At 65.5% G+C, this 57671-nt stretch carries 54 protein-coding genes (1 of these 54 running past the window's edge); 19 read left to right on the top strand and 35 right to left on the bottom strand.

Features of this window, described 5'->3' with window-relative positions:
• The 7 genes from A7X65_RS38135 to A7X65_RS43955 all read right to left on the bottom strand — a co-directional run.
• Positions 1-519, bottom strand: partial view of an HdeD family acid-resistance protein gene (locus A7X65_RS38135; protein WP_063694561.1) — the 5' portion only. 39 nt of this gene lie to the left of the window's left edge; only the first 519 of its 558 coding nucleotides appear in the window; it begins with the start codon at positions 517-519; the stop codon falls past the left edge of the window.
• A 148-nt stretch (positions 520-667) separates the two neighbouring features.
• Positions 668-1153, bottom strand: coding sequence for a DUF992 domain-containing protein (locus A7X65_RS38130; RefSeq protein ID WP_063694560.1), 486 nt, complete (start codon positions 1151-1153; stop codon positions 668-670).
• A 1-nt stretch (position 1154) separates the two neighbouring features.
• Complete coding sequence (locus A7X65_RS38125) at positions 1155-1751, bottom strand: hypothetical protein (RefSeq protein WP_063694559.1); 597 nt, start codon at positions 1749-1751, stop codon at positions 1155-1157.
• Positions 1748-2878, bottom strand: coding sequence for an AI-2E family transporter (locus tag A7X65_RS38120; protein WP_063694558.1), 1131 nt, complete (start codon positions 2876-2878; stop codon positions 1748-1750). The genes A7X65_RS38125 and A7X65_RS38120 overlap by 4 nt, the downstream gene beginning before the upstream one ends.
• A gap of 41 nt (positions 2879-2919) precedes the next feature.
• Complete coding sequence (locus A7X65_RS38115; RefSeq protein ID WP_063694626.1) at positions 2920-3159, bottom strand: hypothetical protein; 240 nt, start codon at positions 3157-3159, stop codon at positions 2920-2922.
• A gap of 30 nt (positions 3160-3189) precedes the next feature.
• Entirely contained in the window at positions 3190-4629 is a 1440-nt protein-coding gene (locus A7X65_RS38110) for a basic amino acid/polyamine antiporter (protein WP_063694557.1), read from the bottom strand.
• A 164-nt stretch (positions 4630-4793) separates the two neighbouring features.
• Positions 4794-4982 (bottom strand): DUF6894 family protein, encoded by a 189-nt coding sequence (locus A7X65_RS43955; RefSeq protein ID WP_063694556.1) that lies wholly within the window; start codon positions 4980-4982, stop codon positions 4794-4796.
• A gap of 243 nt (positions 4983-5225) precedes the next feature.
• On the opposite strand from A7X65_RS43955, the gene A7X65_RS38100 reads away from it, so the two are divergent.
• Positions 5226-5936 carry a Bax inhibitor-1/YccA family protein gene (locus A7X65_RS38100; RefSeq protein WP_063694555.1) on the top strand — a complete coding sequence of 237 codons (711 nt, stop codon included), beginning with the start codon at positions 5226-5228 and terminating at the stop codon, positions 5934-5936.
• An 18-nt stretch (positions 5937-5954) separates the two neighbouring features.
• Here A7X65_RS38100 and A7X65_RS38095 read toward each other — a convergent pair whose 3' ends face one another.
• On the bottom strand, positions 5955-6458 hold the full coding sequence (locus A7X65_RS38095; RefSeq protein WP_063694554.1) for a DUF1269 domain-containing protein: 504 nt from the start codon (positions 6456-6458) through the stop codon (positions 5955-5957).
• 290 nt (positions 6459-6748) lie between these two features.
• Here A7X65_RS38095 and A7X65_RS38090 point away from each other — a divergent pair, with 290 nt between their 5' ends.
• From A7X65_RS38090 to A7X65_RS38060, 7 genes are all read left to right on the top strand, one after another.
• A complete protein-coding gene (locus tag A7X65_RS38090) occupies positions 6749-8182 on the top strand; it encodes a basic amino acid/polyamine antiporter (RefSeq protein ID WP_063694553.1) in 1434 nt (477 codons plus the stop codon).
• Between the two features lie 27 nt (positions 8183-8209).
• Positions 8210-9472 carry an arginine deiminase gene (gene arcA, locus A7X65_RS38085; protein ID WP_063694552.1) on the top strand — a complete coding sequence of 421 codons (1263 nt, stop codon included), beginning with the start codon at positions 8210-8212 and terminating at the stop codon, positions 9470-9472.
• 140 nt (positions 9473-9612) lie between these two features.
• Entirely contained in the window at positions 9613-10434 is an 822-nt protein-coding gene (locus tag A7X65_RS38080) for an outer membrane beta-barrel protein (protein ID WP_063694551.1), read from the top strand.
• A gap of 35 nt (positions 10435-10469) precedes the next feature.
• The gene (locus tag A7X65_RS38075) at positions 10470-10706 is read left to right on the top strand and encodes a hypothetical protein (protein WP_063694550.1); all 237 of its coding nucleotides are present in this window, start codon (positions 10470-10472) and stop codon (positions 10704-10706) included.
• Positions 10707-11007: 301 nt separating this feature from the next.
• Positions 11008-12297, top strand: coding sequence for a sensor histidine kinase (locus A7X65_RS38070; RefSeq protein ID WP_245324053.1), 1290 nt, complete (start codon positions 11008-11010; stop codon positions 12295-12297).
• 57 nt (positions 12298-12354) lie between these two features.
• Positions 12355-12984 (top strand): response regulator, encoded by a 630-nt coding sequence (locus A7X65_RS38065; RefSeq protein WP_063694549.1) that lies wholly within the window; start codon positions 12355-12357, stop codon positions 12982-12984.
• Between the two features lie 158 nt (positions 12985-13142).
• Positions 13143-13778 (top strand): response regulator, encoded by a 636-nt coding sequence (locus A7X65_RS38060; protein ID WP_063694548.1) that lies wholly within the window; start codon positions 13143-13145, stop codon positions 13776-13778.
• A 10-nt stretch (positions 13779-13788) separates the two neighbouring features.
• Here A7X65_RS38060 and A7X65_RS38055 read toward each other — a convergent pair whose 3' ends face one another.
• From A7X65_RS38055 to A7X65_RS38040, 4 genes are read right to left on the bottom strand one after another with little or no spacing between them, the layout of a single operon-like run.
• Positions 13789-14406, bottom strand: a complete 618-nt coding sequence (locus tag A7X65_RS38055) for a HupE/UreJ family protein (RefSeq protein ID WP_063694547.1) — start codon at positions 14404-14406, stop codon at positions 13789-13791.
• Entirely contained in the window at positions 14403-15008 is a 606-nt protein-coding gene (locus A7X65_RS38050) for a HupE/UreJ family protein (protein WP_063694546.1), read from the bottom strand. Before A7X65_RS38050 ends, A7X65_RS38055 begins: the two co-directional genes overlap by 4 nt.
• A gap of 17 nt (positions 15009-15025) precedes the next feature.
• Positions 15026-16018, bottom strand: coding sequence for a HupE/UreJ family protein (locus A7X65_RS38045; protein WP_063694545.1), 993 nt, complete (start codon positions 16016-16018; stop codon positions 15026-15028).
• On the bottom strand, positions 16015-16776 hold the full coding sequence (locus tag A7X65_RS38040) for a peptidyl-prolyl cis-trans isomerase (protein WP_245324052.1): 762 nt from the start codon (positions 16774-16776) through the stop codon (positions 16015-16017). The genes A7X65_RS38045 and A7X65_RS38040 overlap by 4 nt, the downstream gene beginning before the upstream one ends.
• A 423-nt stretch (positions 16777-17199) precedes the next feature.
• On the opposite strand from A7X65_RS38040, the gene A7X65_RS38035 reads away from it, so the two are divergent.
• From A7X65_RS38035 to A7X65_RS38025, 3 genes are all read left to right on the top strand, one after another.
• Positions 17200-19230: a hypothetical protein gene (locus A7X65_RS38035; RefSeq protein ID WP_063694543.1), complete on the top strand. Its 2031-nt coding sequence runs from the start codon at positions 17200-17202 to the stop codon at positions 19228-19230.
• Between the two features lie 86 nt (positions 19231-19316).
• A complete protein-coding gene (locus A7X65_RS38030) occupies positions 19317-19658 on the top strand; it encodes a hypothetical protein (protein ID WP_082885200.1) in 342 nt (113 codons plus the stop codon).
• 101 nt (positions 19659-19759) lie between these two features.
• Positions 19760-20383, top strand: a complete 624-nt coding sequence (locus A7X65_RS38025; protein WP_063694542.1) for a putative 2OG-Fe(II) oxygenase — start codon at positions 19760-19762, stop codon at positions 20381-20383.
• A gap of 11 nt (positions 20384-20394) precedes the next feature.
• On the opposite strand, the gene A7X65_RS38020 is transcribed toward A7X65_RS38025, so the two are convergent.
• A complete protein-coding gene (locus A7X65_RS38020) occupies positions 20395-22944 on the bottom strand; it encodes a spermidine synthase (RefSeq protein WP_430643947.1) in 2550 nt (849 codons plus the stop codon).
• A gap of 252 nt (positions 22945-23196) precedes the next feature.
• Positions 23197-25374, bottom strand: coding sequence for a TonB-dependent receptor (locus A7X65_RS38015; RefSeq protein WP_082885213.1), 2178 nt, complete (start codon positions 25372-25374; stop codon positions 23197-23199).
• Positions 25375-25703: 329 nt separating this feature from the next.
• Here A7X65_RS38015 and A7X65_RS38010 point away from each other — a divergent pair, with 329 nt between their 5' ends.
• A complete protein-coding gene (locus tag A7X65_RS38010; RefSeq protein ID WP_156528432.1) occupies positions 25704-26363 on the top strand; it encodes a hypothetical protein in 660 nt (219 codons plus the stop codon).
• Between the two features lie 170 nt (positions 26364-26533).
• Here A7X65_RS38010 and A7X65_RS38005 read toward each other — a convergent pair whose 3' ends face one another.
• From A7X65_RS38005 to A7X65_RS37905, 21 genes are all read right to left on the bottom strand, one after another.
• Positions 26534-27160 carry an FMN-dependent NADH-azoreductase gene (locus A7X65_RS38005; RefSeq protein ID WP_063694538.1) on the bottom strand — a complete coding sequence of 209 codons (627 nt, stop codon included), beginning with the start codon at positions 27158-27160 and terminating at the stop codon, positions 26534-26536.
• A gap of 3 nt (positions 27161-27163) precedes the next feature.
• Positions 27164-28738: an isochorismatase family protein gene (locus A7X65_RS38000; RefSeq protein WP_063694537.1), complete on the bottom strand. Its 1575-nt coding sequence runs from the start codon at positions 28736-28738 to the stop codon at positions 27164-27166.
• Between the two features lie 20 nt (positions 28739-28758).
• Complete coding sequence (locus tag A7X65_RS37995; protein WP_063694536.1) at positions 28759-29607, bottom strand: MBL fold metallo-hydrolase; 849 nt, start codon at positions 29605-29607, stop codon at positions 28759-28761.
• Between the two features lie 31 nt (positions 29608-29638).
• Positions 29639-30523 (bottom strand): amidohydrolase family protein, encoded by an 885-nt coding sequence (locus A7X65_RS37990; RefSeq protein WP_063694535.1) that lies wholly within the window; start codon positions 30521-30523, stop codon positions 29639-29641.
• Positions 30520-31641: a vWA domain-containing protein gene (locus A7X65_RS37985; RefSeq protein ID WP_063694534.1), complete on the bottom strand. Its 1122-nt coding sequence runs from the start codon at positions 31639-31641 to the stop codon at positions 30520-30522. Before A7X65_RS37985 ends, A7X65_RS37990 begins: the two co-directional genes overlap by 4 nt.
• The gene (locus tag A7X65_RS37980) at positions 31638-32519 is read right to left on the bottom strand and encodes an AAA family ATPase (protein ID WP_063694533.1); all 882 of its coding nucleotides are present in this window, start codon (positions 32517-32519) and stop codon (positions 31638-31640) included. Before A7X65_RS37980 ends, A7X65_RS37985 begins: the two co-directional genes overlap by 4 nt.
• Before the next feature lie 10 nt (positions 32520-32529).
• Entirely contained in the window at positions 32530-33552 is a 1023-nt protein-coding gene (locus A7X65_RS37975; RefSeq protein ID WP_063694532.1) for a xanthine dehydrogenase family protein molybdopterin-binding subunit, read from the bottom strand.
• A gap of 1 nt (position 33553) precedes the next feature.
• Entirely contained in the window at positions 33554-35149 is a 1596-nt protein-coding gene (locus tag A7X65_RS37970; protein ID WP_063694531.1) for a xanthine dehydrogenase family protein molybdopterin-binding subunit, read from the bottom strand.
• Positions 35150-35161: 12 nt separating this feature from the next.
• Positions 35162-35638, bottom strand: a complete 477-nt coding sequence (locus A7X65_RS37965) for a (2Fe-2S)-binding protein (RefSeq protein ID WP_063694530.1) — start codon at positions 35636-35638, stop codon at positions 35162-35164.
• Between the two features lie 6 nt (positions 35639-35644).
• On the bottom strand, positions 35645-36463 hold the full coding sequence (locus tag A7X65_RS37960; RefSeq protein ID WP_063694529.1) for an FAD binding domain-containing protein: 819 nt from the start codon (positions 36461-36463) through the stop codon (positions 35645-35647).
• On the bottom strand, positions 36464-36907 hold the full coding sequence (locus A7X65_RS37955) for an SRPBCC family protein (RefSeq protein WP_063694528.1): 444 nt from the start codon (positions 36905-36907) through the stop codon (positions 36464-36466).
• Positions 36908-36909: 2 nt separating this feature from the next.
• On the bottom strand, positions 36910-37347 hold the full coding sequence (locus A7X65_RS37950; RefSeq protein WP_063694527.1) for an SRPBCC family protein: 438 nt from the start codon (positions 37345-37347) through the stop codon (positions 36910-36912).
• 10 nt (positions 37348-37357) lie between these two features.
• Positions 37358-40258, bottom strand: coding sequence for a flotillin family protein (locus A7X65_RS37945; protein WP_063694526.1), 2901 nt, complete (start codon positions 40256-40258; stop codon positions 37358-37360).
• 26 nt (positions 40259-40284) lie between these two features.
• Entirely contained in the window at positions 40285-41118 is an 834-nt protein-coding gene (locus A7X65_RS37940; protein ID WP_063694525.1) for a phosphoenolpyruvate hydrolase family protein, read from the bottom strand.
• A 3-nt stretch (positions 41119-41121) separates the two neighbouring features.
• Positions 41122-43332 carry an ABC transporter permease gene (locus A7X65_RS37935; protein WP_063694524.1) on the bottom strand — a complete coding sequence of 737 codons (2211 nt, stop codon included), beginning with the start codon at positions 43330-43332 and terminating at the stop codon, positions 41122-41124.
• Positions 43325-44107, bottom strand: a complete 783-nt coding sequence (locus A7X65_RS37930; RefSeq protein ID WP_025035423.1) for an ABC transporter ATP-binding protein — start codon at positions 44105-44107, stop codon at positions 43325-43327. The genes A7X65_RS37935 and A7X65_RS37930 overlap by 8 nt, the downstream gene beginning before the upstream one ends.
• Complete coding sequence (locus A7X65_RS37925) at positions 44100-45182, bottom strand: branched-chain amino acid ABC transporter permease (protein WP_063694523.1); 1083 nt, start codon at positions 45180-45182, stop codon at positions 44100-44102. The genes A7X65_RS37930 and A7X65_RS37925 overlap by 8 nt, the downstream gene beginning before the upstream one ends.
• A 1-nt stretch (position 45183) precedes the next feature.
• Entirely contained in the window at positions 45184-46194 is a 1011-nt protein-coding gene (locus tag A7X65_RS37920; protein WP_063694522.1) for a branched-chain amino acid ABC transporter permease, read from the bottom strand.
• Positions 46195-46387: 193 nt separating this feature from the next.
• Positions 46388-47215 carry an AraC family transcriptional regulator gene (locus A7X65_RS37915; protein WP_063694521.1) on the bottom strand — a complete coding sequence of 276 codons (828 nt, stop codon included), beginning with the start codon at positions 47213-47215 and terminating at the stop codon, positions 46388-46390.
• Between the two features lie 117 nt (positions 47216-47332).
• Positions 47333-48583, bottom strand: coding sequence for an ABC transporter substrate-binding protein (locus tag A7X65_RS37910; RefSeq protein WP_063694520.1), 1251 nt, complete (start codon positions 48581-48583; stop codon positions 47333-47335).
• Positions 48584-48850: 267 nt separating this feature from the next.
• The gene (locus A7X65_RS37905) at positions 48851-49609 is read right to left on the bottom strand and encodes an SDR family NAD(P)-dependent oxidoreductase (protein WP_063694519.1); all 759 of its coding nucleotides are present in this window, start codon (positions 49607-49609) and stop codon (positions 48851-48853) included.
• 168 nt (positions 49610-49777) lie between these two features.
• Between A7X65_RS37905 and A7X65_RS37900 the strand changes: the two genes are divergently transcribed.
• The 7 genes from A7X65_RS37900 to A7X65_RS37870 form a co-directional block, all read left to right on the top strand.
• Positions 49778-51037: an extracellular solute-binding protein gene (locus A7X65_RS37900; RefSeq protein WP_063694518.1), complete on the top strand. Its 1260-nt coding sequence runs from the start codon at positions 49778-49780 to the stop codon at positions 51035-51037.
• A 2-nt stretch (positions 51038-51039) separates the two neighbouring features.
• A complete protein-coding gene (locus A7X65_RS37895; RefSeq protein ID WP_063694517.1) occupies positions 51040-51981 on the top strand; it encodes a carbohydrate ABC transporter permease in 942 nt (313 codons plus the stop codon).
• Positions 51974-52822 (top strand): carbohydrate ABC transporter permease, encoded by an 849-nt coding sequence (locus tag A7X65_RS37890; RefSeq protein WP_063694516.1) that lies wholly within the window; start codon positions 51974-51976, stop codon positions 52820-52822. Before A7X65_RS37895 ends, A7X65_RS37890 begins: the two co-directional genes overlap by 8 nt.
• Positions 52823-52844: 22 nt before the next feature.
• Positions 52845-53942, top strand: coding sequence for a Gfo/Idh/MocA family protein (locus A7X65_RS37885; RefSeq protein ID WP_063694515.1), 1098 nt, complete (start codon positions 52845-52847; stop codon positions 53940-53942).
• A gap of 10 nt (positions 53943-53952) precedes the next feature.
• Positions 53953-54597, top strand: a complete 645-nt coding sequence (locus A7X65_RS37880; protein ID WP_063694514.1) for a ThuA domain-containing protein — start codon at positions 53953-53955, stop codon at positions 54595-54597.
• Positions 54594-55643 (top strand): LacI family DNA-binding transcriptional regulator, encoded by a 1050-nt coding sequence (locus A7X65_RS37875; protein WP_063694513.1) that lies wholly within the window; start codon positions 54594-54596, stop codon positions 55641-55643. Before A7X65_RS37880 ends, A7X65_RS37875 begins: the two co-directional genes overlap by 4 nt.
• 530 nt (positions 55644-56173) lie before the next feature.
• Positions 56174-57671, top strand: a 1498-nt coding sequence (locus A7X65_RS37870; RefSeq protein ID WP_156528431.1) for a beta strand repeat-containing protein, incomplete at its 3' end; no start/stop codon positions are given.

Below are 57671 nucleotides of genomic sequence, written 5' to 3'. Positions count from 1 at the left end.
CCAAGCGAGGCCATGCGAGATCAGGTCGACGCCGAGCAGGAAGCCGAGCGCCCACACGCTGATGTCGGGGAAGCCGAACAGGATGAGCACCCCGGCAATGGTGCCGATGATGCCCGAGATCAGCATCATCCAGCCGTTCTGGCGCCAGTAGGCGAAACTCAGCACGCAGCGGATGACGCCCGATGCGAACAGCACCGCGCCGAGGAAATAGGTCAGGATCAGCGCGCCGGAGGCCGGCTGGGTGAGCAGTATCAGGCCGAAGGCCAGGTAGAGCGCACCGAGAACGATCCGCCACAGGAAGCTGCCCCATTCCTTGATCCAGAACGCATGCGCGATCTCGAACCCACCGGCGGCGATCGCCGTGAGCCCGATGAACTTGACGCTGATGACGGTGGCGAAGGCGAGATCGCCGAGCGCGAGGAATCCGGCAGCGATCAGGACGACGCCGAGCAGTGCGCAAGCCCACAGCGGTGGAGTACCCAGGGCGTTCAAGGTCCCACGGCTGTCATACACGGTCATGCGATCCTCCCGAGTGGTCGAAGCTCGATCGATCCTGCGGAGGATCGTAACGTCGAGCACCCGACCTCGACATCGGACGAAACCCTGAACGGCGGGGCGGGAATGTGCTCATCCTCCGCGGCGCACAGTCGCGGACGGCAGATGCGGATCACAGCTGGCCGCGCGGTCCCAGCGTCAGATGCGACACTCCCGCCGCGAGATTGAGCCCGATCGAGCGCTCGACCGATATCGGCTGCAGCATGATGCTCCGCCGCGAGCCGCCGATCAGGACGTTGGCGCCGAGCCCGGGTCCCAATGCAAGGTTGCCGCTCGCGCCGACATAGCTGCCACGCAGCGTGCCGGGACCAACCCGCGAGTTCCGGGCGAAGACGGCCCACGACAACGTGCCGGCGCTGGTAACGCCGATATCAAGGCCGACGCGCCTGATCCGTCCTTCGTAGACGTACTGCCGGTGCGAGCGCAGCTTCGTGAATACGCATCGCATCGCCTGTGTCGAGCCGAGCACAAGGCCAACCCGCGGCTCCGAGAAGCACAACAGCCTGCCCACCCTGAATCCCTCGGCGCGCGCCGACGAGGTGATCGCACAGAAAAACGCCAATGCGCCGATAGCAGCAATAGATCGCAATGCTCGCATTTCAACCCTCCGCCTGTTTGTCGATGTCGCTGGAACTGCGCGATGGCTGCTGGTCCTGGCGCAGCCAGAAGGAGATGGCGAGGCCGATCAGCAAGACGGCCCCGAGCAGGAAGAACAGGATGGACTGCTTCAGCCAGGATATCGCGGGCACCGCCGAGCCCATCGCAAGGCCGAGAAAGGCGATCTGCAGGGACAAGAGGCTCACGCCCGCGAGGAACGTGCCGAGCGCAAGCAATGTCAGCAGGACGAGGCCGGTCGCAGGCGTCGGAAGCATCTGCTGGACGCCTGACACCAGCATGATGTTCATCGTGACCAGCACGGCGATCCAGTGCAGGGCTTGCGTCCAGACCAGCCGGATCTGGCTCTCCCTGCCTTCGGTGTCCGGCCATTTGGTGACGACGCAGACCGCGCCGATGGCGAGCGCCAGGAATTCCCAATAGCCGGTCAAGGGCTGGTGCGAGACGTTGGTGTAGGCGACGCCGGCGATGGCAAGCAGCAGCGCCACGATATAGGGGAGCTGTTGCCAAAGAAATTGCGTCGCCCGCGAACGGGTCGAGGCCTCGGGGGCATCACTGTGCTGCGCGTCGATCCCGCTCATTGCTGCTCACCCGTGATTGTTGCCGCCTCGAGGTGGCCGCCGAGATAGTCCTCGACATAGAACCGCATGATCGCGACGCGGCCGATGGCGACCAGCGGCATGGCGACCGCGATGCCCATGATGCCGAACAGCGCGCCGAGGAGGACGATGGCGACGAGCGTCCATGCCGGAGGGGTCTCGACGGCGTGGCGCTGGATCAACGGGCCGATCACATAGCCCTCGATCGACTGGATGATCGTGTAGATGACCACCGCCCATATCAGCAGGGACGCGCCGAGCGGCATCGCGACCAGCGCGATCGGAAGCGCTGCGACGATCGGCCCGAGATAGGGAATGAAATTCGATAGACCCGCCTGAAGCCCGAGCACGAAGGGGCCGGGCAGGCCGATGAGATAGAGCGCGATCCACACCAGGATCGTCATCAGGATGATGCGGATCAGTTGGCCGACGAACCACAGCCGCATGACGTTGCCCATCTCGTCCATCACGCTGCGTGCACGGGCGCGGTAGGATTGCCTGACCAGAACGACCACGCTGTCGCGGTAAGTGGTGGGGTCGAAGGCGAAGAGCACCCCGAGGAAGAGGATCACGAGGACGGCGGTCAGAAGGCTCGATGCACCGCCCAGCAGGAAGTGCGCGTGGCTGAGGAACCGGCCCTGATCGGCGAACAGCCATTGCGCGAAGTCGCGGCCCCATTCGGGCCCGAGCAGGTCGACGCCATACGACAGCAAATGGCCTTGGAGGATATCGACCTGCGTATCCATGACCTTCAGCAGCAAGCGGGTCTGCTCCGGCAGCTTGCCTGTGCCCCAGACAAGTCCGAAGCCGCACAGGGCCGTCAGCAGCAGGACGACAAGCGTCAGACGCCAGGTGCGGTTGAGGGGAAGGACCGGCGCCAGTGCGCGCGCCAGCGCATCCAGAAATGCCGCGAACAGCACGCCCGCAAAGACGATCAACAGGCTGGAGACCGTTTGCCATACCAGGAAGAGGGCGACGCCCGCGGCAAGCAGCGCGAGGCCCGTCGCCAGCAGGCCCCGCGTCCGCGCGACATCTGCCGGCCGCGTCGCAGCGGCGTCCTGCAGAACGAACTCGTGCAGCCGATCTGGTCCCATCCTGGTTTCGTTCATCGCGCGATCCGTTGCCAGATGAAGCGATCCTTCCGCGGCCGTCAGGTTCGAACGCGGCGGCTGCCATAATGGGGATGATTGCCGCCGCGATGGCGCCAGTAGCGGTGCTTCGTCGGATTGGTATTGGTGTTGGGCGCAGCATCCTTTACTGCGGCCGCCGCGGGCTCTTTCGCTGCCGTGGCGCCGCCGTCCTTTGATTGCGCGACGGCGAGGGGTGCCGACGCGGCGACGGCCAAGAGCCCGCCGAGAACCAGGGCCCAACGCGCGGTGTGACTATTCATGTTCGCCTCCATGCGGACAGGTACAACGGCTCAGATCGAGATGGCTCCGACAGCCAGCGCACAGATCCCGGCGCCTGCGGCGAGTGCGATCGCCGCGAACAGGACGGCTTCGATCCTGTTGAAGGCGACTTCCTTGCGTTCGCGCTTGGCGATCAGGAATAGCAATGTTCCGGGTGCGTAGAGGATCGAGGACAGCAGGAGGAATTTCAGGCCTCCCGCATAGATCATGGCGACCGCATAGATCGTCGCGATACCGGCGCGAATTCCGTCGGCGGTGCGTGTCTGCGCACCACGATCATAGGTCTCGCCGGTGGAGGCGAGCTTGAGGCCGTAAGCCGCGACCAGGAAATACGGGATAAGCGTCATTGCGCTCGTCATCTTCAGGGCGAGCGTGAATGCGTATTCCGCAAACCAGCTCACCAGCAGGAACGCCTGGATGACGCAATTGGTGAGCCAGAGCGCGCCGGCCGGAGCCTTGTGCGCGTTCTCGCGGGCCAGAAAGGAGGGCATCGTTCGGTGGATCGCCGCCGAATGCAGGACTTCAGCCGCAAGCAGCGACCAGGACAAGTAGTTGCCGAGCACGGAGATCAACAAGCCCAGGCTGATGAAGACGCCGCCCCAGCGCCCCACCATCGATTCCATCACGCCCGCCATCGAGGGCGTCGGAAGATCCGCCAGCGCGCTCTGCGGCAGCACGCCGTAGGACAGCAGCGTCACGAGGACGAGCAGGCAGAGAACCGTGAGAAACCCCACCACGGTTGCGAAACCGATGTCGGCGCGGCGCCTGGCATAGCGGGAATAGACGCTCGCACCCTCGATGCCGACAAAGACGAAGACGGTCAGTAGCATCGTGGAGCGAACCTGGCTCACGATCTGCCGGGCGTCCGGTTGCTCCGTTCCCCAGAAATTACGCGAGAGCTGCTCGCGATCCAGCAGCATTGCGGCGACCGCAATGAACAGCAGGATCGGGATGACCTTTGCGTAGGTCGCGACCGTATTGAGGGCAGCCGCACCTTTGACGCCGCGCAGCACCAGAAAGTGCACGCTCCAGAGCAGCAGCGAGGCCGAAGCAATCGCGACCAGTGTCGTGCCATCGCCGAAGATGGGAAAGAACAGGCCGAGCGTGCCCTTGATCAGAATGAGACACACGACGTCGGCAAGGCAGCAACCGATCCAATAGCCGGAGGCCGACGCGAAGCCGACATAGTCGCCAAATCCGGCCTTGGCATAAGCGTAGATGCCCGCATCGAGCTCGGGCTTGCGCTGGGCCAGCGACTGGAACACGAGCGCCAGCATCAGCATGCCGGTTCCGGCGATGATCCAGGCGATAATGGCGCCAAATGCGCCGGTGGCGCGTCCGAACGCGGCCGGCAGGGCGAAGATGCCGGATCCGACCATTGACCCCACTACAAGCGCGATCAACGCGTTACGCGAGAATGTCTGATCGACCTCGTTTGACCCGACCGCCATGACGGAAGATGGCCCTCCAGTCCGGGATGAGGCGGCCGCATCCGGCGGCCGATCCGGAACGAGGACCTTAGAAGTGTGAGCCGGGGGCGCCCATCAGGGATTCTCTGTAGGAGGCGAGGGCCGGAAATCAGCAGACGGCGTCGGCTCGCGGCGTCCTCAAGCGCTCACACGCGGGCGGCGGCCGGCCGTCCCGCAATGAGCACGACGCTGCCGCGGAAGAACTCGCCGCCCTTGGCGAGCTCGTCGGCGAGATACCGTGCATGTCGCATGGCTGCCTCCTGATCGGCGCACTCGCATCCGATCCCATCGGGAGAGAAGCCGTATTTGTCCGCGATGTGAAAGAAGAACCGCATGCTTCTCGATTAGGCCTGCGCCAGCCGGCGACCAAGTGACAAAGGTGTAAGGCGCCTAGTCCAAAGGACTTAGAGGCCGAGGAGAGCCGCCGGCCTTGCAGCCCCGTAATGTGTTTGACCGTTCCCTGGCGTTGGGCGGGAGAGGGTGGTTTTCACCGGCAGCTCTCGGGTGATTGTCCGATGCCGGTCCGCTGCCCTGCGGGTTAGCGTGGTCTCGCTCGGCGAGCTCAAAGGAGGCCAATGATGTCCCAATTTGATCAGAATCCGGCAGCCGCGCAGACGGCCGGCGGCGCGATCGCGGCGGATGCCGGACTGCATGATTACATGCTCCGCATCTATGGCCATATGGCTGCAGGCGTTGGAGTGACTGCGGTCGTCGCCTGGCTCACCTACGAGCTCACCGGGCCTGCACTGCTGCAGAGCCCGCTGATGTGGGTCTTTATCCTGGCACCGCTGGCGCTGGTGTTCTTCATCGGCTCGCGCATCAACACGCTCTCGGTATCGACGGCACGGCTCTTGTTCTTCGCTTATGCAGCCCTGGTGGGCGTATCGCTTTCGACCCTGCTGCACATCTATACCAGCTCGTCGATCGCCCGCGTCTTCTTCGTTGCAGCCGCCAGCTTCGGTGCGCTCAGCCTGTTCGGCTATACGACCAGGCGCGACCTGTCCGGGCTCGGCACCTTCCTGTTCATGGGGCTGATTGGAATCATCATCGCGAGCCTGGTCAACCTGTTCCTGGCGTCGAGCACGCTCGACTGGATGATCTCGATCATCGGCGTCGGGGTGTTTGCCGGGCTGACGGCCTACGACACGCAGCGGATCAAGGCGATGTACGATAGCGCCGATGACCACACCTCCGCCGGCCGGAAGTCGGTCATCGCGGCGCTGTCGCTCTATCTCAACTTCATCAACCTGTTCATGATGATGCTGCGCCTTGCAGGCGGCCGGCGCTGAGACGGGGGGAACGGCGGCTCAAGCCGCCGTCTGCTCCACGGTGCTGGCAAGAGCGTCGCGCAGCACTTTTTCCTTGGTCTCGTCGAGGGACGTCTTGAGCACGACGCCGCCGGCGTCCTTGATCTCCTTGATGACCTTGTCCGCCGTCATGTGCTTGATCAGGACGAACAGGGCCGCGTTGCCGGGCTGCAGGCTCGAGGACAGGCTCTTCATGAAGGAGTCGTCGATGCCGAAATCCGAGAGCGCGCCGCCGAGCGCACCCGAGGCCGCGCCCACCGCGACTCCGAGGATCGGATTGAGGAAGAGGACACCGATGAGAAGGCCCCAGAAGCTTCCGGTCATCGCGCCCATGGCGGTGGTGTTGACGAGCTGATTGAGCTTGATGCCGCCCGAATCCGTTTTCACGGCGATCACGGCGTCGCTGAGGGTGATCAGATACTCCTTCTGCAGCTTGAGCAATCGCTGGCGCACTTCCTCGGCTTTCGCTTCGGACGGATAGACGATCGCGACAAGATCCGACATGGAGACCTCCCGTTGGGTCGAAGAACCGGAATATTGCCGCCGACGGTACCGCGCGAACGTCATCCCCGGGATCGGATGAAACCCTTGGGCCGGTGGATGGATATCCCGATAGGGTGGCCGCGCGCTCTGCGGCCGAAAGTCGAGCGCTAACGCACGGCGAGGGTAATCCCGGATGTCGACTAGGTAATCACCCGATGGGCCGCGCCTGTTCCGCGGCGCATCGTTTCACCCGTTGGTACGAGCGGACCGGCCGGAGACGCAGGTCGGGACTGGCGCTTCGGAGCCTTCACATGACTGCGACGCCATCGATTCAGAAGCTTTCGCTGTTTGCCCTGACGGCCATGGTCGTCGGCTCCATGGTCGGTTCGGGCATCTTCTCGTTGCCGCGAACATTCGGAATCGCGACCGGGCCGTTCGGCGCGATCCTCGCCTGGTGCATCGCCGGTGGCGGCATGTACACGCTGGCGCGCGTGTTTCAGGCGCTCGCGGAGCGAAAGCCCGAGCTCGATGCCGGTGTCTACGCCTATGCGAAGGCAGGCTTTGGCGACTATCCCGGTTTCCTCTCCGCGTTCGGCTACTGGACCGGCAGCTGCATCGGCAACGTGTCCTACTGGGTCCTGATCAAGTCGACCCTGGGCGCGTTCTTCCCGGTGTTCGGCGACGGCAATACGGTGACCGCGATCATCGTTGCCTCGGTCGGAATCTGGCTCTTCCATTTCATGATCCTGCGCGGGGTCCAGCAGGCCGCAGAGATCAATACCGTCGTTACGATCGCCAAGATCGTCCCGATCCTGGTCTTCATCGTTATCCTGGCCTTCGCCTTCAAGGCCGATCTGTTCCGCGCCAATCTGTGGGGCGGCGAAGGCATGCCGGACAAGAGCCTGTTCGAGCAGATCCGCGCGACCATGCTGGTCACGGTGTTCGTGTTCCTGGGCATCGAAGGAGCCAGCGTCTACTCCCGTTACGCCCGGGAACGATCACATGTCGGCGTCGCCACGATCACGGGCTTTGTGGTGGTGACGAGCCTGATGGTGCTGGTCACCATGCTGCCTTACGCCGTGCTGCCCCGCGCCGAAATCGCCGGCATGCGGCAGCCTTCGATGGCCGCGGTTCTGGAAGCCGTGGTGGGGCATTGGGGCGCCGTCTTTGTCAGCGTCGGTCTCATGGTGTCGGTGCTCGGCGCCTATCTTGCCTGGTCGCTGATCTGCACCGAGGTGCTCTCGGCGGCCGGCCGGACCAGGGATATGCCGGCCCTGTTCGGCACCGAGAACGAGAACAAGGTTCCGGCCGCGGCGCTGTGGCTCACCAACATCGTCGTTCAGCTCTTCGTCATCAGCACCTACTGGTCGCGGGATGCCTTCTCCTTGATGCTCAATCTGACCAGCGTCATGAATCTCATTCCGTTTTTCCTGGTTGCCGCCTTCGGGCTCCGGCTGGTCACGCGGGGCGAGACTTACGAGAAGGACCCGGCGGCTCGCAGGCGTGACCTGATCTTCACCGGGATAGCCGTCGTCTACACGCTCTTCCTGATCTTTGCGGCGGGAATGAAATACTTGCTGTTGGCCGCGATCCTCTACGCGCCCGGCACGGCGCTCTATCTGTGGGCCCGCCTCGAACAGAAGGCGAAGGTCTTCTCGCCTGTCGAGTGGGGCATTTTTGCGGTGGTCGCGATCGGCGCGATGATCGGCATTCATGGCCTGGCGACCGGGTACATCACGATCTGAGCGGAGCATTTTCCGGAGGTAAAGCTCATGACCAAGCAGGCGTCGGACTCTGGGATTTCCTTCGGCGTTCATTCGGAGGTCGGCAAGCTGCGCAAGGTGATGGTCTGCTCGCCGGGCCGCGCCCATCAACGCCTCACGCCCACGAACCGCGACGCGTTGCTGTTCGACGACGTCCTCTGGGTCGACAATGCCAAGCGCGACCATTTCGATTTCGTCCAGAAGATGCGCGACCGCGGTATCGAGGTCGTGGAGATGCACAACCTTCTGGCGGAGACCGTCGCCATCCCCGAGGCGAGGAAATGGATCCTCGACAATCAGATCGTCCCCAATCAGGTCGGCCTCGGCCTGATCGACGAGCTGCGCGACTATCTGCAAGGACTCAAGCCGCGCGAGCTGGCGGAGACTCTGATCGGCGGGCTGTCCACCCATGATTTCCCCGAGGCCCATGGCGGCGAGATGCTGAGGTTGATCCGGGAGGCCGCCGGCATGACCGAATACCTGCTGCCGCCGCTGCCCAATACGTTGTACACGCGCGATACGACCTGCTGGATCTACGGCGGCGTGACGCTCAATTCACTGTACTGGCCGGCGCGCCACGAAGAGCCGATCCTTGCGACCGCGATCTACAAGTTCCATCCGGACTTTGCCGGCAAGGTCAACGTCTGGTGGGGCGATCCGACGCGGGACCACGGCCTTGCGACGTTCGAGGGCGGCGACGTGATGCCGATCGGCAAGGGCAACGTCCTGATCGGGATGAGTGAGCGGACGTCGAGGCAGGCGATCAGCCAGGTTGCCGCGGCGCTGTTCGCGAAGAAGGCGGCCAGCCGGGTGATCGTGGCCGCCATGCCCAAGCTCAGAGCGGCGATGCATCTCGATACCATCTTCACCTTCGCCGACCGGGATTGCGTGCTGATCTATCCCGATATCGTCAACAACATTTCTGCATTCTCCTACCGTCCGGCCGACAATTCCGCCGGTATCGAGCTGCGCAAGGACGAGGGGCCGTTCGTGGACGTCGTGGCGGAATCATTGGGGCTCAAGAAGCTCCGCGTCGTCGAAACCGGCGGCGGCGCCTATATGCGCGAGCGCACCCAATGGGACAGTGGCGCCAACCTTGTCTGCGCTTCTCCCGGAGTGGTGTTCGCCTATGACCGCAACACCTATGCCAATACGCTGTTGCGCAAGCAGGGGATCGAGGTGATCACCATCGTCGGCGCGGAGCTTGGGCGTGGGCGCGGTGGTGGCCACTGCATGACGTGCCCGATCATAAGGGACGCGGTCGATTACTAGCACTGCAGGCCCGCGGCCTTTTACGAGGGACTGATCGGTCGTATCAACCCATGATTTCAAGTGTCAACATTAACACGCCACAATCGACGACCAGTGTACGGCGAGACCCGATGTAACAAAGCGGCCATCGAGGAAACGCCATGCGCAGAACAGGGCTTCTTCTGCCGATCTTTGGTTTGCTCGGCGCTGGTCCCTCGGGTGCGGCTGATGTTGACCCGACCGAGTTCAAGGCAAGCACAGCTGCTGTGCCCTACATCTCCGCCCCGGCGTGGAGCGTCGTCGGTTCCATCTCGCCGACCTTCACCGACAACGCCTTGTTCACCCGCGACAACCGCAAGTCGGACATCTACTACGAGCCGGACGTGAGCGTCAGGCTTGACGGGAACCTGACCAACGATCTGTCATATCGGCTCTATGCACGCTCCCAGTACGAAGCCTTCTCGCGGGAGAAGGACAGCAACTTTGCCGTCGCGCGTGTGGGGGCGCGTCTGACGGAGAACTGGGACGGCTGGCGTTTCTCCGCCATCTACGAGAATCGCTACGATTTCGACGGCATCTACCGCGATCTCGCCTTCACGTCGCACGATGTGATGGGTTCCGTGGCGCGCGACTTCCGCGTCAGCAACGCGACGTTCTCGCCCCTGCTGCTTCTGACCTACCGGTTTTCAGATCTCGCGGAAGCGCGGCGCTGGCGTTTCGACGCCGTGCTCGGTATCGAGGTTAAGCTCGATCCCAGATGGTCGATCGTCAGCACGCCGCTGTTCGAAGCCTACTGGTTTACCGACGGGCTCAATACGGGCCGTCGGGATCAGCTCTATTCGGCGGACGTCGGCCTGAAGTACAATTTCGCGAGCAACGTGTCGCTGACCACCACCGTGCTGTACGAGGCGCGCACGTCGAACGTCCCGCTGCGGCGATACCGGGACGTCCGAATCGGGCCGCGCCTGGATTTCGCTTTTTGAGAGGTGCCTGAACGATGCGCGTGAGATGGTCGTCGATGTTGTTCGGTCTGCTCGTCGGCACGGTGGCCGTATCGGTTGCCGCTGCCGATCCGCGCGACGCGGTGGATCGAGGCCAGCGTCTCGATACCGATGCGCTGCGCGACGATGCCGCGACGCACCGGCTGACGCAGCCGTCTCACCCCTTGCAGATCGCGCCGCCGGCTCAGACCGCTCCGAAGGCGAAGCGAGAGGGGAAGCGGAAGTCGAGCGCAGCCAGCGGGAGCAGCCGCTAGCCCTGTTGTTGCACATGGCGGCCGACGCGTCGCGGACGCCGCAACTGCTGATTGCGATGCTCGCGTTCCATTGAGGTCGCCGCGCCCTGCAGCCGCTTCGCGAAATCCGCATCTCGCAATTTTTAGCTTTGTCGCTAGCCGCGCTCGCCGGGACGACGTGGCACTATTTGCATAGTCGTGCGTCATGCAAGTGCCGTCACGAATTCGAGATTTTAGTTCCACGAGAATGCTACCTGATGGTGTATGCTCGCATCGGGGTATATACTTGGTCCCATGGTGCGCGTCTTCCATGGCTGGGTGATTGCTGTCGCACCGGCGGATGAGACGGAGACCTCCGATATTGTCTTCAATATCGGAAGCTTGCCGAGGAAGAGTGGTGCGTACCGTGAAACTCCAAGGCTCCCCCCGCAGCGAGTCGCGTCGCAGCAATCCAGCAGACTGGCTGCAACTCGCTTCAGAAGACTCGATCGAGACGCTGTACTGGACGTGTTCGGCCGATCTTCTTTTTGCCGTGCGACCGTCTCCCGAGGGATGCTTTGCGTACGAGGCCATCAACCCCGAGTTCGAGTCCTATCTCGGCCTCTCGTCGGAAGATGTCCGTGACCTCGACGTCTTCGCGTGCATGAACGCCGGTGATGCCAGATCGATCTGCGAGGCGTTTCGCGCGTGCCTTGCAGAGGGGACGGAGATCAGGATTCGGCACCGGCTCTCCCTTGGCGGCACGCCCCGGAACATGGAAACGACCGTGGTGCCGGTCGTGGATCCCGCGCTCGGCCATGTGGTCCGGTTGATCGGCAGTCATCGCGCCGCGCGCAACGGCGGCCTCGATGCCGTCGCCCATCGCGGCGATCGGCTCGACGTCGATGTCGGCCTGGTTTCGATTCAGGAGGGCATTCAGCAGCGGATCGCGTCGGACCTCCACGATTCGACCTGTCAGCATCTGATTGCCGCCAGTCTCGGCCTGATGCGGATCCGGAGCAGCCTCGAGGAGACGGCCGCGGGCGCGCGTCTTTGCGACGAGATCGACAGCTCGATCAACGAGGCCCTGCGCGAGATTCGCGCCTTCGCCTATCTGCTGCATCCCCGGAATCTGGCCGGCGAGGGATTGAAGGCCACCATTGCGCGTTACGCGGAAGGATTTGCCGCGCGCACGTCGCTGCTTGTCGGTGTCGATATCGTGCCGGATGTCGACCGGCTTCCCTACGAGACCAAGCGCACCTTGCTGCGTGTGGTGCAGGAGGCGCTGACAAACGTCTTTCGTCACGCCAAGGCGACGGAGGTCACCATCACCATCGACATCGTCGATGACCGCTTCCATCTGACGGTCAGCGACAACGGACGCGGTCTGCCCGCTGGCCGCGGCAGATATGGCGCGCCGGGATCGATCGGCGTCGGCATCCCCGCGATGCGGGCACGGCTGCACGAGATCGGCGGCACGCTCGAGATTCAATCCAACCGTGCCATCCCGCAGCCGGGCACGGTCCTGTGCGCCATGTTCCCGCATCATCTTGCAACGAGCGGAGATGATCGTCGAAGAGGCACGAGAGGTGCGAAGGTCCGCACCAGCACGCGATCGACAAAAGAACACTAGCCGGCCGCAGTCACGACCCTGCGCGAACCGCCGTGAGGACGTCTGGAGTGCCCTGCCATGAAGCGAATTCTGATTGCCGACGACCACGAGGCGGTGCGGGCCGGCTTGCGCGCGGTGATCGAGCAGCGCGCCGACTGGGAGGTCGTGGCGGAGGTGAACGATGGCGGAAAGGCGGTGGCCGCGGCGATCGAAAGCCGGCCGCATGTCGCGATCGTCGATTTCTCGATGCCGCGCATGACGGGCGTCGAGGTGGCGCGGCGGATCAGGGAATATCCGCTGCAGACCGAGGTCCTGATCTTCACGGTGCACAATTCCAGCCTGCTCGCACAGCAGGCCTTCGAGGCGGGGGCGCGTGCATTCCTGGTCAAGTCGGACGCGAGCAAGCTGCTGCTTGCGGCCGTCGAATCGCTCCTGCTTCACCGGCCGTTCTGCACCCGAAGCTGCCTGACGGAACTCGATCGCCGGCCGCGCGCCGACGGCGAGCGCCACCATGAGCTCACGGCACGCGAGCAACTGGTGGTCAAGCTGGTTTCGGAGGGCTACAGCAACAAGGGCATCAGCGCGATCCTCAACCTCAGCGTCAAGACGACCGAAGCCCACCGCGCGGCCGCGATGCGCAAGCTTGAGGTGAACTCGACGGCGGGGCTGGTCCGCTACGCGGTCCGGTCCGGGCTGGTCGAGGCGTGAGGCGGGCTGCGAGGCCTCGGTACGTTTCCCGGCAAAACTCAGGGTTTTGTGGGATAAACGTTCGGGCTGCGGTCCCTATGATTGTTCCACTTTGCTGCCGGCTGGCTGTCGGTGTGCCCTGAACAGGGCAGCAGTCGCCGGCAAACGGGAACGGCGCCGTGAAACGCATCTTGATTGCGGATGATCATGAAGTCGTGCGTTCCGGGCTGCGCGCGATCGTCGAGGCGCATTCGAGCTGGATCGTGAGCGGAGAAGCGACCAACGGCGAGCAGGCGGTGGCGCTGGCGCTCGAAACCCGGCCGGACGTCCTGATCGTCGACTATTCCATGCCTGTCATGAACGGGCTGGAGGTCAGCCGCCGCCTCAAGTCGCTCGACGTCGGCGCCGAAGTCCTGATCCTGACGATGCACGAGAGCGAGGAACTGCTGACCGAAGCCATTCTGGCGGGCGTGCGCGGCTTCCTGTTCAAGTCCGATGCCCGCAAGCACCTGATGTCCGCCATCGAAGCCCTGCTCGACGGCCGGCCTTACTTCACCAGCGTTCTGTTGGAGCGGCTGCTGCACGACTACCGCACCAACAAGCAGAACCGGTCCGACATGCTGTTGACCTCGCGCGAGCAGAGCGTGGTCCAGCTGATCGCGGAGGGGCATACCAACAGGTCGATCAGCGAGATCCTGAAGCTGAGCGTGAAGACCGTCGAAACCCACCGCGCCTCGGCGATGCGCAAGCTCAGGATGTCGTCGACCGCCGAGCTGGTGCGCTACGCGATCCGCAAGAAACTGGTTGCGCCCTGAAGACAGGCGTTCACGACGCCAGCGCAAGGCTTCCCATCATCAGGCCGATCGCCGCGATCCAGCCGCCAAGCGCACGAACCGCGATGGCCCGCCAGGATGTCGGGCTGTCGGCCGTCGTCCGCCTGAAGGCCGCGGTCAGCGCCATCGTCAACGTGATGGCGGCGTAGCCGACGCAGGCAAGGCCTGCCGCAAACAGCACTCGGTCCGTTTCGGGCGCAAGGTCGGCGCCGTTCGCCGCGCCCCGGATCATTGCGACCACGAAGGCCATCGCGCACAGCAGCACGGTCGGCACCTGCGCCGCTGCGGCGAGCAGCATGCCGAGCGCGAGCATCATGGCCGCGTCCGCAAGCTGCGTGGACACCGCGCCGAGCATTTGCCCGAGCAGCAGGCCGGTCAGCAGCCCGAGCGGAAACACGGGGATGAGCCAGCGCCCCTTGGCGCCTCCGAGCGTGCCGGCCAGCACGCCAGTCGCGGTCCAGAGCACGACATCCCCAAGGTCGGTGAGCGGGTGCACGACCCCCATGTAGAAATCGCCAAGGCGCGCCGCGACGATGTGCGCCTCGGCTGCGTTTCCGCCGGCGAGCAGCATCAAGGCTGCGATCGCGGCCCGCAACAAATTCGGCTTCATGCGAAGGCTCCGACGCCCTGGGCGAGGAAATAGCAGCCGATCGCCGCGATGCCGGCGCCAAGCCCCTGGATGAGGCGCTCGCCCGCGGGCCAGCGCGTCAGCGTGCCGATCGCGATGCCGCAGAGATGCAACAGGCCGGTGGCGGTGACGAAGCCGACGCCATAAGCCAGCGCATTCGCCGCGCGCGGAAGCTCGGCGCCGTGCGCATGCCCGTGAAAGATCGCGAACACCGCGACCACGACGGCCGCCGCGGCAAAGGGCAGGCGCAGCCGGGCGGCAACGGCCAGTCCCAGGATCACGGCGGAGGCGGCGATCATCACTTCCGGGAAAGGAAGCGGAACATGCAGCACGCCCAAGACGCCGCCGATCGCCATGACGAGCGGGAAGGTGATCGGCAGAATCCAGATCGCGGGCGCGCCGAGCTGCGCGCCCCAGATTCCGACCGCCACCATCGCGATCAAATGGTCGATCCCCGTGACCGGATGCAGGAGGCCGCTGACAAGCCCGCCCGCCACGCCCGCCTGCTCATGCGCGAGCGCCGGTTGCATCAGCGCGAGCGAAACGATCGCGGTCGTGAGGGGAAGGGGAAGACGGAAGGACATTGTGCTCAAACTCTCGCTCAGATCACGGCGAACACGCGCACCAGGCGGCCGAAGAACCAGAACATCGACACCGACCCGATGAGATAGGCCGGAAGCGCCTCGCCCCAGCGCGGCACGACGGCATCGAGCCGCCGGTGCGCCCAGATCAAGGCGAGCACCAGCAGCACGAAAGCGAGCTGTCCGATCTCGACACCGATGTTGAAGAACAGCAGCGCTGCCGGAAGCAGGCGGCGTTCCAGCCCAAGTCCGGCCAGCGCGCTCGCAAAGCCGATGCCGTGCACGAGGCCAAAGCTGAACGCCACGATCCACGGATAGCGCGCGGTGAGCCCGATCTCGCCGCGCTGCTGCTTGACGATCTCCACGCCGACGAAGGCGATGCTCAAGGCGATGCAGGCATTGAGCGGGCGTTCCGGCACGCCGATCAGGCCGAACGCGGCCGCGGCCAGCGAAGCGCTGTGTCCGATCGTGAAGGCCGTGATCGTCTTCACCAGGCGCCAGCCGCCGCCGACGATCCAGATCAGGCCCAGCACGAACAGCAGATGGTCGGCGCCGAGCAGGATGTGATCGATGCCGTAGTTCACATAGGTCCTGGCCAGCTCGAGCCAGACCTCGAGCGTCGGTGCGCCGGTGCCGAGAACGGAGACGACCGGATTGGCGGTCGAAATGGTGTAGCTGCGCGGCTCGCCCTCGATCGGGACGACCTTGATCAGGACGACCGACATGTTGGAGCCGAGATTGGTGATGGTGATCGGACCCACCAGCCCCTTGGTGCCGCAATTCATCTCCGGCAAGCGGAGGAAGCAGTGCGGCGGCACGCGCAGGTCGACGCGCGATGCGCCGATCGAGGGCTCGATGCTCCAGCGCCCGACGAAGGCGCCGGGCCGGACCTCGCGGAATTCGAGCACGCCCATCGCGGCTTCATGCGCGCTGACGGCCGACGGCCGCATCAGCACGGCCAGCGCCAGCGTGACCGCCAGCAGCGCCAATCGCAGATAACGGATCGCGCTCACGGCTCGTACCGCACTTGATAGGACGCCTTGAGCCGCTTGACCGCTTCCCAGGCGAGCTTGCGGGTCTCATCCGTATGCCAGATCCGGGCAGCCTCATCCCGAACCTTGTCCAGGCTTGCGAGATCCCCGGGGCGCCGGGAATCCAGCCGGGCGACGTGCCAGCCGTCCTTGGATTGCAGCAGCTTCCATTCCCCTTCCGGCATCGCCAGCAGCTGGTCACGGAAGGTCTCGCCGAAGGCAGGGGCAAGGCTGTCGACCGGCCGGGCGAGAATCGCGCGCGTCAGATGCTGCAGCTCCTCGGATTCGCGCTGCTGGACAATGTCGTCGAGCCGCTGCTGCGCCGTTGCCTGATCGGTGGGCGGGGTAATGTAGAAGGACACGCGCTCCGGCTCGTCGAAGCGGGCGTGATTTTCCGCAAACCATGCCTTGAGCTGCTCGTCGGTCGGACGGGGGACGCGGATCTGGTCGAAGATCAGCAATTGCATCTTGAAAGCGATCCGGTCGCGGATGGTCTCGTCGCCGCGATCGACGCCAAGCGCCTTGCCTTCACGGTACAGGATCTCACTCGCGACCCAGCTGTCGATCATCTTCTGGAGCTGTTCGCTCGACGGGGCGCGTTCCTTGTCCTCGTCGAAATTGTCGATGAAGGACTGGCGCAGCACCTTGGTGACCGCGATGACCTTTTCGTCCTTGGCCGGCGGATGCAGCACGGCATCGGCGCCGAAGATGATCGCTCCGAGCAGGGTGAAGTGCAGCAAGGGTTCGCGCGAGAGCCGCACGAGCATTGAGACAAAGGAGCGCGACGACGTTGCCGCGCCACGCGCGGCATCGGCGCCCGGATCCGAACCTCCCGCATGCGATGTCGGAAAGGACTGCATTTCAACTGGTGTTGCCGGCATTGACATATGGTTGTCACAAATCTCGCAGCACGCGCCGCCGCTGAATGCGGCAGAGCATTTCAACTGTCACTTTCGCGCGGCGCGGATATGCAACGGACAAACGCCGGAGGCAAGATGCCTTGCGGAAATTCCCGACCTGCGTTCGCCAAACACAAATCCTTCACGAAGTTGTATCGGAACTCTGGTCATGATCGCGCCGCGCAGGGAGTCGCTCACGTCGCTGAGTTCGAATTCCCGGAGTTTCTGTTGTTCGCGATATCTGACTTGAATGAGGGGAGATAGATGTTTCCATCTGGCAAGACGATCCTGTTGACCGCCGCATCGGCATCATTGGCGCTGACTCAGAGCGCGACGGCCGAGGAGTTCGGCCGCGGCGAGCGCCGCGGCAACCCCTATGTTGCCGGTGACATGCACAATCACAACACGTGCACGGACGGTTCGGTCGCAGCCGGCTACACGATCGACCGTGCGGTCGGGCGGGGCACCGCGTCGGCGGGCGGCAACAATTTCGATCTCGACTGGTTCACCCTCGGCAACCACGGCGGTTCCGGCAATCGCGACTGCCGCTTCAGCGACACCAGCGCCAATCTTCCCGGACAGACCACGACGACCTGGAGCCAGACGCTCGGCCAGACCATCGACGGGATCACCATCTCCAGCCTGAAGGGCACCCCGAACGGCTCCGGCACCGGCGCCCAGATGTGGCGCTGGCAGTCGATCCGCGAGGTCGAGTATCCGACCATCGTCAATCGCTCGGCGCAGTACGACAAGGTGCTGATCGAGGGGCTCGAGTGGATCGCGCCCGGCCACGAGCACGTCGACGTCGCCGTCATCACCGGACAGCGCCCGATGCACCGGCGGAAGCCCGGCAACGCGGACAAGATGGCGGAATTCGAATACCGCTTCGACCGCGCCGACACCGACGCGATCGGCCCCACCATCGACGCCGGCGGCAACCAGCTCTGGCCCGGCAAGGACAACGTCAATAACACCGGCACGGCCGGCCATCAGAAGGCGCTGACGGGCGTCAAGTGGCTGCAGGCGAACTATCCGCTGCAATCCTACATCATTCCGACCCACACCGAACGCCAGGGTCCGTTCAGCGCGACCGCCAACAAGGGCTACAACATCGAGCACTTCCGCGACTTCAACAATGCGGGCCCGACGGTTGCGTTCGGCATTGAATCGCCCGGTCACTTCGCCGAAGGCGGCGCCAATGGCGGTTCCGGCTCCTACGGCACCGGCGCGGTTGGCGGCGGCACCTACGGCATGAGCGGCATCTACACCGCCAAGGTCGGCGGCCTCTGGGACGGACTGCTCGGCGAGGGCCGCAACTTCTTCGTGTATGTGAGCTCGGACTGGCACAGCCGCGGCGCCGGCGGTGCACGCGACTCCTTCACCACGGCCGACTTCATTCCCGGCGAGTACACCAAGCTCTATGTTCCGAACGCCGGCCGGTTCTCGTCGCAGCACGTCGTCGACGGCATGCGTTCGGGCAACTCGTACTCGGTCAACGCCGACCTGATCGGTCCGGACATGGTGTTCCGTGCCAAGACGCGCGGCGACGACTGGAAGACCATGGGTGAAACCCTGGTGGTGCGGCCCGGCGAGAAGATCACCGTCGAGATGCAGCTGACCGTCCCGCGCGAGAACAACGCTCCGTACAGCTTCAACAATCCGCTGCTGGTGCCGGTGGGCATCAAGCAGCCGCTCAACAAGCCGTCGCTCGACCACGTCGACCTGATCACCGGTCAGATCACCGGCGTCGTTGCGCCCGATGCGCCCAACTACGCGGTGGCGAATGCCGCGGGCACGGCCGGCGCGTCGATCGTGTACAATCCTTCCGCGACCATTGCCCGCCAGATCCCCGCGACGCAGATGCATCGCGAGCATCGGGGCGATCGTGACGGCGTGCGGCTGACGTTCACGACGACGTTCACCGCGGGCACCAAGCCGTTCTACATCCGTGCGCGTGGAACCAACATTCCGAACGGCACCCCGAACGTGTCGGATACCGCCGGCAATCCGCTGCTGGACGCCAACAACGCGCAGGTCAGCTGCACCGATCCGGCGTGCCCGACGCATCTGGAGACGGTGAACGGCGCCAAGAAGGTGACCCACGACGTTCAGGCCTATTCGAACGTCTGGTTCTATGCCAACCCGATCTTCGTCCGGCCGGAAGGCTCGCCGAAGCTCCTGGTCGAGACCAACGCCGAGCTGGCGCGCCGGCTCGGTCTGCGGGCCGACAACGACCACGATCATGATCACCACGATCATGACGACCACGACGATCATCATCACGACCACCACTGACGTGACGTGAGGCCATCCGGCGGGACGCAGCCTTGCGTCCCGCCGTACTCGTTTTAAGGCGGGCTTCGCGGCCCGGAACGGTTGACATGCATCTGCTTCGTATCGCCATCTGCACATTCGGCCTGCTCGGCGGCCTTGGCTGCGCCATGGCCAGCCCCGGCGCGGCCGCGCCTGCCTCGGAGGAGCCGACGCAGGAGGATTGCGATGTCGCGGTCGCGGAGGCGCGCGCATTGGCGGCGGCCCTGCCGTCCGATCATCTCTCGCGCTATTTCGCCGAACGGCACCTGCATCAGGCGCTGGTCGAAGCCGGCAACGGCGAGTTCGACGAATGCATCGACATGGCCGCGCGTGCCTCGGACGAGGTGCGCGAGCGGCGCCATGAGCTGCTGCCGGGCGAGAAGCTGAAAGTGCTCGGCGCGCACGAATAGCGGGATTGGAGAATTCTGCAGATCCTGCGCGCTGTCATCGCGGTGTCATCTTAGCCCGGGCATTGTCTGCCCGCGTTTCAAGAACAGGGTGACGTTGCGACATGGACCAGATCGAGCCGCTTTTCCCGATTCCACTGCTGCGCTCGCCCGGGCTGCTGCCGCCCGCCTTGAACGAAGCCGCCGTGGCTGCGATCCGGGATACAAGGGTCGAGGGCAATCTGCGTTCGGGCCAGCTCTTCCACACCGAGGTTGCCGATCCCCGCGACAACGAGCTGTTCCGCGAGATCGCCGAGCTTGCCGTGCCCAAGCTCGTCGATTTCGGTGTCCTGCTGTTCGGCGAAAAGCTGCGCTGGACCGTCAAGGAGATGTGGACCAACATGCTCGAGACCGGCGGAAACCAGACGCTGCATTCCCATGCCAACAGCTTCGTCTCCGGCATCATCTATCTGACGCCCTCGCATCCGGCCTGCAAGACGGTCTTCGTGCGGCCGCCCGGCGGCTTCGACTTCTCCTTCCGCCACCACACGCGCGAAGCTGCGATCGGCCCCTTCAACGCGGGCAAATATGCCCTGCCGGAGGCCGAGTCGGGCGATCTCGTGCTGTTTCCAAGTTACCTCTACCATGAGGTGCCCCGGAATCAGGGCGGGCAGAGGATCACGATCGCCTTCAACGCGATCCCCGATCATCTCGACTGCTGGGGCTATCGGATCAATTTCGCACCGTAAGTCCTGGCGGATCACTCGTTCCGCAAGCCGAACTCGCGCAGCAGCAGCTCGCGCGCCTCGGGCCTCGCGGGCGCGGCCTCGTTGATCCTGCGCAGCAGGCGCGCGGCGGCCGCGCGGTCCGAGCCGAGCAGGGATCTCGCCATCCCCATCAGCGGCCCGTAGGCCGGATCGAATTCGGGGCTCAGGCGAAGCGCATCGATGAGACCGGGGGAGGCGGCTTCAATCAGAGCGGCGCCGCGCGGATCGCCGGGCAGCGACGCGCCGGCCTCGAGAAAGCGGCTGCGCGCACGCCAATAGGCGTCGAGGCGCGCGGAGAGCGCGTCGCGCCCGCCGACGCCGGCCAGCAGTTCGTTCGCATCCGGTTCAATCTCCTTCGTGACGGCAAGCAGGAGCGACCAGGGCGCTGCCCGGAGCGCACGAACATTCCGCCGCGCATCGAACGTCACGAACGGATAGTCGTCGGTGTTGCGCGGGCCTTGGCCGGCGAAGGCGGCGAGGGCGCGCGGGCCTCCGACATATTGCCCGAGCAGGTCGATCGGCGCTTCGAATCCGAGCGGCCGTACCGCCTTTGCGGTCGCTGGGTCGTGCAGCCGCGCGTCCAGCGCGTCGATATCGAGATGGCCGCCGTCGCGCGTTCCAATCAGCGCGAGCATCGGGGTGCGGACGCTGTAGTGATTGAGCCAGGCCGCGCCGTCGGGATAGATTTCGAGAAAGCCGCGGATGATGGCGCGCAGCGAGGGCATGTCGAGCTGGTAGAGCGGCAGCCATTGGCAAAAGATACCGCCAGGCGCCAGCCTGCGTTTCACGGCCTGGAAATGTTCCACCGTATAGAGCGCGCCGCTGCCGTCGAGCGCGGGGTGAAACAGGTCGGCGATGATCACGTCGTGCTGGCCGGTATCCGCGGCGACGTAGCGGCGGGCATCCGCGACGGTCAGGCGTGGCACCGACACCGCATGCGGATCGACGAACCAGGGCAGCAAGTCCACCACTTCCCGCGAGAGCTCGACGCCGTGAACACTGACGCCGGGCATCTGGGTTCCGCCAATCATGGTGGCGCCGGTGCCGATGCCGAGGAACACAGCGCTGTGCGGCGCTCTGTGAAGCAACAGCGGCAGCATCGCCTGCCGATAGTCGGATCGCGTCGAGCTGGTCCCGCCCATGCGGAAATGCCCGTTGACCTCGAGGTACCGCGTACCTGCTGCGTCGTCGACGACGCTCGCGGTCGCCATCGGTCCTTCACGAACCGCCAGCAGTGCGCCACCCGATGGCACTCGCGTCAACGATGGCGCCGGATTGAGCCACAGCATGAGTGCGCAGGTCGCGGGTGCAGCGGACCACAGCAATGCGGATCGGCTGGGCGGCAAAAGCAGCAGATAGCCTGCGGCGACGGCAAGCAGCGCCGTCCAGGCACCAAGGGCCGGGATCAGGAATTGCGCCGCCACCAGCGGTGCGATGCAGGCGCCGAGACTGTTGATGCCGACCGCCGATCCGACCGAGCCGCGCTGATCGCTCACCCGCTGCGCCAGCAGGCCGAACAGCGCGCCCATTGCGGTTGCCGGGACGAGGAAGAGGGCGATCGCCACCGCCAGTTCGCCGAGCACATCCGCAGCCGATGCGATCTCGACCAGCCGGCCGGCAAAGGGCGCAAGCGCAGCAGTCGTGATGCAGGCGAATGCTGCTCCGGCGAGCAGGCCGCGCAGATTGCCATCGTTGGCATCGCGGCCGGTCCGCTGCCAGAGCAAGCCGCCGGCGGCAGTGCCGAGCAGATACGCAGCCAGCAACCCTGCAAAGGTGTAGACGGTATCCTCCATCACCTGCGCGGCAAGCCGGACCACGAGGACCTCGAAGGTGATTCCGAGCAGTCCCGTGGCGAACAGGGTGATCGTCAGCCGCAGGTCGCGAAGTCGTTCGGGCCGCTTCTGTTCGACATCGGCCTTGCCGGCTGCGGGTCCAAGCGCAAGCGTGGCCAAGGCACAGAGCGCGTTGACGCCGGCAAGGCAGAGCAATGTTCCCGAAAATCCGAGCGCCGGGATCAGGAGGAATGTTGAGGCGAGCGTGCCCGCCAGAGCTCCGGCCGTGTTCGCCCCATACACGCCTGCCGTGACGCGCGCCTCGCCGCGCGCATGACGCATCATCCGCTCCAGCGCGGCGAGGGTTCCGCCCATCGCCATCGTTGCCGGGAGCAGCACGAGTGTCGGCAGCGCGAGGCTCCCGGCCCACAGCAGGACCGGCGAGGGTTCGGTGCCGAGCAGAGGCGGCAAGGCCCGCCCGGCCGCGGGCAGCAGCCAGACGCTGGTCAGGCCCCAAACCGCGATGACGGCTTCAAGGATGGCATAGACACGCCATGGCGATGCCGATCGGCGGATCAGCCCGTCGAGTGCGAACGCGCCGAGGGCCAGACCGCCGAAAAAACCGGCGATGACGCCGAGCACCGCCATCATCTCGGTGCCCAGCGCAAGGCTCAGCTGCCGCGTCCACACGATCTCGTAGCCGAGGCCTGCAAAGCCCGATGCCGTCACGATGGGAACGAGCGCCCGGGAACGCGCAAACGGTCCACGCATCGCGGCGGTCTCGCCCTGCTGCGCCGTGCGCGCGAACCGCTCAGCCGAGGCGATCATGGTGATGTCCGGCTCAGATTGCATTCCCCTCACTCCTGCCTCGAACGCGACCGCTGGGCGGTCGGAGCCGGGGTCTTGCGTCAGCCGAACTCGTGCTCTCGGTTCATCAAAGCATCCGCTCTATGTCAGATTTTTTGGAGATTTATGACGGTCGGCAGCCGCCATGTATCGACGCAGCCGCAAGCTTGCAACCGATCAGAATTTCGCCGCGACCGTCAGCCGGACCGCAAGCGGCTCGGCGGGATGGACGTGACGATCCGCAACACCCTCGATGGGCTCGCCCGGCAGCCGCGACAAATAATAGTATTCGATCTGGTTGGTCTGGGTGTTGAAGAGGTTGAGCACGTCGAGCTGCACCCGAACGCCGTTGTCGAACCTGTAGCCGGCGCGTGCATTGAAGATCAGCGACGACTGCGAACGGACGCTGTTGTCCTCGATCAGGGGGCGCGGACCGAAATAACGTGCCTTCAGTGCACCGAACCAGCCGGTGTCGCCGCCAAGCGTGATCGCGCTGCTGGCCACCCACGCCGGTGTGCCAGGGATGCGGGACCCGGCGGGATCGAAATCGGTGAAGCGTGCGTGGGTCTGGGCAACGTCGAGATCGACCATCAACCACGGCAGCGGCTTGTACTGGTTCGTCCACTCGATGCCGACGCGGCGGCTCGGCCGGCTCGGCTCGGTGGTGCCTGCGTCCCCGACGAACAGCAGCTCCGAGTCGAAGTCGAGCACAAAGACCGCGAGCGAGCTGGTGAGGCCCTCGATCGGTTTGGTGCGGATGCCGAGCTCGGCGCCGCGCGAGCGCACCAGCAGCGGCACGCGCTCGAGCGGCGTCACCTTGTCGTTGGGGTCGACGGTGATCGTCGCGCCGCGGATGTCGTTGCTGTGCAGGCCGTAGCCGGCATTGGCGTAGAACTCGGTCCTGTACCAGGGGCCGAGTACGAGGCCGGCCTTAGGGCTCACCATCGACGCCTGTGCATTGCCCGAATTCTGCGGCGTGTCGCTGAACACGTGTCCGTGAAAGACATCTTCGCGGATGCCGGCGCTGGTGCGCAGCCAGTCGGTCCAGCGCGTGGTCGTGTCGGTCCAGAGGCCGATATTGCCCTCCTGCACGCGGTCGTCGCGCACCGTCGAGAGCCAACTGCGCTGCTCCGTCTTGAACAGGCCGACATGAATGTCGTCATAGCGGCTCTGCACGCCGACGCGGGTTTGCGATTCGAAGCCGGCAAAGCGCCAGTCGAACGCATGCCGTGCATCGATGCCACCGAAGCTGCGGCGGTCGAGCTGGCTGAACTGGTCGCCATTGACGGGGTTGTCGAGAAAGTAGGTGAAATCGTTGAAGAGCAGCAGGTCGGAGCGCACGACATAGGCCCGGACATTGGTTTGTCCGTACTCGCCCGACTGTGCCCAGCTGCCGGACAGGCTGAACCGGCTGGAGGTGCCGCCGTCGGTCGGATTGAGCGTGCCGAGCCGATCGATCAGGCCCTTGTCGATCGCGCGCTGGGCAACCTGGTCGGTGGAATTCCAGCCATTGGAATAGGCCATCGCCGTCAGCGTCAGGCCGTCGGTCGCCGTGCCCTGACTGTAGCGCAGCACGCCGTTCAGCTTGCGGATGTCGTCCGGCACTTGCCACGGGCCATCATATTTGGTGGCCTCGAACGCCGTCAGCAGCGTGCCGGCGCCGACGGCGTTCGACGCTGCCGCCAGGGCGCGGCCATAGCCGAAGCTGCCGAAGGTCAGCTCCGCGATGTTGTGCGGCAGCTTGTTGACATAGTCGATCGCCACGGCGCCGGCGGAGGCGAAATCGCCCTGGTCGGCGAAATACGGTCCCTTGCGCACATCGATCGACTGGATCAGCTCGGGGATCAGGAAATTGATGTCGGCGTAGCCTTGCCCATGGCCGTGGGTCGGCATGTTGACGGGCATGCCGTCGACGCTAATCGCGAGATCAGTGCCGTGATCGAGGTTGAAACCGCGCAGGAAGTATTGATTGGCTTTGCCTTCGCCGGAGTGCTGCGTGACGATCAGGCCGGGCACCGCCTCCAGCGCTTCACCTGGCCGCGAAAACGGGACGGCGTTGACCTCCTTGCCGCTGATGCGAATGGCGCTGGCGGAAGTGGGCTGCAGAGCCGTCGTGCCGGCGGGCGCAGCACCGGCGGTGCCGCCGCCCTCGGTCGAATTGTCCGTGCGGGCGTCGGTCGGATGATTGCGCGCGCCCGCATTTTTCGGCGGCTTCTTCCGGGCGAGACGTTTCGGATGCTGCTCCACCTCGGCTGCCACGGTGACCGGCGGAAGTTCGGCGGCCGCGACAGCGCTGCGCTCCTGGGCCGCAGCAGGCAAAGCGCACAGGGCTGACGATGCCGCGGCCGAAAACATCCGCAACAAGGACCCACGCACCGCCACGCCTCCGCACTCCAACCATTCCAGCAGCGCCACGCTCTAGCAGGCGAGTATGACGATGTAGCAACAATGTCATACTGGGGCGCGCAGCGGGTGTCGAGGTGCGGCATGACGCGGCCGCAACAGGCAGGGGAAACATCGGGGGAAGTGACGGATGTTTCGCACGAGTGTCACATCGGCGGCCGATAAGCCTTGCTCCTTTCGGTGCTCAGTGCTGGCGAGCCGCTCGTCCTGCCTCTGCTGGCCGCCGGCCTCCTGGACTGAGATTCTTGCACGTTGCTTTCGACAGGCCGATGACTGGGACCATGAGAGGGCACAAGGCGGCGCGGCGCATTTCGGTGGGGTTCGCGCTCGTGCTGGCGCCTCTGCTCGACGCTTTCGCCGCGACCTCCGCACTGCCGGCGGATTTTTCCGATGTCGACGTCCCCGGCTTCACCGGGGTGACCTCCAGCCTCGGGGAGTCTCCCGTGGCGTTGGCGCCGGTCGTTTCCGCGGCTCCGTCGCGCTCGGCGGTCGGTCGGGAGGCAATGCGCGGCAATCCGCTCTGGGCCGTCCCGCTCGCGGCCCTGTCGGACACGAACGAACGGCCGATCTTCTCGGCCTCGCGGCGGCCGCCGTCGCCTCCTGCGATGTCGGGGCCTGTCGCGAACGTGCCGGCGCCGTCGCCCGGACCTCCGCCCGCCGAATTGCGGCTTGTGCTGGTCGGAACCGTCGTCGGCGGCGATCAGAGCGTCGGCATTTTCGTCGACGAGACCAGCAAGGCCGCGCTGCGCTTGAAGCTCGACGGCGACTACCAGGGCTGGCGGCTCAGCTCGGTGCACCAGCGCGAGGTGACGATGGTGCACGGTGAGCTGACCGAGACGCTGACATTCCCGAAATCAGGCGGAGTCGTGCCCGCGACGGGATCTGCAGTTGCGGAAAGCGCGGTGCAGCGCGGCAGCTCGCACACCGCGCAGTATGACTGAACGCGCCCATTCCAGCCGGCGACTGCCGCATGTTTTGCCCGACGTGTCAAACGCCCCCGTGTGCGTGTGCAAGCCGTTGATTCCGCTATCATCGTCTACTGTGCATGGGGTTGTTTTCGAAGTTTTGCTTTGGAGCTCCCGGCCGTCTCGATTGGCGGCACACGCGCCAGTTAGAAGGCCGCGCCCATGGCCGCGAGGCGTTGATAGGTTCTTTCACGGGCGGCGTCGATCGGTTGCTGCGGTCCTGTGGTTGGCCCGATCGGCACGAAGCGGACATCGTTGATGCCGATGAAGCGCAGGATTTCGCGCAGATAGGGCGTTGCCATGTCGATGCGGCCGCGGTTCATGCCGGTGGCGAAGTCGCTGCCGCTGGCAAGGATCACCAGCGTCGGCCGGTCCTTCAGCAGCGGGAAATAGCCTTGCGACGGATCGAACCGGAAGGTGAGCCCGGGCTGGACGATGATGTCGAACCACTGCTTGAGCTTGTAGGGAATGCCGAAGTTCCACATCGGCGTCGAGATCAGCACGCGGTCGGCGAGCGAGAAACGCATCGCCATGCGCTCGGCCTCCGCAAAGCTGTCGCGCTGCGCCTCGGTGAAGGCCTGAGCCTTCATGCGCGCGTACTTGGCCTCGACGATGGGGCCGGTGAACTCCGGCATGCGTTCGTGCCAGATGTCGACGACATCGATGTCCCAATCCGGCCGGGCCTCGCGGAAGCGATCAAGGAAGACGCGCGCGCCGGCCGTCGACCAGGACTCGGCGCGGGGCGAGCAGGACAGATGCAGAAGCTTTGCCACAGCTCATCCCAGCGCTCTGATGACGGTATCGGCCCTGGTCACGACCGCGACGTTCTGCATGGCGAAATTGATCGAGGCATTGTGCCAGTCGGCATTCATGGTCGAGCAGCAGTCTTCGGGCACGATCATGAAATAGCCCTTGTCGGCGCCGGTGCGCGCGGTGTGCTCGACCGACATGTTGGTCCAGGCGCCCGTGTTGATGATCATGTCGCGGCCGGTCGCCTTCAGGATCGTCTCCAGCCGCGTGCCTTCCCAGGCGCTCATCCGCATCTTCTCGACGACAAAGTCGCCGGGCCGTGGTTCGAGGCCCGAGACCGGCGCCGCGCCCCAGCTGCCGCGCACCATCGCCTTGCTGTCGACGAGACCTTCGAACAGCGGTGCGTTCAGTGTGACACCGGGCGCGCCGGGCTCGACCACGAACCAGACATGGATGATGGCGACGCCGCGCGCACGTGCTGCTTCCGCGAGGCGCCGGACATTCTCGACCACATGCTGCTGCTTCGCATGATCTGGCGCGCCCGACTCCGCGAACGCGCCGCCGTCCATGATGACGTCGTTCTGGAGATCCTGGATGATCATGGCGCAACGCTGCGGATCGAGCCGCAGCTCGCCCTCGGCGAGGACGGGCGAGGCCGGTGACGAACTCGGACCCGCTCCGCCGCCGGCACGCCGGCCGCTCATATAGGGCTCGTGGCGCGGACCGACCTTGGTCGGGATCGCGTAGACCGAACGGGTCGAGGTGAGATAGAGCGTGCGGAAATCCGGCCCGCCCCAGGCGAGGTTGGCAACCAGCTCCGGCACGCGCACCTTGCCGAGCAGCTCGCCGCGCGGCGAATAGACCCAGACGCCGCCGGGCGCGGTGACCCAGACATTGCCGTGCTGATCGCACTTCATGCCGTCGGGCAGGCCCGGCTCTAGCTCGGACTTGATGCCGCTCGCAAACACCCGCGCGTTCGACAGCGTGCCGTCGCCGTTGACGTCGAACACGCGGATCACGGCCTGCACGGTGTCGTTGACATAGAGCAGCTTCTCGTCCGGCGAGAAGCACAGTCCGTTCGGCTGATCGAACAGGTGTCGCTCGACCACGAGTCGCGGCTCGCCGCCGGGCACGACGCGGTAGACGCCCTGGAATCCGAGCTGGCGCGGCCGCTCGACGCCGTAGACCGGCATTCGCCCGTACCAGGGGTCGGAGAAATAGATCGCGCCGGAGGAGTGCACGCAGACGTCGTTCGGGCTGTTGAGCTCCTGTCCCCCGAAATGCGAAGCGAGCACCTCGCGCCGGCCGTCCGGGCGTTCGCGGACCAGCGACGAGGTCGCGTGCTCGCAGACGATCAGGTTGAGCTCGGCGTCATAGGTCATGCCGTTGCATTTGTTCGACGGGCGCTTGACCTCGACGACGCCGCGCCGCGCATCCCAGCGCCGGCGCACGTCGCCGGGCATGTCCGAGAACAGCAGGTAGTGATCGACCGGATGCCAGATCGGCCCTTCCGTGAAATCGAAGCCGGTGCCGATCTGCGCGACCGGCGCGTAAGGGTCGATCAGGTTCTCGAATTCGCTTCGCAGCGTGACGTGCGTCATTGGTCTATCCCAAGATCATCTCAGGCCGGGAACCAGTTGCGCTGGGGCAGGGACTGCACGATCGGTCCGGGGACCTGGTCGTGCAGGCGCCCCACGACATTGCCGCCTTCGATCTTGGCGGGCCGGTCGTGGACCGGAAGCAGGTAGCGCGAATTGCTGAGGAGCTTCTTGATCGCGGCCTTTTCCGCACGCTTGCTGGTGCCGTGATTGCCGGTGGTGCGCGGCTCCCAATCGTGGATCTCGTGGAAGGGCGTGACGATCTGATCGTTGAAGTCGTAGATCACGTCGCCGCAGATGGTTGCGATGCCATCGGCGGTGTGGACGATGATGTTCATCGATCCCTCGGTGTGGGCGTTGGCGGCATCGCAATAGACGCCGGGCATCAGCTCGATCGGGCCGGTGATCTCGAGGTCGAGGAAACGCAGCGCGCTCTTGGTGTGCAGGCGGTCGATCAGGTGCTTGATGTCGGGCGCCGGATATTGTGGATGCATCAGGCCGGAGACGGAGTATTCGAGCTCCTTGCGATTGACGACGACGGTCGTGTTCATCGGGAACAGGTCGTCCTTGCCGGCATGGTCGATGTGCAGATGGGTGTGGCAGACGAAGCGGACGTCGCCCATGCGGACGCCGTGGCGCGCGAGCTGGTTCTCGATCATGTGCTCGTGGTACTGCAGCCCCCGCATGCCCAGCGTCTCCATGATCTGGTTGGAGCGGTAGCCGGTGTCGACCACGACAGGGTAGGGGCCGCCGAGGATCAGGAAGCCGAGCGTGAGGACGCGGCGGGTGCGGCCGCAGTCGCGGCCGAGCACCAGGAAGCTCGATTCCAGCTCGATATCGCCATAGTCCAGGATCTTGATCTCCAGCGCCATTCTTTGCCCTCCCTGTGCCGTTTCCTGTCTGTCAAAGCCGGTAGACGCGTGTCGCCGTGGTCCTGAAGATCGCGTCCTGCTGTTCCGCACTGAACGGGGCGACGGCGGCGCGAAAGGCATCGACGAGCTCGCGATAGCTGGTCCACAATTTCTCGATCGGGAAATTGGAGCCGAACAGGCAGCGCTCGGCGCCGAAGATCGCGACCGTGTCCGTGAGCACGGCGGCGATATGCGCGGGATCGTTGCGATGGATGAAGGTGCCGAGCCCGGACAGCTTCGAGACCACGTTCGGACAGGTCGCGAGCCGCGCCATCCCGGCGCGCCAGGCCGCGCGGCCCGCCGGCGAGAGATCCTCGAGCATGCCGGCATGCTGGAGGATGAACGTCACCTTGGGACAGGACTCCGCGAGCTGCGCGGCGTCCTGCATCTGCGGCGTGAAGACCTGCAGGTCGAAGCTCCAGCCGTAATCGGCCAGACGTGCGACGTTGCGACGGATCACGGGATCGGCGCAGAGGTCCGGACGAGTCGCAAAGCGGTACAGCGGGTTCTCGTGCCAGTGCAGCTGCATGCGCACGCCACGCACCAGCGGATGGCGCTTGAGGCGATCGAGCTGCGGGCGCACGTCGTCGGCCGCGAAATTGGCGTAGGCGACGATGGCGTGCGGCCAGCCGTACTCTTCGGCCGTCCGCTGTACCCAGGCTGCTTCCTCCTCGAAATGCTCCGCCGCCCAATTGGTCTGCACATAGACGGAGCGGGTGACGCCGGTGCCCTTGAGATCGCCGAGATACTCCTCGATCGGATAATCGCGCCGGATCGGCTCGTACGGTCCGAAGATGCGCGGCTGCATGGGGCCGGTCAGCCAGGGCAGGTCGGCCTGCCGCCAGATGTGATGATGGCCGTCGACAGTACCGTTCACGCAGCTCTCCTTCGTCCCAGTGCCAGCACATGGGCGACGATCGAGGCGCTCGACCCGCCGTCCACGAGATCGTCGACGAAGCGTTCGATCGCGACGAGCGCTTCCGTTTGCGGGCGGAAGCCCGGTCCGGCCGCGAGCGGCGTCAGCCAGCTCAGGCGCCAGGCCCGCCGCGACAGTTTCGCGGCGGCGTCGCGCAGCGCGTCAGGGGCGCCGCGCTCGAGCCCGTCGGACACGACGACCACGGCGGCGCCGCGGGCATAGCCGCCGAACCGCGGGACCGCGAGGAATGCCTGCAGCGCGTCGCCAATGCGGGTGCCGCCGTCCCAGTCGCTGACCAGATGCGCCGCCGCGTTCAGGGCCTGCTCGCGCCGCTTCAGCCGCAGCGCGCGCGTGACACGGGTGAGCCGCGTGCCGAAGGTGAAGACTTCGACATTGGGGGCGGCCTGCACCAGCGCATGCGCAAGCCTCATGTTCTCCTCGGTACGGCTCTTCATCGACCCTGAGACGTCGATCAGCAGCAGGATCTTGCGCGGCCGCTGGCGCCGCTTCATGTGGCCTAGGCGTAAAATCTCTCCGTCGCTGCGGACGGAGTCACGCAAGGTGCGGCGGAGATCGGCAAAGGGACCGCGGCGCGCACGCATGCGGCGGTGGCCGCGCCGTCGCGGCAGGCGGCGCGGGGCCTCGCGTGCCAGGCGGCGCAGCGCATCGGTCGTGGAGAGCTGGGCGAAGCGGCGCTCGACCAGCGCTTCGGTGCGCGTCGCGGTCAGGCCGGATTCGTTGGCATCGTCGGAGAGCAATGGCTCCTCGTCGCCGCGGCCTTCCTCCTGGAGACGGACGGTCTCGTCGTCCTCGCCCTCGTCCGCGTGCTCGATAGCCTCGCTGCCGCGGAAATGAAGGTCGAACAGGCGGTCGAAGGTGGCGTGGCGTTCGGGCGGCGGGGCGAGGGTGGCCAGCGCCGCCTGCCTGATATCCCCGAGGTCGCGCGGTCCGAGCAGGTCGATCGCGGCCAGGAACGAGGTGGTCTGTTCCGGCGCGACGGCAAAGCCGTTGGCACGCAGGAGTGCGACGAAGGAGACAAAGATCCGCGCAGCGCGCGGGAGCTGCAGCTCGGCGCTCATGCGGTCGCCTCCGCGAGCATGGCATCGAGGCGCGGCGCGATGAAGTGCAGGTCCTCCTCGTCCTTCAACGCCACGCCGATGGACCGCTTGAAGGCATCAGGCCAGCGCGCACCGCCCTTGTTGAGCAGTGTCGCGGCCTCGGCCCAGTCGACGGCCTCGGCAATGCCGGGCGCCTTGCTCAACGGCTCGCGTCTCAGCTTCTCGACGGCTGCGACGACGGCGCGGGCCGTGGCTTCGGCGACGCTGGAGGCGCGCATCATGATGATCCGCGCTTCGCGCTCCGCGGTGGGATAGTCGATCCAGTGATAGACGCAGCGGCGCCGCAGCGCCTCGTGCAGATCGCGCGTCCGGTTCGAGGTCAGCACGACGACCGGACGTTCGGCGGCACGCACCGTGCCGCGTTCGGGGATGGAGATCTGGAAGTCAGAGAGGAATTCGAGCAGGAACGCCTCGAACTCCTGATCGGCGCGGTCGATCTCGTCGATCAGCAGCACGGTGGAGTCAGGCGCGCGCAGCGCCGCCAGCATCGGTCGCTCGATCAGGAAGGTCTCGCCATAAATGTCGATGCTGTCGTCGCCGGCCTGGCGGATCGCGAGCATCTGGCGCGGGTAGTTCCATTCGTAGAGTGCCGCGGACGCGTCGATGCCCTCATAGCATTGCAGGCGGATCAACTGCCGGCCGAGCACGGCGGCGATGGCCTTGGCCGCTTCGGTCTTGCCGACGCCCGGCGCGCCTTCCAGGAGCAGCGGCTTGCCGAGCGCGAGGCCGAGATAGGCAGCCGTCGCAAGCCCTTCGTCGGCGAGGTAATAGGCGGCCCGCAGCGCCTTCTCCAGCGCCTCCGGACTGTCGATGCCGACGATGTTGCTGCGAACGGCCACGGCGTCTCCTTCAGCGCCGCGCCTGCGGCCGCGCGCCGCCCTGGCTCTTGATCGCCCGCAGCACCTTTTCCGGCGTGATCGGCAGATCGTCGATGCGCACGCCGACCGCGTTGAAGATCGCGTTCGCAACGGCCGGCAGCACCGGATTGGCGCACATCTCGCCCGGGCCCTTGGCACCGAACGGACCGTCGGGGGCAGGGCGCTCCAGCACGGCAATATCGTGCGGGCAGATGTCGCCGGGACCGGGCATCAGATATTCGACGAAGTCGCGGGGACCGTGAATCGGCTCGGGATAGTACGGCTCCGGCGTCTCGTAGAGCGCGTGGCTGACGCCCATCCAGGCGCCGCCGACAAGCTGCTGCTCGACCAGGCGCGGGTTGAGGGCGCGGCCGAGCTCATAGGCGGAATCCATCCGGACCATCGCAACCTCGCCGGTCTCGTCGTCGACTTCGACCTCGGCGACAAGGCAGGCGTGCGCGTAGCAGGTCGCCGGCGACATCTCGCCAGTTTCAGGGTCGACGTCGGACAGTGGCACAAGGAAGATGCCGCGGCCGGAGATGGTCTTGCCTTGCTTGAACTGCGCGGCGATCGCGACGTCCTTGGTCGAAATCGAGCGGTGCGGCGCGCCCTTGACGTGGATGTTGCCGCGGCCGTCGGTTTCGAGATCGGCGGCGTTGACTTCCAGCTCCTCGGCCGCGGCTTCCATCATCACGCCGCGCGCCTCGCGGGCAGCAGCCATCACGGCGTTACCGACGCGGTGGGTGCCGCGGGAGGCGAACGAGCCCATGCAATGCGGGCCGGTGTCGGAGTCTGCCGTGTCGACATAGACGTCCTCGACAGGCACGCCCAAGGTCTCCGCGCAGATCTGCCGCGTCACCGACTTCATACCCTGGCCGAGATCGATCGACGACAGCGCCACCGTGAACTTGCCGCTCGGGTTGGAATGCACCAGCGCCTGGCTCGGATCACCTCCGAGATTCATGCCGATGGGATAGTTGATCGACGCCATGCCGCGTCCGCGATGCCTGGTCATCTCAACGTCTCCTTGTTCCGAACACGGACGAGAAGCGGGTCGCCCCGTGCGACGGGGCAGCCGGGCGGGGCGGCGGCGGAGGCGGTGCGGGTGGAGGCGGATCGCGCGGCGGTTCGCGGGTCACGGTTGGCGGAAGCCGGTCATAGCTGGTGCGCTGCTGGACCGGTGCAGTCGGTCTCGCGCGCGAAGAATCCGTCGGCGTCGCGGGGATCGCGGCGCGGCTGCCGCCGCCGTCCTTGCGCGAGGAGGCGCGCTTGAACTCGTCGCGGATCGGCCACTTTGCCTTCTCGGCGGCGACCTGCACGCATTCGATCAATGCGGTGTTCTTGGCCTCGCGCCGGTGCGCCTTCATGTCGCCGTCGCGATAGGCGTTGAGGATGCGGAACTCCATGGGGTCCATGCCGACGAGATTGGCCAACTTGTCCATCTGGCATTCGATCGCGAAATCCATCGCGGTGACGCCGAAGCCGCGCATGGCGGTGGCCGGTGTACGGTTTGTGAAGACGCAGTAGACGTCGCCATAGACGTTCGGGATGGTGTAGGGGCCCGGAAGATGCGCGGCGCATTTCACGGCGGCATAGCTCGACAGCCGCGTATAGGCCCCGCTGTCGAAATAGGCGCGGATCTTGCGCGCGACGATGCGGCCGTCGCGCATCACGCCGTCCTTGATGTAGATGCGTTCGGCGCCGCGCGGCGGGCCGTATTGCATCTCCTCCTCGCGCCCGAACACGTAGCGCACAGGCCGCCCGGTCAGCATCGCGCCGAGGATCGCGAGTGGCTCGGTCAGAGTGTCCACCTTGCCGCCGAAACCGCCGCCGACGGTGCCGCCGATGAAGTGGAAAGTGTTGGAGGGGACGTCCAAAATCTTGGCGCAGGTGTCGACCGAGAAGAACAGCGCCTGGGTCGAGGTGTAGACGACGTAACGGCCGTTGGTGTCGGGCGCTGCGATCGCGCCGTTGGTCTCGGTCGGTGCGTGCTCGATCGGGGACATCTGGTAGCGCTGCTCGAGCACATGCTCGGCGGTCGCGAGCGCCGCATCGGCATCGCCGAAGCGCAGGCGCTGGTGGTCGTAGGTCTCGTGGTAGGTGAAGGTGTTCTTGGGATAGGTCTCGTTGACAACGGGGGCGCCCGGCTTCAGCGCGTCCTCGACGTCGAACACGGTCGGCAGCGGTTCGTAGTCGACTTTGACCTTTGCGATCGCTTCGAAGGCCTCGCGCTCGCTGTCGGCGACGATGGCGAGGATCGGCTCGCCCTTGTAGCGGACCTTGTCGACAGCAAGCGAGGGCTCGTCGTCCTTGCCGAAGTTGATCAGGCTCAGCAGCGTGTTGAGGTTGCGCGGCACGTCCGCCCCGCGGATGATGCGCCGTACGCCGGCCGAGCGCTCGGCCTCGGTGGTGTCGATGCGCCGAAGCCTTGCATGGGCGTGCGTCGAGCGCACGACTTTCAGGTGCAGCATGCCCTGAAGTTTGTGATCGTTGAAATAGCTGGACGTGCCGGTGACATGGCCGAGCATGTCCTGGCGCTGGGTGCCCTTGCCGATCTCCTTCAGATTGTCGTCGCGCTCATCGGCAAAAATGTCCTTGCGCAGTTCCAGCATGGTCGCGTTCCCTTACGCGCTGATCCGGCCGCCGGCGGCGGCGAGGATGGCATTGACGATCGGCTCGTAGCCGGTGCAGCGGCAGATGTTGCCGGAGATCGCCTCGACGACCTCGTCGCGGCTGGGCGAGGGGTTGCGATCGAGCAGGGCCTTCGCGGCCATCAGCATGCCCGGCGTGCAATAGCCGCATTGGGCGGCGAAATGGTCGGCGAAGGCGCGTTGCAGCGGATGCAGGTTCGGGCCCTGCTTCAGCCCGTCGAGCGTCTCGACCGAGCGGCCCGCGACCGTCTCGGCGAGCGTCAGGCAGGAAAGGTGCAGCTCGCCGTCAACCAGGACACTGCAGGTGCCGCAGCCGCCCTGGCCGCAGCCAAATTTCGGCGTCATGTCGCCGATCAGCTCGCGCAGAGCGACCAGCAGATTGGTGCCTCCATCGACGAAGATCGCGACGTCGCGACCGTTGTGGCGGAACTGAAGTGGAATTTTCGACATGGCGCTCTATTCCTGTCCCGACAGCAGACGCCGCAGATGCACGCCGACGATCTCGCGGCGATACCAGGCGCTGCCCAGTGCGTTGTCGGACGGTGATGTTCCCTCGCTCGCCGCGGACGCGGCAGCCGCGATGGTCGCGGCATCCAGTGAACGCCCCTCCAACGCCCGTTCCGCTGCCCTTGCGCGGATCTGCGTCGGGGCCATCGAACCCAGTGCGATCCGTGCGCCTGCAATCCGTCCGCCGGTAACGGGCAGGTGCGCCGCCAGCGTGATCACCGCGCCGCCCTTCGGCTTGATGCGGGCGATCTTGCGATAGCGAAAGGCCTCGCTGCTGGCCGGCCGAGTGCAGGACACCGACAGCACCAGCGTGCCGGCCTGCCGGTCGCGCGCCTGCAAAAACTCCTCGATCGGGATGTCGCGGGTGCCGAAGCCGCCTTGCACGGCGACGGTGGCGTCGAGCGCGAGCAGCGCCACGGTGAAATCGCCGTAGGGACTTGGCGCAAACAGATTGCCGCCGACGGTCCCCATATTGCGTACGGCGGGGCCGCCGATCGAGCGGGCAGGGCCGTGCAGGAAGGCGAGATCGCGTTCGGCGAGCACGCGCGCAAAAGTAACACCGGCGCCCAGCACCACGCGCGGGCCGGACGCATCGATCCGGGTCAGCGCCTGGTCCTGCGCGCGGACGACGGTCGAAATCGAGACATCGCCTTCGTTCAGCGCCCGCATCACCAGCGTGCCGCCGCCCAGATAGCGGGCGCTGCGGTCCGAGGACAGCGCCCCGGCCGCCTCGCTGGCGCTCGCAAAGGTTTTCACTGTCACGGCCATCTAGGCGGCCTCCTTCAGATGGCGGCGGATCGCTTCGAACCCGGCCTGGTAAATGTCTTCGGCGACCATGTGGGTGATGCGGTCCCGGTCTTCCGATCTCGTCGTGAACCGCGACTCCCAGTGCCAAAAGGTGCGGTCGCCGTCGGTGACCGGCAGCAGCCGGACATGGGCGACGTAGTTGAACATCGGGATCGGTGTATCGAGCAGGCAATAGCTGAAGGTCTGTTCGAGGTCGGACAGCGCCAGCAACTGCTCGCGCAGCTCGGAGCCGTCCTTGAGCTTGAACCGCCGGACACAGCCGATCTTGTCGGCGGATTGCGCGCGTTCGATGGAGGACGTAGCTACTGCCGGATGCCAGTGATCGTGCCCGTTGAAATCGCGCAGCACATTCCACACCGCCTCGGTCGGCGCGTCCAGGATCGTGCTCTTGACCACATGCGGCATGGCTAGCCTCCAAACACGCGCTTCAACGCGTCGAAGCCGCCCTGGAACACACCGCCGCCGATGTTGTTGACGAGCTCGGTCTCCCGCTCCGGCGCGCAGTCGAATTCCGCGCTCCATTCCATGAAGGTCTGATCGCCGTCGGTGACGGGCGTCAGCCTGAGGGTCGCGACGTAGTTCTCGACGCCCATCGGCGATTCCAGGATCGCGTAAGTGCAGAACATGTCGTAGTCGGAGAGCCCCAAGAGCTTCTCGCGGATGCGGTCGCCGTTGCGCAGGCGAAAATCTCGCACACAGCCGATCTTGTCCGAGGGTTCGCCACCCTCGATCCGGCTTTCGGCGATGGCCGGATGCCAGTTCGGCAGGCCGTTGAAATCGCGCACCCGCGCCCAGACCCGATCGTTGCGGGCGTTGACGACGGTGGAGACGTAGACGCGGGCCATGGTTCAGACCTCAGCTCTTCTTCCGCGGACCGCGCTCGGCTGGCGGCTCACCGCCCTCGGCGGCGGGCGGGGCGGCAGGCTTGTCGCCACCGCCGCTCTTGCGCGCGGAATCCTTGATACCCTGCATGTCGCGGGCCTCGCGGATCAGGCCGGGCATCTTGGCGAGGCTGCCGCCTTCGACGCCGATGTCCGACAGGATGGAGTCGATCAGGGGCGCCTGGACACGGTAGCGCAGGGCGGAGTCGATCACCTCGTCGGTGGCACTGCGGCCGCCGTTGCCGCCGCCATGTCCGTTGCCGTTGAGGCCGTCGACCTGGAGGATGCGGATGCCCTCGATCTTCTCCATCGGCTTGACGCTCTCGCGCACGATGCCTTCGATGCGGTCGAGCAGCTTGCGGCGGAACAGCGAGTAGCGTGCCTGATCCGTTAGTACGTTCTCGGCCTCGTTGAGCATGCGCTGCGCCTCCGCCTCGACCGCGGCGCGCACGCGCTCGGCCTCGGCCGCGATGCGGGTCTCCTCGGCCTGTTTCTCGGCCAGCAGGACCTCGACGTTCTTGCGGCGCTTGGCGATCTCGCTCTCGCGGGCGGTGACGACACGCTCGGCGGCTTCGGTCGCACGTATCCGTGCTTCCTCGGCGGCGGCGCGCGCGGCCGACTCCTCCAGCGACTTCTGATGGATGGCGATGGCCTTCTCCATCAGCACCGTCTCGACGTCCTTCTCGCGATTGACCTCGAGCTTGCGCAGCTCGCGTTCGCGGCCGATGCGGGCTTCGTCGAGACCGCGGTCGGAGGCGATCCGGGCGCGCTCGACCTCCTCGCGGGAGGCGATCTCGGCTTCCTGCAGGGATTGCACGCGTGCGACCTCGAGTTGCTCGATGGCGCGGCGACGTTCGATGCGGGCGGCCTCCAGTGCCTGCTCGCGCGAGACGTCGGTCGTCTCTACCTCCTTGCGCGCGACGATCTCGGCCTGCTTGACCTGGCGGTCGGCGTCGATGCGTTCGGAGCGCTTGGTGGAGAGGGCGATGACGCGGTCCTCGTCCGCGATCTCGACGGCCTTCTTCTGCTCGATGTTGAGGACTTCGCGCTTCTTGGAGGAGTTGATGCGCTCGGCCTCGAGCGCCAGATCGACCGTGATGCGCTGGCGCTCGACGGCGTCGCGCCGCTTCAGTTCGGCCGCTTCCAGAACGCCGGTCCGCTCGATCTCGAGCGCCTTGGTCTCCCGGTCGGCCTGGATGCGCTCGGCTGCGACCGCCTTCTCCTGGGCGATGCGCGCCGCCTCGATCGCTTCGCGCGAGGCGATGTCGGCTTCCTCGACGGCGCGGTTGCGCGCGATCTCGAGCGAGCGCACGCGCTCCTCCTGCGCGATGCGGGAGGCTTCCGTTGCTTCACGGGCCGTGATGCCGGCGACGTCGAGCGTCTGGTTGCGCTCGATCTCGAGCTGCCGGGTGTTCTGCTCGGCGGCGATGCGCTCTGCTGCCAGCGTCCGCTCGCGTGCGATGCGGGCGGCCTCGACCGCGCGCTGGGCCTCGATCTCGGCCTCCTGGATGGTGCGAACCTGCTGGATCTCCAGCGCGCGGGTGCGCTCGTCCGAGGAGATTCGCTCGACATTGACCGTCATGGTCTGCACGATACGGGCCTTCTCGGTCGCCTCGCGCGCGGCAATCTCGGCTTCGTCCACGGCGCGGGTGCGCTCGATCTCGCGGCGCCGGGTCTCCTCCTCGTTGGCGATACGGGCGTCGGTGACGACCCGGTCCTGCTGGATGCGGGCCTTCTCGATGGCTTCGCGGGCGGCAATCTCGGCTTCCTCCACCGTGCGCATGCGCTCGATCTCGCGCTGGCGGACCTCGCGTTCGCTGGCAATGCGGGTGGTGTCGATCGAGCGCTGGTTGGCGATCCGAGTCTTCTCGATCTCCTCGCGCGCCAGCAGCTCCTTCTCCTCGATGGTCCGGGTGCGCTCGATCTCCTTCTGGCGGGTTTCGCGCTCGGAGGCGATGCGGGCTTCCGCAATGGCCTGGTCGTTGGCGATGCGGGCGCGCTCGATGGCTTCGCGCGCCGAGATCTGCGCCTGCTCGGCCTCGGTCTCGCGCAGGGCTCGTTCGCGGGCGACTTCGGTGCGCTGAAGCGCACGGCGCATCTCGATGTCGCGCTCCTGCTCGAGGCGCGCGGTCTCGCTCTCGCGCTCGATCTCGAGTGCCTGCCGCTCGGCTTCCAAGTTGCGTGAACGGATCTTGATCATCGAGTCCTGCTCGATGTCGTTACGGACCTTCCGCTTCGCCTCGATGTCTTCCATCAGGCGGGTGAGGCCTTCAGCGTCGAACCGGTTCGACGGGTTGAAGAACTCGAGGTCGGTCTGGTCGAGATCGGTGATCGCGACCGATTCCAACTCGAGGCCGTTCTGGGCGAGAGCTTCGGCCGCGTTGGTCTTGACCCGCGCGACATACTCGCCGCGACGCTCGTGCATCTCCTCCATGGTCATTTCCGAGGCGACCGAACGGATCGCGGAGATGAACTTGCCGGCGAGGAGGGCGTGGAGCTGTCCCGGTTCCATGGTTCGGCGGCCCAGCGTGGCTGCCGCGATGGAGACGGCTTCGCGGGTGGGCTGCACCCGGACATAGAAGTCGGCCTCGATGTCGACGCGCATACGGTCGCGGGTGATCACGGCATCCTGCCGCGAACGCACGATGCCCATCGGCAGCACGTTCATGTTGACCGGCGTGTAGTCGTGGATGAACGGCAGCACGAAGGCGCCGCCATTGATCACCACGCGCTCGCCGAGGAAGCCGGTCCGGACGAACGAGGTCTCCTTTGAGGAGCGGTGGTAGAGCCAGTTCACGATGTAGACACCGACCACGATCACGATGATCGCGACGATCAGCCAGAGGATCAATTCACCGACCAGCATCCCTGACATCTTTCCCTCCCTCGACCTATCCGGCGTTAGCGCGCGCCGATCGCCTTGAATTGACGGACCTGCTCCGTCAGCGCCCGCTCGACGGGCAGCCGCTCCATCGAAGAGGCGCCGTAGAAGCCGTGGCAATGACGGGTGTTCTTCATGATGAAGTCGGCATCGGCGGGATCCGCGATCGGTCCGCCATGGGCCAGCACCAGGATGTCCGGATTGACGCTGAGCGCTGCCGTGGCCCAGGTGTCGATCCGCGCGGGGCAGTCCTTGAGCTTCAAGGCGGTGTGCGCCCCGATGGTGCCGCCGGTCGTGAGGCCCATGTGGCAGACGATGATGTCAGCGCCGGCGATCGCCATCGCGGCGGCCTCCTTCTCGCTGAACACGTAGGGCGTGGTCAGCATGTCCTTGTCGTGCGCCTTCGCGATCATGTCGATCTCGAGTGCGTAGGACATGCCGGTCTCTTCGAGATTGGCGCGGAAGGTGCCGTCGATCAGGCCGACCGTCGGAAAGTTCTGGACGCCGGCGAAGCCAAGGGCCTTCAACTGGTCGAGGAAGACATCCATGTCGCGGAATGGATCGGTGCCGTTGACGCCCGCAAGCACCGGGGTCTGGCCGACCACCGGCAGCACCTCGCTCGCCATTTCCAGTACGATGGCGTTGGCATCGCCGTAGGCCATCAGGCCCGCGAGCGAGCCGCGCCCGGCCATGCGATAGCGCCCGGAATTGTAGATGACGATGAGATCGACGCCGCCGGCTTCCTCGCACTTGGCCGACAGGCCGGTGCCGGCACCGCCGCCGACGATCGGCTCACCGCGTCTTGCCATGTCGCGGAACTTCTTCAGGAGGGCAGCGCGTTCAAACCTGGCCATCGGTCACCTCGCTAGTCTCCGCCGCGCGCCGGTGCGGCCGAACAGCGTTCGGAACGCACTGACGATGGCGGCGGCGAAGTCGGGATCGTTGATGTTCTTAGAGATGCGAATGAGCTGGCGGTTGCCGGTCTGGCGCACATCGCGCTCCAGCGCTCGGAACAGCGCGGCGTCCGCGTCCGGATCCCAGAACGGCTGGCCGCGCGCATCGAGCGCGGAAACGCCGCCCTCGGGCAGGAAGAAGCGCACGGGGCCGTCCATCTGGTTGAGGCGCTCGGCGATCCAGCGGCCCATACGCTCGTTCTCCTCGACCGTCGTCCGCATCAAGGTCACCTGCGGATTGTGGACGTGGAATTTGCGGCCACGGTAGCGCTCGGGAATGGTGTCGGGCGCGCCGAAATTGACCATGTCGAGCGCGCCGACCGATCCGACATAAGGCAGGCGGCTGCGGATGATGGCGCCGAAGCGGTCTTCAGTTGCCGGAAACACGCCGCCCATCAGCAGGTCGCAGATCTCGGTCGTGGTGAGGTCGATGACGCCGGCGAGCTGGCCGGACTCGACGAGCTTCTCCATCGAACGGCCGCCGACGCCCGTGGCGTGGAAGACCAGGCATTCGAAATCGTCGCGCAGCTCGGCCGCGATCTTCTGCACCGCGGGAGTCGTGACGCCGAACATGGTGATGCCGACCGACGGCAGCCCGCCGGTCTGGCGGGCCGTTGCGGCGCTTTCATCGAGCCGCGCCTTGACCATGCCGGCGATCGCATTGGCGCCATTGGCCAGCACGGCGCGCGAGATCGTGTTCAGCCCCTGCACGTCGGTGACCGAGTACATCATGGTGATGTCGGACGGGCCGACATAAGGGCCGACGTCGCCCGAGGCGACCGAGGAAATGATCAGTTTGGGCACGCCGACGGCAAGCGCGCGCATGCCCGGTGCGACCAGCGAGGCCGCGCCCGAACCGCCGGCCGAGATCACGCCGGCAACGTTGCCCTGTCGCCGCAGCCAGTTGGCGAAGGCATCGGCCATCGCGGTCACGGCCGCGCCGCGGTCGGGGCCGAACACGGCCGCGCCGCCGCGGCCGTGGTTCAGCGCGATCTCCTGCGCGGAGACATCGCAGCTGGAATGCTTCCCGCTGGTCGAGACGTCCACCAGCCGGGTGCGAAGGCCGGCTGCCGCGATGATGTCGCGAATGAAGCGCAGCTCCTGGCCCTTGGTATCGAGCGTCCCGACGACCAGGACGACAGGCGGGCCCGCCGTCTGCGTAAGCGCGGGCTCGCGCCTGCGCCGCGTCGTCTCCTCCAGCCGCGTGACCTCGGTCGAGCGCGTGCGGGCCGCCGCCTCGATGCGGGCGATCGGCACCGGCTGCGACCATCGCGTCGGCAGCACAGGGTTCGAGACGTAGATCCGGACCGGGCCATCGCGGCGCGGCGCCGGTGCCGGCTTTGTTTCGGAGCCGGACGCGGGGATATCGAGGTCGGGTTCGAGCTCTGCGTGAAGCCCAACGCCAAGCAGGCGCTGCTGCAGATCGCGGTCGGCGGCGAGGCGGCCGGAGTCGATGATGCGGTTGATGCGGCCGTTGACCATGATCGCGACGTTGCGCGAGATCGCGGTGGCAACGCCGATGTTCTGCTCGATCACGAGCACGGACATGTCACCGTCCTCGCCGAGCCGCAGCAGCATCTCCTCGACCTGCGCGACGATGACGGGCGCAAGGCCTTCGGTCGGCTCGTCCATGATCAACAGATGCGGATTGGTGAGCAGCGCGCGCGAGATCGCCAGCATCTGCTGCTCGCCGCCGGAGAGCTGGCCGCCGCCATGGCCCTTGCGCTCGGCGAGGCGCGGGAAGGTGTCGTAGATGCGTTCGACGGTCCAGGCACCGGAGCGCATCCCGCCGGCAAGCTGCAAATGTTCGTCGACGCTGAGCGAGCGCCAGAGGCGGCGCCCCTGCGGCACGTAGCCGACGCCGAGCCGCGCGATCTGGGCTGGCGGCCGTCGCGTGACATCCTCACCACGCACGCGGATCGATCCGCCGCTCACGCCGACCAGCCCCATGATCGCCTTGCACAGCGTGGTCTTGCCCATGCCGTTGCGGCCGACGACGGAGAACACGCCGCTTTCCAGCGTGAGATCGACGCCTTGCAGCGCGTGCGAGTGGCCGTAGTAGACGTCGAGGCCGCGGACCTCGAGCGCGGCGGGTGAGCGGCGGGCCTCACTCATGGCCGCCTCCGAGGTAAAGCTCCTGCACCTCGGGATCGGACTGGATCTCCTGCGGCAGGCCTTCCTTGAAGATGCGCCCGTTGTGCATCATCGTGACGCTCTCGACGACGCGCAGCGCCACGTCCATGTCGTGCTCGATGATGATGTAGCCGATATGGGCGGGCAGGGAGGTCAGGATCTCGATCAGCTCGGCCCGCTCGGTCGGTGACAGGCCGGCGGCGGGCTCGTCGAACAGGACGAAGCGCGGGGCGCCCGCGAGCGCGAGCGCGATCTCGAGCTGGCGCTGCTGGCCGTGCGCGAGCTCGGCGACACGCTGGTCCTTCACGGCGGACAGATGCACGGCCTGCACGAGATTGTCGGCGGCATGCATCAGCGCGTCGTTTTGCCCCGGGCGCAGGAACGAGAAGCGTCCGCGCGAGACGCCGCGGCAGGCGAGATAGACGTTGTCCTGGACGGTGAGGCCCGGAAACAGCGCCGAGATCTGGTAGGTCCGGCGCAAGCCCCGGCGGATGCGCTCATAGGGCGGGAAGTGGGTGACGTCCTCGCCGAAGAAGCGGATGGTGCCGGAGGAGGGCGGGAAGTCGCCGGTGATGCAGTTGAACAGCGTGGTCTTGCCGGCGCCGTTGGAGCCAAGCACGGCGCGCCGCTCGCCGGGACGCACGGTGATGGTGACGTCGGTCAGTGCCGCGAGCGCGCCGAACAACCGCGTCACGCCGCGCAGCTCGAGCGCGGCACCGGCACCGACGGCAGAGAGGCGCTGGGCGACGCTATCCATGGCGGTGCCCTCCGCGAGAGCGGCTGTCGTCGCGGCGTTGACGCTGGCGCCAGCGCTGCCATAGTCCGATGACGCCGTCCGACGACCAGAACACGATGGCAAGGAAGCCGAGCCCGATCAGCAGGCGGAAGCGGTTGCCGTCGAGCCCGAGGCGGACCAGGAAGTCGAGCGCGAAGGTGCGCAGCAGCACGAAGATCAGTGCGCCGATGAAAGGGCCGATCGGACGCGTGATGCCGCCGACCACCGCGATGATCAGCACGTCGATGCAGGCACCGACGCTGACGGAGCCGGGCGAGATCTGGCGGTAGTTCCAGACTTGGAGCACGCCGGCGAGCGCGGCGATGAAGGACGCGAAAGCATAGGCGGCGACACGATGGGCGTTGACGTTGAAGCCGAGCGCCGCCATGCGCCGCGGATTGTCGCGCACGCCCTGGAGCGCGAGGCCGAACGGCGCGCGCGAGAGATATTCGACCGCGAAGTAGCAGAGCGCAGCGACCGCGAGCACGACATAGTAGAACGGGATGTCGGCGCGCCAGTTGACGCCCCAGAAATGTGGCGTCGCCACGGTGTTGATGCCGGTATGGCCGTTGAAGATCGCCCAGTTCTGGTTGGTGAAATAATAGAAAGCCGCGCCGATCGCGAGCGTGATCATGATGGTGTAGATGCCCTCGGTGCGCACCGCGAGCGCGCCGCCAAGCGTCCCGAAGGCGGTCGCCAGCGCGAGCGCCATGGGAACGGCGAGCCACCACGGCCAGCCCAGGCTGATATTGGCGTTGCCGCTCACGCCGAACACGGCGACCATGTAGGCCGAGAAGCCCGCGATGGTGAGCTGCATCAGGCTGACCATGCCGCCATAGCCGGCGAGGAACATCAGGCTCAGCGCCATGATGCCGAGGATCATCGTGGTCGCAAAGATCTCGATCAGGAAGAAGCCGTTGGCGATCAGCGGCATGATCAGGAGAATGGCCGCAACGACCCAGGCGGCGGGATTGTTGAGCTCCGGCCGTGCCCGCGCCGGGCGCTGCGCTCCGGCGGCGGGATGAACGGCAACGCGGGCATCATGGGCGAGCGACATCTCAGCGCCTCGCCAACAGGCCTTGTGGCCGGATCGCCAGCACCAGCACCATGATCAGGAAGGTCACGACGATGGCGTAGGTCGGGATGTAGACCGAGCCGAGCTGCTCGGCGAGGCCGATGATGAGCGCGCCGAGCGCCGCACCGGGGATCGAGCCCATGCCGCCGACGATCACCACCACGAGGGAGGCCAGCAGGAAGCGGATGTCCTCGCCCGGCGACAAAGACTGGAAGGTGCCGCCGACCACGCCGGCGATGCCGGCAAGGCCGGCGCCGAACGCGAACACGAGCACGAAGACGAGCTGGATGCGCACGCCGGTCGCAGCGAGGATGTCGCGATCGTCGACGCCGGCACGGATGATCATGCCGATCCGGGTGCGATTGAGAGCGAGCCACATCGCAACGCCGATGACCACGGACGCAGCGAAGATCACGAGCCGCACCATGGGATATCTGAGATAGACCGGCTCGCCCGAGGACTTCACCGCCGTGATCAGCGGCAAATCCACGGGCCCGATCAACCAGCTCGGGGTCTGGATCTGGTAGAAATCGCCGCCGCAGGCCCACAGCATGAGATCGGCAAACACGATCGACAGGCCGATCGTCACCATGGTCTGCCTGAGGTCCTGGCCCTCCATGCGGCGGAACACGATCACCTGCAGCAGCACGCCGACCAGGGCGGTCAGGATAAAGGCGACGATGAAGCTGAGCAGCCAGGAGCCGGTCGCCGAGCTGATGGCGTAGCCGACATAGCCGCCGAACAGATAGAGCGAGCCGTGCGCGAGGTTGACGTTGCGCATCAGGCCGAAGATCAACGTGAAGCCGCTGGCGACGAGGAAGTAGAGGCCGCCGAGCGTGACGCCGTTGAAGACGGCGTTGAGGAAGACGCGCTTGCGACCGATCGCCTCTTCGAGACCCGGCGGCCAGACCGCGAAGACGAGCCAGAGCAGGACGGCAATGGCGATGATCGTGATCAGCGCCCAGGCGGGATGACGTTCGACAAATCGGCTCATGTGCGCCGTCCGCTGGTTCGGGCGACACGCCGAAAGTTCATCGAATGCAGGTCGGACAGCCCAGCAGTGGCTGCAGGCCTTGCCATGGACGCGCGCTCCCGTCGGTCGCGATCATCTTCGGGATCGCGTTGGGCCACATCCTAGCCGGGCGGCGAGAGCGACGTTTGATCGTGAGTATCTTTTCGTGCAGCGGTCAGGCGCGCAAAACCTTGGCCGCGCGACGATAATCGGTCGGGGCCATCCCGACATTGGCCGCGAAGAAGCGGGTGAAACCGCTCTGCGAGGTGAAGCCGAGATCGAAGCCGATGTCAGCGATCGGCGTCTCGCTGGCCACGAGCGCTTCGAGCGCCTGTTCCATGATCAGCGTGTTGAGATAGAGGTTCGGCGTGACGCCGGTCTGGACGCGGAACAGCCGGTAGAAGTGCGGCCGCGACAGGCCGGACTCGCGGGCGATCGTATCGAGCTCGATCTCCGCGCCGGGGCTTTCCGTCATCATCTTGATGCACTTGCGCACGCGAAAATCGGTGACGGAGCCGCTGGCCCGCGGATCGCGCGCGATCTCGGCCTGCTGCCAGCTTTCGTCGTAGCAGATGTCGATCAGCCGCCTTAGCTCGGAATCGAGACTGGAGAGCGATGGTGCGCCGCACACGAGGGCGGCAGTACGCCGGATGTGCTTGTCGAGCGCCGGCGTGCGTCTGAACTGGGTCCGGCCGAACCGCATGCGCTCGGTGCCCGAGGCATCGGGTGCAAACCATTCGGCGTTGACGTAGAGCACGAAGAAGATGGCGCCGCCGTCGAGATCGGTCGGCAGGAAGTTGTGCGGCTCCCAGGGATTGACGGCGACGACGGACGTCTCGGTGAGGTCATAGTGTCCGTCGGAGACATCGATGCATGCGGGCATGCCGCCAACATGGAAGATCAAATGACCTTCGCGATGAGCGTGGATATTGAAAGGGCGGTTCAACTGATAAACCGTCGCCCGGCCAAAGCGGCCGTGGAAGACGGCGAGCGCCCGGCTCATGCCTTCCCTCCCGAATGTTCTTCTTTTCAGCCAGCGTTCAACAACGCCGCCGAGATTGCAAGAGCGGAGAGCGCCCGCGTCAGCGAGTCGCTCCCCGGCGTCTTGTCGCGTGATGCGTCAGTACTTCTTACATTCCGGCACGGTGCGGCTCGGCAATCCGATCTTCGAGAACACCGCCGGATCATAGCCGAGCGTCTGGTTCACGTTCGGGATCACCTTCACGACCTTGCTGAACAGCGCGCCCTTGCCGTCATCGACGACCTCGGTGACGAAGTTGGTGCCGATCGCCTGGCGGTTGGAGTCGAGCTTGATCTTGCCGTTCGGCGCGTCGAGCTCGATCTTCGCCAGTGCTTCCCTGAACTTCCCCTGGTTGTTGGAGAGGTCGCCGTTGACCTGACGCAGCGCGAGGATCAGCGCCATGGTCGAGCCATAGTAGTTGGTGGCCAGCAGCGACGGGCTCGGGAAGCGCTTGTTGGGCGGGAAGGCGTCCTGATAGGCCTTCACGAATTTCTGCCAGCCCGGGTCCTCCCAGGTGTCGGCCTGGCCGCTCGCCGCGATGGTGCCGATCAGCGCATTCTTGGCGTTGCCCTTTGACGACAGGATGGTCTGGTCGATCATGATGGAACCACCCATCAGATGCGCCTTGCCGCCAGCCTGCTGATACTGGTTGAGGAAGTTGACGGCGTCCGCGCCGCCGAGGCCGAGATAGATGGCATCGACATCATCGGGCAGGGCGGCGATGACGGAGGCGAAATCCTTGGTGCCGAGCGGCACCCATTGCCGGTTGGTCACCTGTCCGCCGGCACCGCAGAATTCGAGCACCAGCCCGAACACTTGGGTGTAGATAAAGGAATAGTCCTCGCCGACGGTCGCGATCTTGCGATACTTCTTTTCGTCATAGGCGTATTTGCCGAGGCCGACCTGCCACTGCGCGCCGTCCATGTTGTAGCGGAAGAAGTTCGGGGCGGGGTCGACATAGGTGGTTTCCTGCGCGCCCGATGCCGCGTTGATGAAGGTTAGCTCCGGATGGGTCTTGGCGAAGTTCTTCACCGCGATGCCCTCGTCGCCGGAGAGCGGCGACAGCAGGATCTGCACCTTGTCCTGCTCGATCAGCTTGCGGACCGCGCGCACCGCGGAGTCCGGCGTCGCGTCGGTCGAGGCGACGATGAATTCGAGTTCCTTGTCGCCGATCTTCTTGCCCAGCACGTTGAGCGCCGTCTGGTGGCCGCGCATGCCGTCCTCACCGAGCACGGTGTAGGTACCTTCGAGGGTCGCGGTGACGCCCACCTTGATTTTTTCCTGGGCGATCGCCGCGCCTGATAGAAACAGGCTGCTCAGCGCGAGCAGTCCGATGCTGCATTTCGACATTGTGCTCCTCCCTGTGTCGTCGGTTTGTTGCCGCGCCGAATTGGCGCGGCGTCCGCGGCTCTCGAACGGTCCGCGGCTTTAGGGGGAAGCTAGCCGAAGTCGAATGCGGTGCACGCGCGGACGCCTCGTCCGGCTTGACGGGCAGTCTCATTTTTGAATGTTGCGGCGCGGACGGTTTCGCGGTGCAGCAGGCGAAAGACCAATGCTGCGGGAGGATTCAGCGGCATCCGGTTCGCATCCGGATGCAGCTATTATCCTGAATGCCTGTCACACCCAGCCGCCATCGACGACGTAATGTTGCGCGGTGCAGGCGGAGGCCTCGTCGGAGGCGAGGAAGACGGTGAACTTCGCGACTTCGTCCGGCACCAGCTTTCGCTTCAGGCATTGCCGCTGCATCAGCTCGACCTCGCCCGCTGGCGTCATCCATTTCTCGAGCTGGCGCTCGGTCATGATCCAACCCGGTGCGATCGCGTTGACGCGGATATTGTAGGGACCGTAATCGCGCGCGAGGGAACGTGTCAGACCGATCACGCCCGATTTGCTGGCGGTGTAGGCGGCCATGCCGCCTTGTCCGGCGATCCACGACACCGAGCCAAAATTGATGATCGTGCCGGCATTCGCCGCCTTCATGTCCGGCAACACGGCTTGTGCGGCGAAGAACTGGTGCTTCAGGTTCACCGCGATGCGGTCGTCCCAGTACTCCGGCGTCATCTCCTCGGTCTTGTGCCGTTCGTCATGTGCGGCATTGTTGACGAGGACGTCGATGGCGCCGTGCGTGCTGCGCGCCTGCGCAACGCCGGCACGCAGCGCAGCGATGTCGGTCAGATCGACGCGCTGGAAATGCGCGCCGAGACCTTGATCCGACAATTCACGCGCGAGGCGCTGGCCTTCGTCTTCCTTGATGTCGAACAACACGACCTTGCTCTTCTGCTGCGCGAAGCGTCGCACGATCGCTGCGCCAATTCCCGATGCGCCACCGGTGACGAGAACGACCTTGCCGGCAAGGTCAGAATAGATGGCGGCCATGAATACCTCTCGGCTTGCTTGCGGACGGCGCAAGGCGCCGCCTGTTTCCTCTGCAAACCTTAGTCATTTCCACGCTGAGGTTCATAGGTCAGAATTTCAGTTGCGTACCTCAAAAATTGAAGGCAGGATTGCAGCCAAAGAATAGAAGAACCGGTTGGGAGGAATGTGATGAGGCTGCTCGGGAAGCTGGGACTCGCCGCTGCCGCATGCCTGCTTGGGGCCAATTGGGCCGCAGCCGACACAACGGTGAAATGGCTCCACATCGAGGCCAATCCGGCCCAGGTGAAGATCTGGGAAGAGGTCGCGCGCAGCTACGAGGCGTCGCATCCCGGCACCAAGGTCGAGATGCAATTCCTCGAGAACGAAGCCTACAAGGCCAAGCTGCCGACCATCCTGCAATCGAAGGACCGGCCGAACATCATCTATAGCTGGGCCGGCGGCGTCCTGAAGGCGCAAATCGAGGCCGGCGTCCTCGACGACATCACCGACCAGGTCAAGGGTTACAGCGACAGCCTCACCCCGGCCGCGCTTGCCGCCTTTACCAGCAACGGGCGCATCTATGGATTGCCGACCGCGCTGTCGCAGGTCGGCTTTCTCTGTAACAAGGAGCTGATGGCCAAGGCCAAGGTCGATCCTGCCGGCATCAAGAGCTGGGACGATCTGCTCACTGCTGTAAAGACGTTGAAGGCCGCCGGCGTGACGCCGATCGTGGTCGGCGGCGCCGACAAATGGCCGCTGCACTTCTACTGGACGCATCTTGCCGTGCGCATCGGCGGCAAGCCGGCGTTCGATGCTGCACTCCGCGGCGAGAATGGCGGTTTCGCAGGCGAGACCTTCCAGAAGTCGGGCGAGTTGTTCAAGCAGCTCGTCGATCTCCAGCCGTTCCAGAACGGATTCCTCGGTTTCAAGAATCCGCAGGCCGTCGGCTATTTCGGCGACGGCAAGGCGGCGATGACGCTCGCGATCTCGACGGTCTATCACCTGCAGCGTGCGCTCGCCGCGGACAAGGCCGGCCTCTCCGAGGACAAGATCTGCTGGTTCGATTTCCCGGTCGTGGCAGGCGGCAAGGGCGCGCCGACGGATACGCTCGGCGGCATCACCGGCTGGTTGGTCACCAAGGGCTCGCCGAAGGAGGCTGTCGATTTCCTGAAATACTTCGTCTCGAAGGACGTGCAGACGAAGCTTGCGGCCGGCAACTTCATCATTCCGGTGGTGCAGGGCGCCGATGCCGGACTCAACAATTCCTTCATGAAGCTGATCGCGGCCAATCTGGCGAAGTCGAACTATCACCAGAACTTCTATGACCAGAGCCTCGGTCCCTCCGTCGGCCGCGTCGTGAACGACGTCACCGCCGAGATCGCCGGCGGCAGCATGAGCCCGCAGGACGCTGCCAAGGCGATCGAGGCAGCCTGGAAGCAGGGCAACTGACGGTGGCGCGGCGGATCGCGTTCGCATCGGCGATGGACGTTGCGGCCGAGAGGGCCCCGCAGGCCGCAGTCCGGGGCCCGCGCTGGGACGGCCGCTTCACGGTCCTGATCCTGTTCCTGCCGCCGGCCCTGCTGCTGTTCACTTTGTTCGTGGTGCTGCCGATCGGCGAAGCCGCATGGTACTCGGCCTTCAACTGGAACGGCTTCGGCAGGCCGACCAATTGGATCGGATTCGACAACTACCGCTTCGTGCTGGAAACGCGCGCGTTCTGGCTCGCGCTGCGCAACAACGGCCTGATCATCGCGGTCTCGCTCGCGATCCAGCTGCCGCTTGCGCTCACGCTGGCCTTGATGCTCGCCGAGCGCTTTCGCGGCGCGGTGGCACTGCGCATGCTGTTCTTCATGCCCTATATCCTGGCCGAGATCGCGACAGGGTTGATCTTCAGCTTCGTCTATGACGGCGACTACGGCCTCGTCGCCTCGATCTGGCGGACCTTTGGGGCTGAGCCGCCGCATCTGCTCGCTTCGACCGACACCGCGATGCTGGCGGTGCTGATCGTGATCGTCTGGAAGTATTTCGGCTTCCACATGATGCTGTTCATCGCGGCGCTCCAGGGCCTCGACAAGAGCCTGATCGAGGCCGCGCGCATCGACGGCGCGACGCGGACGCAGACCCTGCGTCACGTCGTCGTCCCCTTGCTCTATCCGACCATCCGCCTCTCGGTGTTCTTCGCCATCATCGGCTCGCTGCAGCTGTTCGATCTCGTCATGCCGCTGACGCGCGGGGGCCCTGCGGATTCCTCCAACACAATGGTGAGCTTCCTCTACAACAACGGCATCTCGCGGATGCGGGTCGGCTATGGCAGCGCCATCGGCGTCATTCTGTTCGTGATCTGCGTGACCTTTGCGTTCACCTACAAGCGATGGTTCATGCGCGATGAGTAGCACCCAGACCTCCCGCGCCCCGTTCGATCCGGCTGGGCTGTTCAAGGCGCTATTCCTCGCCGCCATCGCCATCTTCGTGCTGGTGCCGCTGCTCGCCACCGTGCTCGGCGGCTTCAAATCGCTCGGCGAGCTCCGGGTCAATCCGTTCGGCCTGCCGCAGCACTGGGAGTGGCAGAACTATGCGGACATCCTGTTCTCCGCGCGCTACTGGCAGCTCCTGCGCAACTCGCTGATTATCTCGTCGCTCGCGGTCACGCTGACGCTGATCGTGGCCTCAATGGCGGCGTTCGCCTTCGCCCATGTCAGGTTCTACGGCAGCTCGATGCTGCTGAGCTATCTGACGCTCGGCCTGCTGTTTCCTGCCGCGACCGCGGTGCTGCCGCTGTTCATCAAGGTGCGCGATCTCGGGCTGCTCGACACCTATTTCGGCGTCGCGCTGCCGCAGGTGGCCTTCAGCCTCGCCATGAGTGTGCTGTTGCTGCGCCGTTTCTTCAAGGACATCCCCTACGAGCTGCTGGAGGCCGCGCTGGTCGACGGCTGCAGCTACATCAAGTTCTTCCGCTACGTGACCTTGCCGCTGTCGCGGCCGATCCTGGCGACGGTTGGCACCATCACGTTCGTCAACAGCTGGAATGCCTATCTGCTGCCGCTGGTGATGCTCAACACCGATGCGCTGTATCCCTGGCCGCTCGGCATCATGGTCTACCAGGGTGAGTATTCCTCGGAGTGGCACCTGATCCTGGCCTTCATCACGCTGACCATCCTGCCCACGGTCGTTCTCTTCCTTCTGGCGCAGAAACACATCGTCGCCGGCCTGACCGCGGGCGCGGTCAAGGGATGAGCGGCATCTCACGGAGATCGTAATGAGAAGAATAGGTATTGGAATCATCGGCTGCGGCAATATCAGCACCGCGTACCTGAAGGCGGCGCAGCGCTTCCCCGTCCTCGAGATCAAGGCGCTCGCCGACATGCGCAGCGAGGCTGCGGAGCGCCAGGGCGCAGCCTTCGGCCTGCCGGCGATGCGGGTCGATCAATTGCTGAAGCGCGACGACGTCGAGATCGTCGTCAACCTTACGGTGCCGCTGGCCCACACCGACGTCAGCCTCGCGGTGCTGAATGCCGGCAAGCACGTTCATTCCGAGAAGCCGCTCGGCATCAATGTCACTGAAGCGCGCAAGGTAATGGAGCTTGCCGCGCAGAAGAGCCTGCGCGTCGGCTCCGCGCCGGACACGTTCCTCGGCGGCGGGCACCAGACCGCGCGCAAGCTGATCGATGACGGCGCGATCGGCATGCCCGTTGCGGGCAGCGCCTTCTTTGGCTGCCCTGGTCACGAGCGCTGGCACCCGGCACCGGGCTTCTATTATCTGCGCGGTGGCGGACCGATGCTCGACATGGGGCCATACTACATCACCGATCTCGTGCAGTTGCTTGGTCCGGTCGCGAGCGTGATGGGATCGACCGCACGTCCAAGGTCCGAGCGGCTGGTCACCAGCCAACCCATGAACGGCGCGATGATCCCTGTCGAGGTGTCGACCCATGTCGCGGGCACGCTCGAATTCGAGAGCGGGGCGGTCGTCTCGATCGCGATGAGCTTCGACGTGCCGAAGCACCGGCATGCGCCGATCGAGATCTATGGCGACAAGGGCAGCATGCTGGTGCCGGATCCGAACCGCTTCGGCGGCGAGGTGCAGATCGCAAAGACCGGCGGCGAGTGGGAGACCGCAGCGCTCACGCACGGCCACGTCGAAGGCGAATTCCGCTCCATCGGCGTTGCCGACATGGCCTCGGCGATCCTCGGCAACCGGCCGCATCGCGCCAGCGGCGCGCTCGCCTTCCATGTGCTGGAGGTGATGGAGGCGTTCCAGACCTCCGCCGACGAAGGGCGGCGCGTCAAAATCGAGAGCCGCGTCGAGCGGCCGGCGATGCTGCCGGCCGGGCGCGAAACCGGGCAGATCGATTGAGGATTGAGACATGCGCAAGGCAATGATTGTTTGGGGCGGCTGGCCGGGACACGATCCCGATCTCTGTGCGTCGATGATCCGCGGCTGGCTCAAGGCCGAGGGTTTCGAGGTGCGGGTCGAGACCTCGACGGCGGCGTTCGCAGATCCTGGGATCCACGATCTGTCGCTGATCATCCCTATCTATACGATGTCGAAGATCGAGAAGGCGGAGGCGCTCAACCTCTGCGCGGCCGTGCGCAGCGGGGTCGGGCTCGCCGGCCATCACGGCGGCATGTGCGACGCGTTCCGCGATTCGGTCGACTACCAGTTCCTGTGCGGCGGGCAGTGGGTTGCCCATCCCGGCAACATCATCGACTACAAGGTCGACTTGACGAAGCCGGAAGACCCCATCATGAAGGGTCTCAGCAGTTTCGAGCATCGTTCCGAGCAGTACTACATGCATGTCGACCCCGCCAACGAGGTGTTGGCGACGACGACCTTCACCGGAGAGCACGCGCCCTGGATCGAGGGCGTGGTGATGCCCGTGGTGTGGAAGAAGCGCTACGGCGCGGGCAGGGTGTTCTATTCCTCGCTCGGCCACCGCGCCTATGAGCTCGACGTGCCCGAGATCCGGACGCTGATGACCCGCGGCATGCTCTGGGCCGCGCGCGAATGATGGCCGGCGCGGCCCAGCCGCTCGTTCGCGCCACGCTCGAGGACGTCGCACGTGCGGCCGGCGTTTCGCTCGCCACGGTGGACCGCGTCGTCAACCGGCGCGAAGGCGTACGCGCCAAGACGGTCGCGCGTGTCGAGGCTGCGGTGGCGAAGCTCGGCTATCGCGCCGACGTCGCGGCGGCGCGGCTCGCGCGCGGGCAGAGCTTTCGCTTTGCCTTCGTGCTGCCGACCGGCAGCAACAGCTTCATGACAAATTTGACCGAGCAGGTCCAGCGCACCGCGGAGTGGCTTGCCGGTCAGCGCGGCTTCATCGATATCCTCCATGTCGATGTGTTCGATCCCGACGTGCTCGCCGGCGCCCTGGAGAATCTGTCGCCGGCCTATCAGGGGGTGGCCGTTATCGCGCTCGACCACCCCAGGGTGCGCGCCGCGATCGACGAGCTCGCATCGCGCGGGGTCGCCGTGGTGACCCTGGTGTCGGACGCGCCCAGTGCGCGCCGCCTGCACTACGTCGGCATCGACAATCCGGCGGCGGGACGGACCGCAGCGACGCTGATGGGCCGTTTCCTCGCCGGCAACGAGGGCACGGTTGCCGTGATCGCGGGATCGTTGTCGCTGCGCGACCACACCGAGCGGCAGTTCGGCTTCCACCAGATCCTGTCCAGCGAGTATCCGAACCTGCGCGCGCTGCCTGTCATCGAAGGCCGCGACGACAGCGACCGCACCCGCAAGCTCACGGCCGCGCTGCTCGCGCGCCATGCCGACCTCCGCGGAATCTATTGTTGCGGCGCCGGGAACCGTGGCATCGCCGATGCACTCGAAGCCTCGGGTCGCGCGCGCGAGGTGGTCTGGATCACCCATGAGCTGACCCAGCACACGCGGCGCTTCCTGGTCCGCGGCACGCTCGATGCGATCATCAACCAGGATCCCGGCCACGAAGCGCGCTCGGCAGCGCGCGTCCTGCTCGCGCATTGTTCGGGTGAGCCGATCAGCCCCGACCAGGAGCGTATCCGCATCGACATTTTTCTGCGGGACAATCTGCCGTAACAGCTGCAAGCCTTCGCGTCAGGTGACGACGTCTTGACGGAATTTGCCCGTGAATAAGCGGAATGCAGATTTGTTCCCGAACCAGATGCGTCTCCCCAAAATTATTTCTGATCGCGTCTTGCTCTTTTCCGACGGTTGCGACATTCTGTCTATGCACATAAGGGTAGTGCAGGGGAATAGAGGGAAGTTGGCTGGCGAATGTGAATGACGTCCCTCTATCATCTCGCGCTCGTCACGAACTTGGCTGAGTAGCAGCTACTCGCCGCAGTTCGCGCAGCGGTCCGCCCAGACAATCAGCAGATACTTATCGCAGGAAGCTTGGCCAGGCCATCTCGGTCGTCGGTGGCGGCTGTCTGTGTCCAGGCGTCTGTGCGGCGGTCCGCAGATCCCAACCGGGCGTGATCGAAGCCAGCGCGTGAAGCGCGGGGACGGCTCTGCATGAGTCGGCTGACATCCGAGCTGTGTATCGTTGTCTGTGTTGTGTCCAGCGTGATCTGAACGGTCGACTGTCGGTTCCGGGGGAGACGGGCATGCCCAATACGACAAACGTCAGCAACACCACGATTTCGCTCACCGACGGCAGCAGCCTGATTGTGACGGGCACCAACGATACGGTGCTGGTGAATTCCGGCTGGGTGCAGCTGAATACGCCTGGCGGAACCATCACGGTCAACGGAACGAGTGACACGCTGTCGGTCGTGAGCAATTTCAGCACGGCGGTGATCAACGGCAGTGGCAATGCGGTGTCGCTGGCGGGCACTCTGGATACGGTGACGCTGAACGGCAGCAACGAGACCGTGACCATCGGCGCGTCGGCGCCCAATGCCGTGGTGAACCTCAACGGTACCGGTAGCACGGTCACGGGGGGCACATCGGCCATGGCCGCGGCGGTCGTGCTGTCGGGGGCCGGCAACGCGGCGACGGTCGTGGGCGATGGCTATTGGGTGACGCTCGCGGGTGCGAGCGAGACGGTGACGCTGAGCGGTACCGGTGATCGCCTGATCCTGAGCGGGAACTACATCACGCTGAACACGTCGGCTGCCATCTCGGCGACGCTGAGCGGCGTCAGCGACACGGTGACGCTTGGCGGCAACGGCGTGAGCGTGGCGCTGAGCGGGACGAATGACGTTGCGACGCTGACGGGTAGCGGCGCCAACGTGAGCATGAACGGCAATCAGAACACGGTGAGCGCGTCCGGATCGACGATCGTGGTCTCCATGGCTGCCAACGGTACAGCGACAGTGGTGGGCAGCGGCGACTCGATATCGGTGGTTGGCAACCAGAACTTGGTGACGCTGACCGGGAGCAACGAGACGCTCACGGTGAGCGGCACCAGCGACGTCGTGACGTCGACGGGCAGCAGCGACATCGTGACAATCAGCGGCACCAGCGACGCGGTGACACTGACCGGCGACGGCCATCAGGTGACGGTGAGCGGACCGGGCAACACGGTGACGCTGAACGGGAACAACGAGAGCGTCTCGATCTACGGCAATGGTACGAGGTTGACGCTGACCGGAAGCGGCGACAGCGTCAACGTCAGTTCGACCAGTGGCAGCACGATCACGACGGCGAGCGCCACGAGCTTCACGATGACCGGTTCGGTCAGCGGGGCGACGATCAACGGCAGCGGCAATACCGTGTCGCTGACGGGGCAGCAGGAGACGGTGACGCTGAACGGCAGCAACGAGACCGTGATCGCGGGCACCGGCGCGACCAATGCGGTCGTGAACTTGAACGGGACCGGCAGCACGGTATCGGGTCTGTCGGGCACAGCAGTGGTTCTTTCCGGCGCCGGCAACTCGGCGACGGTGATCGGGAACACGGACTTTGTGCAGCTTACGGGGAACAGCCAGTCGGTGACGTTGATCGGCAGCAGCGACTGGTTGACGCTGAGCGGGAACTTCATCACGCTGAGTACGTCTGGTGCGCGCTTTGTGACGCTGGCCGGCATGAACGACACGGTGACGCTGAGCGGAACCGGGCTTGTCACTGTGCTGAGTGGCACGAGCGACAGTGCGACGCTGA

Source organism: Bradyrhizobium stylosanthis (genome assembly GCF_001641335.1).
In the GTDB taxonomy this organism is placed as follows: domain Bacteria; phylum Pseudomonadota; class Alphaproteobacteria; order Rhizobiales; family Xanthobacteraceae; genus Bradyrhizobium; species Bradyrhizobium stylosanthis.
Note: the sequence above shows the minus strand (reverse complement) of the source record. Positions and strands in the feature narration are given on the sequence as shown.

What these genes read in the sequence shown, in the direction of transcription:
- A7X65_RS38030 (WP_082885200.1), top strand. Translation starts at nt 19,317, where the DNA reads ATGCATCTGCTTCGTATCGCCATCTGCACATTCGGCCTGCTCGGCGGC.
- A7X65_RS38000 (WP_063694537.1), bottom strand. Translation starts at nt 28,738, where the DNA reads ATGACGCACGTCACGCTGCGAAGCGAATTCGAGAACCTGATCGACCCT.
- A7X65_RS38020 (WP_430643947.1), bottom strand. Translation starts at nt 22,944, where the DNA reads ATGCGTGGACCGTTTGCGCGTTCCCGGGCGCTCGTTCCCATCGTGACG.
- A7X65_RS37935 (WP_063694524.1), bottom strand. Translation starts at nt 43,332, where the DNA reads ATGAGTGAGGCCCGCCGCTCACCCGCCGCGCTCGAGGTCCGCGGCCTC.
- A7X65_RS37945 (WP_063694526.1), bottom strand. Translation starts at nt 40,258, where the DNA reads ATGTCAGGGATGCTGGTCGGTGAATTGATCCTCTGGCTGATCGTCGCG.
- A7X65_RS38120 (WP_063694558.1), bottom strand. Translation starts at nt 2,878, where the DNA reads ATGAACGAAACCAGGATGGGACCAGATCGGCTGCACGAGTTCGTTCTG.
- A7X65_RS37950 (WP_063694527.1), bottom strand. Translation starts at nt 37,347, where the DNA reads ATGGCCCGCGTCTACGTCTCCACCGTCGTCAACGCCCGCAACGATCGG.
- A7X65_RS37965 (WP_063694530.1), bottom strand. Translation starts at nt 35,638, where the DNA reads ATGTCGAAAATTCCACTTCAGTTCCGCCACAACGGTCGCGACGTCGCG.
- A7X65_RS37880 (WP_063694514.1), top strand. Translation starts at nt 53,953, where the DNA reads ATGCGCAAGGCAATGATTGTTTGGGGCGGCTGGCCGGGACACGATCCC.
- A7X65_RS37875 (WP_063694513.1), top strand. Translation starts at nt 54,594, where the DNA reads ATGATGGCCGGCGCGGCCCAGCCGCTCGTTCGCGCCACGCTCGAGGAC.
- A7X65_RS37970 (WP_063694531.1), bottom strand. Translation starts at nt 35,149, where the DNA reads ATGCTGGAACTGCGCAAGGACATTTTTGCCGATGAGCGCGACGACAAT.
- A7X65_RS37915 (WP_063694521.1), bottom strand. Translation starts at nt 47,215, where the DNA reads ATGAGCCGGGCGCTCGCCGTCTTCCACGGCCGCTTTGGCCGGGCGACG.
- A7X65_RS43955 (WP_063694556.1), bottom strand. Translation starts at nt 4,982, where the DNA reads ATGCGGTTCTTCTTTCACATCGCGGACAAATACGGCTTCTCTCCCGAT.
- A7X65_RS37900 (WP_063694518.1), top strand. Translation starts at nt 49,778, where the DNA reads ATGAGGCTGCTCGGGAAGCTGGGACTCGCCGCTGCCGCATGCCTGCTT.
- A7X65_RS38080 (WP_063694551.1), top strand. Translation starts at nt 9,613, where the DNA reads ATGCGCAGAACAGGGCTTCTTCTGCCGATCTTTGGTTTGCTCGGCGCT.
- A7X65_RS37955 (WP_063694528.1), bottom strand. Translation starts at nt 36,907, where the DNA reads ATGCCGCATGTGGTCAAGAGCACGATCCTGGACGCGCCGACCGAGGCG.
- A7X65_RS37890 (WP_063694516.1), top strand. Translation starts at nt 51,974, where the DNA reads ATGAGTAGCACCCAGACCTCCCGCGCCCCGTTCGATCCGGCTGGGCTG.
- A7X65_RS38055 (WP_063694547.1), bottom strand. Translation starts at nt 14,406, where the DNA reads ATGAAGCCGAATTTGTTGCGGGCCGCGATCGCAGCCTTGATGCTGCTC.
- A7X65_RS37920 (WP_063694522.1), bottom strand. Translation starts at nt 46,194, where the DNA reads ATGAGCCGATTTGTCGAACGTCATCCCGCCTGGGCGCTGATCACGATC.
- A7X65_RS37985 (WP_063694534.1), bottom strand. Translation starts at nt 31,641, where the DNA reads ATGAGCGCCGAGCTGCAGCTCCCGCGCGCTGCGCGGATCTTTGTCTCC.
- A7X65_RS37960 (WP_063694529.1), bottom strand. Translation starts at nt 36,463, where the DNA reads ATGGCCGTGACAGTGAAAACCTTTGCGAGCGCCAGCGAGGCGGCCGGG.
- A7X65_RS38090 (WP_063694553.1), top strand. Translation starts at nt 6,749, where the DNA reads ATGACTGCGACGCCATCGATTCAGAAGCTTTCGCTGTTTGCCCTGACG.
- A7X65_RS38100 (WP_063694555.1), top strand. Translation starts at nt 5,226, where the DNA reads ATGTCCCAATTTGATCAGAATCCGGCAGCCGCGCAGACGGCCGGCGGC.
- A7X65_RS37910 (WP_063694520.1), bottom strand. Translation starts at nt 48,583, where the DNA reads ATGTCGAAATGCAGCATCGGACTGCTCGCGCTGAGCAGCCTGTTTCTA.
- A7X65_RS38115 (WP_063694626.1), bottom strand. Translation starts at nt 3,159, where the DNA reads ATGAATAGTCACACCGCGCGTTGGGCCCTGGTTCTCGGCGGGCTCTTG.
- A7X65_RS37905 (WP_063694519.1), bottom strand. Translation starts at nt 49,609, where the DNA reads ATGGCCGCCATCTATTCTGACCTTGCCGGCAAGGTCGTTCTCGTCACC.
- A7X65_RS38010 (WP_156528432.1), top strand. Translation starts at nt 25,704, where the DNA reads ATGAGAGGGCACAAGGCGGCGCGGCGCATTTCGGTGGGGTTCGCGCTC.
- A7X65_RS37930 (WP_025035423.1), bottom strand. Translation starts at nt 44,107, where the DNA reads ATGGATAGCGTCGCCCAGCGCCTCTCTGCCGTCGGTGCCGGTGCCGCG.
- A7X65_RS38125 (WP_063694559.1), bottom strand. Translation starts at nt 1,751, where the DNA reads ATGAGCGGGATCGACGCGCAGCACAGTGATGCCCCCGAGGCCTCGACC.
- A7X65_RS37995 (WP_063694536.1), bottom strand. Translation starts at nt 29,607, where the DNA reads ATGGCGCTGGAGATCAAGATCCTGGACTATGGCGATATCGAGCTGGAA.
- A7X65_RS38035 (WP_063694543.1), top strand. Translation starts at nt 17,200, where the DNA reads ATGTTTCCATCTGGCAAGACGATCCTGTTGACCGCCGCATCGGCATCA.
- A7X65_RS38075 (WP_063694550.1), top strand. Translation starts at nt 10,470, where the DNA reads ATGTTGTTCGGTCTGCTCGTCGGCACGGTGGCCGTATCGGTTGCCGCT.
- A7X65_RS38110 (WP_063694557.1), bottom strand. Translation starts at nt 4,629, where the DNA reads ATGGCGGTCGGGTCAAACGAGGTCGATCAGACATTCTCGCGTAACGCG.
- A7X65_RS38065 (WP_063694549.1), top strand. Translation starts at nt 12,355, where the DNA reads ATGAAGCGAATTCTGATTGCCGACGACCACGAGGCGGTGCGGGCCGGC.
- A7X65_RS38095 (WP_063694554.1), bottom strand. Translation starts at nt 6,458, where the DNA reads ATGTCGGATCTTGTCGCGATCGTCTATCCGTCCGAAGCGAAAGCCGAG.
- A7X65_RS38130 (WP_063694560.1), bottom strand. Translation starts at nt 1,153, where the DNA reads ATGCGAGCATTGCGATCTATTGCTGCTATCGGCGCATTGGCGTTTTTC.
- A7X65_RS37885 (WP_063694515.1), top strand. Translation starts at nt 52,845, where the DNA reads ATGAGAAGAATAGGTATTGGAATCATCGGCTGCGGCAATATCAGCACC.
- A7X65_RS37975 (WP_063694532.1), bottom strand. Translation starts at nt 33,552, where the DNA reads ATGACCAGGCATCGCGGACGCGGCATGGCGTCGATCAACTATCCCATC.
- A7X65_RS38050 (WP_063694546.1), bottom strand. Translation starts at nt 15,008, where the DNA reads ATGTCCTTCCGTCTTCCCCTTCCCCTCACGACCGCGATCGTTTCGCTC.
- A7X65_RS38025 (WP_063694542.1), top strand. Translation starts at nt 19,760, where the DNA reads ATGGACCAGATCGAGCCGCTTTTCCCGATTCCACTGCTGCGCTCGCCC.
- A7X65_RS37925 (WP_063694523.1), bottom strand. Translation starts at nt 45,182, where the DNA reads ATGTCGCTCGCCCATGATGCCCGCGTTGCCGTTCATCCCGCCGCCGGA.
- arcA (WP_063694552.1), top strand. Translation starts at nt 8,210, where the DNA reads ATGACCAAGCAGGCGTCGGACTCTGGGATTTCCTTCGGCGTTCATTCG.
- A7X65_RS38015 (WP_082885213.1), bottom strand. Translation starts at nt 25,374, where the DNA reads ATGTTTTCGGCCGCGGCATCGTCAGCCCTGTGCGCTTTGCCTGCTGCG.
- A7X65_RS37940 (WP_063694525.1), bottom strand. Translation starts at nt 41,118, where the DNA reads ATGGCCAGGTTTGAACGCGCTGCCCTCCTGAAGAAGTTCCGCGACATG.